Consider the following 40,923-nt stretch of genomic DNA (forward strand, 5'->3'; position numbering starts at 1 on the left):
GACGATTTGGGTTGATCTGTTTGCCTATCAAACGGTCGAGCCGCTCATCGTGCGCGTGGGCTGGACGCCCGACAGCCAGAAAGTCGTCTACGAGATTCAGGATCGAGAGCAAACCTGGCTCGATCTCAACCTGGCCGATCCAGCGACCGGCGCCAGCCAGAGGCTCTTTCGGGAAACGAGCCCCGCCTGGGTGGAAGTCATTGATCTCCCCTTCTGGCTTCGCGATGGGTCCTTTCTCTGGCAGAGCGAGCGTAGCGGCTGGCAGCACCTCTATCACTATCGGCGCGACGGGACGCTCATCCGGGCCGTGACATCAGGAGCGTGGGAAGTCCGCACCTTGCACGGTGTGGATGAGACCAACGGCTGGGTCTATTTCTCCGGGACCGAGCGCAGTCACATTGGCAGCGATGCCTATCGCATTCGCCTGGATGGGACCGGTCTGGAACGCCTCACCGAAGCTCCCGGAACGCACCAGGTGTCGTTCAATCCGACGTTCACCCACTTCGTTGATACCTGGAGTGATGTTCAAACGCCGCCGCAGGTTCGCCTCTTCACCGTCCAGGGCACGCTCGTGCGCGTCATTGATGAAAATAAAGTGGAGGCCCTCGGACAATATAAGCTGAGCAAACCGGAATTCGTGCAGGTGAAAACGCGGGACGGCTTCGTCTTGGAGGCGATGATGATTCGCCCTCCTGACTTCGATCCGAAGAAGAAATATCCCGTCTGGAGCTACACCTACAGCGGACCGCATGCGCCGCAGGTGCGCAACAGTTGGGGTGGGACAACCTATATGTGGCATCAGATGCTGGCGCAGAAAGGCTACATCATCTGGGTGTGCGACAATCGTACGGCCAGCGGCAAAGGGGCGCAGTCCACCTGGCCGGTCTACAAAAACTTCGGCGAGTTGGAGTTGAGGGATTTGGAAGAATGTCTGGCCTGGTTGAAGCAGCAACCTTATGTTGACGGCTCACGGATCGGGCTCACCGGCTGGAGCTTCGGCGGCTTCATGACGCTCTATGCCATGACCCATTCGACGAGCTTCAAGATCGGAATTGCCGGAGGTTCGGTTACCGACTGGCGCGACTACGATACGATCTACACCGAGCGGTACATGCGGACCCCACAGAACAATCCCGAGGGCTATGAGAAAAGCTCCCCCCGGAATGCCGCCAAAAATCTTCACGGCAAGTTGCTCCTCATTCATGGGACAATGGATGACAACGTTCACCTGCAAAACACTATCCAGTTCCTCTATGAGCTGCAAAAGGCAGGCAAGCAGGTGGAGCTGATGCTCTATCCGAAGTCGCGTCACGGAGTGACCGATCCTGCTCTGGTCAAGCACATGCGGGAGACGATGCTGCGCTTCATCGTGGAGAATCTGTGAGGAGGTGCAGAGCGAAGACCGCACCCCCGAAGCCATGAAAATCCTACTACAGATGAACGCGGATGGATACGGAAGAGTGAGACGATTCCCGTCCATCCGTGGTGATTTATCGGAGGAGGTTTTCGTGGGGCGGGAGTTCCGCCCGGAAAGGACGAAAAAAGAGGCCGCCGAGTACACCGATTCTCGCAGGGGGAACCATCGGGCGTGAATCGGTGACATCTCTGGCCATTTTCCGAGGAGGTCGTCTATGAGGGAACACATTCAGCGGATCATTTTCATCGTTCTCGTTGTCGCCCTGTGTTTGTCGGGCTGGGCGTCCGTTTGGGCCGGGCAGCAGGGGCGCTTGAGTGAGCGCGCGACGCAGGCCGAACCGTCGCGGGATCCAATGACACCGGCGACCTTTGCCGGGTTGAGGCTCCGCTCCATCGGTCCGGCTCTCACCTCCGGACGGGTGGCCGCGCTGGCAGTTGATCCCACCAACCGCAAGCGGTATTACGTGGCAGCGGCCTCCGGAGGCGTATGGAAAACCGTCAATGCCGGAACGACGTTCACGCCCGTGTTCGATAACGAAGGCTCTTACTCGATCGGTGCCATCGCTCTCGATCCCAAAAATCCAGCGACGGTCTGGGTCGGCACCGGGGAGAATAACAGCCAGCGGAGCGTCTCCTATGGTGATGGCGTCTATCGCTCGGACGACGGCGGGCGCAGTTGGCGCAACATGGGCTTGAAGAAATCCGAACACATCGGTCGGATCGTGATTGATCCCCGCGATTCTCAAGTGGTCTATGTGGCAGCTCAGGGACCGCTGTGGTCGCCGGGCGGCGATCGCGGTCTGTTCAAAACGACCGATGGGGGGAAGACGTGGAAGAACATCCTCTCGATCAGCGAGAACACCGGCGTGACCGATGTCGTGCTGGATCCGAGGGACCCCGACGTGATCTATGCCGCCGCCTATCAACGCCGCCGTCACGTCTGGACGATGATCAATGGCGGACCCGAAAGCGCCCTTTACAAATCCACCGACGGCGGGGCCACCTGGACGAAACTGCGCGCCGGTCTCCCCACCGTTGATCTGGGGCGCATCGGGCTGGCGATCTCGCCGGTCAATCCCGATGTGATCTACGCCACGATTGAAGCCGCCAACCGACAGGGCGGGATCTTCCGCTCAACGGATCGGGGCGCGACCTGGCAGCGGATGAATTCCTACGACAACCAGGCGTTCTACTACGGGCAGATCATCGCCGACCCCAAGGACGTTGATCGCATCTACGTCATGGGCGTTCAAATTCAGGTCTCCGATGACGGGGGACGAACGCTGCGGCCGCTCAACAGCCGGTTCAAGCACGTGGATAATCACGCCATGTGGATTGATCCCAATGATCCGGAGTACTATCTCGTCGGCTGCGATGGCGGTATTTATGAGAGTTTTGATCGCGGCGAGACCTGGCATTTCAAAGCTAATCTGCCGATCACGCAGTTTTATGCCGTAGCCGTTGATAACTCGTCGCCCTTTTACTACGTTTACGGGGGCACGCAGGATAATTTCAGCCTCGGCGGTCCATCGCGCACCCGCAGCCTGTCGGGCATCACCAATGCCGACTGGTTCGTCACCAATGGAGGCGATGGCTTTCGCTCGCATATTGATCCGGTTGATCCCAATATCGTCTACGCCGAGAGTCAAAATGGCGGACTCGTGCGGTTTGATCGGCGCACGGGTGAGCGAGTGAGCATCCGCCCGCTGGTCGGTAAAGGTCAACCGGCGCTGCGAACCAACTGGGACACGCCGTTTCTCATCAGCGCCCATTCGCACACGCGGCTCTACTATGCCGCCAATATTCTCTTTCGCAGCGACAATCAAGGCGACGACTGGAAAGCCATCAGCGGTGATCTCACCCGGCAACTGGATCGGGATCAACTGCCCGTGATGGGGCGCATCTGGGGACCGGAGGCGGTGGCCAAGCACATGGGAACCGCACCGTACGGCAATGCCTCGGCTCTCGCCGAGTCGCCGAAAAAGGACGGATTGATCTACGTCGGCACGGACGACGGCTTGATTCAGGTCACTGAAAATGGCGGTCAGACGTGGCGTCGGATCGAGAAGTTTCCCGGCGTGCCCGAGATGACCTACGTCAGCCGATTGCTCGCCTCGCAGCACGACACCAATACGGTCTACGCTGCTTTCGACAACCACTGGAACGGCGATTTCTCCCCCTACCTGCTCAAGAGCACCGATGCCGGTCGCACCTGGACCTCGATCACCGGCAATTTGCCGGCGAACGGTCCGGTCCTGGCCATCGCCGAGGACCACGTGAACCCGAATCTCCTGTTTGTCGGCACCGAGTTCGGCCTCTTTTTCACCATTGATGGTGGCCAGAAATGGGTCCAGCTCAAAGGAGGAATGCCCACGATCGCCGTGCGCGACCTGGCCATTCAGAAGCGCGAGAATGATCTCGTCGTGGCCACTTTTGGTCGGGGCATCTACATCCTCGATGATTACACGCCGCTGCGTCATCTGAAGCCGGAGATGCTGGCCGAGGAAGCCGTGCTCTTTCCCGTTAAGGACGCGCTCATGTACGTGCAATCGCAGCCGCTCGGAGGTCGCGGGAAGGCATTTCAAGGCGATTCGTTCTTCACTGCCGAGAACCCGCCCTATGGTGCGGTCTTCACCTATTATCTGAGGGACACGCTAAAGACCCGGCGGCAGCGACGTCAGGAAGCCGAACGCGAAGCGATTCGCCGGGGCGAGTCCATTCGCTATCCCAGCCGCGAGGAACTCAAGCAAGAGGAGGAGGAAGAACCTCCGGCCATCATCCTGACGATCACCGATAGCGAAGGACGAGTTGTGCGGCGATTGACGGGACCGACGACCAGTGGATTTCACCGCGTGAGCTGGGATTTGCGGTATCCTCCGCCGACGCTCGCCGCACCTCCGGCAGGAGAAGAGGCGGCCTTTGCGCCGACTCCCTCCGGTCCTCTGGTCATGCCGGGGCGATACACTGTTTCACTGGCCAAGCGCGTCGAAGGCGTGCTGACGCCTCTGTCCAAACCTCAGACGTTCACCGTGACCGTCGAGGGAGCCGAGAACATGACGGCGGCGGATCGTGCAGCACTGGCGGAGTTTCAACAAAAACTCGTGCGACTCCAGCGCGCCGTGACCGGAGCGAGTGAAACGGCAGCGAGCTTGCGCACACGCCTGGAACAGCTCAAGCGGGCTCTTCTGGAGGCACCTGCCGATACGCGGCGGCTCGTGGACGAGGTTACCGCAGCACTCAAGCGCACTGACGAGGTTCTCACGGCCTTGCGGGGAGACCGTCTGGCCGGCGAGACAGCTCCTCCCTCGATCACGGCGCGGGTCACCAGCATCGTCAATCGCCACCGCATGGCAGCCGCGCGCCCGACGCAAACGCAACTAGAACAGTATCGCATCCTCGTCGAAGAATTCACACCCGTGCTGGCGAAACTTCGGACTTTAGTCGAGACCGATCTCCAGCGACTGGAGCGGGCCGCCGAAGAAGCCGGTGCGCCCTGGACGCCCGGTCGCCTCCCGCTGTGGGAGGATCGCTGATCGGGTGTGACCCGGCAAGGGAAGGGGATCGCCGAACGGATTCCCGTTCTTCCCATCTACAATGCGGGAGCCTCCGGGCGGGCTCCCGCTGGTCTTTCCTGCGATAGGAGGACGGGACAAAAGCTCCAGCAAAGAGTTCTCGCAATTTCCGCCCTCTTTCCACCTGGAGCATTTTGGATCCAGTTGCTCTTTTTAAAGCCCATCTGATAGAGGAGCCAAGGAATGGGGGTCAAGGAGGAAGCCAGCGAGAGGACGACGATTGCCGACCACGTGGCAAGAAGATCAAGCCCCGCTCTACAAGTTGTACAAACAAGAGAAGGACGATCAAAACCGAAGGCGGGGAGCATTGTGTCAGGGGTAATTGGTCAAAGAGGTGGCCGAGGTCGTGGAGGTCCACTTTGGCACGGTGCAGGAGAGGGGCAGGTGTAATGGGCAGGCTGAGGTGAAGGGAGTGCGGGAGCACCGTCGCGGAGGGATTATGTTTAGATTCCAAAGCAGGGCGCATTGTGAAGGGAGTGTGGGAGCGCCGTCCGGAGGTTATGGAGGGCGGAAATCGAGGTTGACGCCGGAGCCGAAAGGTGCCGCCGGAGAGAACGGGCCAGCCAAGGGCCAGGGCAGCACATGCCTCCTCGTGGGTGAAGGTGACTGGTAAGCGGGAGGGCTTCTTCGCCCGCTCGACCATCATCAATTCAGTCCCGTGGTTGGTTGAGAACCTCGCGGTAGAGAAACGGAAGTGCACTGAGTGCTTAGTGGGTGGGAGTCGCCACATTTCGATTGACGGCCAAATTGGGAAAAATATACTTTTTGATCCAACGCACATAAGCTTCTTTGGTCCTGATGCTGTAGTGCTTGAGGCGGATCAACTCGCGCACTTGATCGAGTAACCTGGGCCTGCTCAGTATATAATCCGTCATCCTGAGAAGCGGTAGCTAGGAATTTGGTGATGTCAACCGGATTATCTGTGCTAATTGGTGTAAAACTTCATGCCTTTTAGAGTTGGATGGGCATGCCCCAGCAGCACAATTGTCACCGGCCATAGCTTTTGAGAGACACCTATCAGGAGAGAACACCATGCGTGTTAAGGTTGTACTTGAAGCCAGCGATGAAGGCGGATACACCGTTTACGTCCCATCTTTGCCTGGCTGTGTTAGCGAAGGAGAGACGGTAGAAGAAGCCCTGAGAAACATCCGGGAAGCGATCGAACTGTACCTTGAACCTGTGGAAGATGATCTAGTGATGGAGGAAACTGCCCTGGTACACGAGATTGAAATGTGAACAAGGTACCCAGTCTGCCATACCAGCAAATTATTCGCGCCCTGCAGAGAGATGGCTTGTGGTACGTCAGCGCGGCAGTCACATTCGGTTACAGAAACGTGTAGGAAGCGAAATACTCAAAATTACTGTCCCCGCTCATCGTCCAGTCAAACGGTCTACGTTGGCACATATCTTGAAACAAGCACGGTTGAGCGTAGATGATTTTCTTGAAATTGCTTTGAGCAGGCCAGAACGCCTGCCTAAACAGGAACCTGACGCCGCTCCGCTGCGTGGCGCGTGCGGCCGACGCGCAGGCCGTTACGCCACTCCGAGAAGGCCGAGTGTACGGCCATCTGAAGCGGAAGAAAGCTGCCATTGAGGAGCAACGGCACCAACGGACCGCCGATCCGGAGCGGGTCAACAGTCTGGCCGGGTGGGTCTGGATACAGGAGGCTGTCACCAGCCTTTTTCCAGAAGATATAGCCTTTCCTTAGGCAATTGGTATTAGATCCTCTTGAAAGCGCACCGTCCGGTCACGCGGTGAATATGCCGACGTTCATCCTGTGTCGGAGCGAGTCGTTTGCTTCCGGTGGGACGTTTTTGCCTCCTGGCCGGTGATCTGTTCAGAGACACCTGACCGGGAGCCAGCCCAGGATGTAACCCGCAGCAAGACATCAGAGGCGAAGCGATTGTGCGCCGGTGAGTCCTGTTGGCGATAGACCTTGGCCCGATAGCGAAAGACGTTGCCATGCCGATCTTGATGACGAGATTCTCGATAGTCGAGTGAAATCCGCGCCACCTGCATCCCGGACAAGGTGAATAATTCGTTCGCCTCTGAAATCCCGTTATGGTTGAAATCCTGCCACAGCCTGACGGACGAGTAGATTCCATCCTGAGCATCAATGAATCCATCTCCATTGCCGCCCTGCGCCGGCCGATCATATTCGGCAAGGGCTTCAAATCCATGCTCCGCATAGCTCCCATTGGCCAGAGGCGTAGCATTCCCAAAGAGTTCTCTTCCATTGTCAATCTGACCGTTGCCGTTGCGGTCTAACACGAGCCAAGCGTCATCAGAACCTGGCGCAGTCCAGGCGACCTGGTCCAGACGGCCATCCCCTCCAATGTCGAAGCGCACGCCGCCAAGGGCATCGGTCAGATCAAAATTGTTACCCTCGAGGTCCACGAGGATGGGCGAGGGGAGGCAGCAGCAACCCGGAACCTGCTCGGTTAAGCCGCTGGCGCACCCGTCGTCCGGATAGAGACAATAATCCACAGGTTCAGGGCAAACTCCCCCAATACTGCAAGACTCAGGGCAGCCGTTCGATCGGGAAATATTAATTGACCCACTTTGTCCGTTCACACCGGGATTTCCTGCATTACCACTGTCACCGGGAGAACCATTGTTACCGCTACTTCCGTCCTGGCCGTCATTGCCTCGCGTCGAAGGGCAATGAAAACCGGTTGCTCCTTTGCCCCCTCTTCCTCCAGGTCCCCCCAGTCCACCTTGTCCACCGGAACCTCCCTGACCGCCTCCTCCCGCCGTTCCCCCGGCGGCGTCGGCTGAGATTCTCGCCGGATCATAGTCAGCAGGATAGGTTACGATGATATTGCCACCGTTTCCACCATTGCCTCCATTGCCCCCATCACCTCCTCTGCCTCCTTGGCCACCCCACCCTCCATTGCCGCCTCTACCGCCGTTCCCGGATCCTCCCTGACTACACGGACAATCAGCTCCATTGCCGCCCTCTCCGCCTGCTCCACCATTTCCACCTTGACCCCCAATTCCACCATCGCCGCCGCGTCCACCATTGCCACCGCGAGAAATGAACGTATAGCTCGCCGTAGAACCTGGGGGGATCTCATACGAAATATCCTGTCCATTTCCACCAGGATACCCGTTCCCACCGGTGCCGCCGTCCGCTCCGGGCCGACCATCTCCGCCTGGCGCACCGTCACCGCCGTGAATATTACCTCCGCATACCCCATCTGACCCTCTCGGACCAGGGTTGGGCCACCCATCCGCCCCCCGTTCTCCTGCAGTCCCGGGCGCACCGTCAGCTCCAGGCTGGCCGCTCCGATCTATGTCCTCAATCGAGGAAACGTGACGGCTGATCAGACGTAGGTTCGTTCTTAACCTCTTCATCCGCTCCAGCCACTCTTTCCTTCCAGGCCCACTCGTGTCTATGGTGATGTGCCCTCCTTGGATGACCGGAAGTGCAGAAGGAAGAACCGATGGCTCTACCCAATGTGGGCCTCCAAAATTGACAGGCATCAATTGCCCTTGCTGCTTCTTTATCGCCCTTCGCAGAGATGTGCCCATCAATCCTGCCGTCTCGATGGGGAAGACGTGTATCTTGTGGTTCCCTTTGATTAGGGCATTGCTGCCTTCAAAGATCAGGTGCTTCACCAGGATCACCGTTTCCCCGGCCAGTTCAACCCGTTCGGGCAGGTAAAGAGTATCAGCCATGTATACGCCCGCGAGCGGCTCTGCTTCGTATCGAACCATCTGCATCTGCGGCATCTGAGCAAAAACGGGAGCCAACTTCTCCCGCCAGTTCCAGACAAGCAAGGTGTCGGGATCAAAAGGGACTTTCTCCTTCAGGAGCAATGCGCGCGCGGACTTGAAAGTCTCGCGTCTCAAGGCAAGCTGCTTCTGCCGTATCTCGTGGTATGACAGAGCAGCTTTCTGCTGCGACTTCATCTGATTGCTGCCCGTCAATTGAGCGGTTGGGACCCTCTCTGGAGTTTTGCTCCCTACCGAGACAACCAAGAGGGATACTGTGATAAGGGTCAACAAAAGGCACACCCTTCTCATAATCCCCTCCTCAAATGACGCGTCATGCAGACAGGCCTACTTTACTGCTCAGGGGTGCTGTGACATGGCAAAAATTATCATTTTTCTGGCACATGGTTCTCATTTTCTCGAATTCTGTCTTTTTGAGCTTCTGAGACGCCTCTTTTGATACGCTTTCGGCAGGGAGGTGTGACTCTCGACAAGGAGAGAAGTCTGCAAGGAGGTTCGCCCAAGACACATCCAACCGGAGCACCAGTCGTTGAGCAACACAAACCTTATTGCCCGGAGAATCAGTCCCTACGACCAAGAACAAGCCTCTGAACAGCTAAAGGACCGGAGATCAGCGCATCTGCCCCATCTGTGACAACACTTTATCAAAGAACTCTCCGGTAGCTCCCGCCGTTTCGCTTCTGCCGGCCAGTGTAGTACTGCTCAAAAAAAAGGTCAAGAAAATTCTTTGCCGAAATGAAACCTGCGATCTGTGAGCGGCATCGGCTCCGGTCTCCGATCAGACTCAGTCCCAACCAGACCGGGGATAGGAGTCCACTAGATCAGGCAGATCCCAAGGCGCCGGCAATGACGAGCGGCGGGCGCGCTCAGACTCCATCCCCTGCCCGAAGTCGCCGTCTCCTCTTGGGCAGGATAGAAGAATTGTCTTGCCCTCGCGTTGAGATGGCGTTGTTGCACGAATAGGCGGCGATGGTAAGCTGGGGGCATGACTCGAAAACCTCACAAGCGTTGCCAAGCTTCTGCGCTTCATCGTGTCGCTTCTGGCACCCCCACCGTGGCGCCAAGGCCCCGTATCGGGTGCGAAATTGGGCGGCGTACAACGAGAGTGTAGTCCACCGCGGTTCCATTACGCCGCTCCGTGGAGGGCAAAGTGCACGGGGATCTGAAGCGGGAGAAAGCAGCCATTGAGGAGCAACGGCACGGGGGGCGGGTGGCCGATCCGGGCGGGCGAAAAGTCTAGCTGGGTAGGATTGAATACAGGAGGCCGTCACCAGCGTTTTTCGAGAAAATACGGCTTTTCATCGGCCGATTGGAAGGAGGAGAAGCGGAAGCCCTGGGGGTTGCGGAGCGATGCTTCGTGAGTTGACGGCAGGGGAGCCGTTGGCGCTAGTGCGAGCCAAAGAAGCAGAAGTGCTGAAGGAACGGATGGCGTGTCGCTCCTTGGCGGCATGCGTTGCCATTTGTTGATCCATCGGAGCGTCTCTTTGCCCATCCTTACCATTGGGCGGCTTTCCAGTGCGTCGGGGTGTTGTGAGGAATGCCTTTGGGGAAGGAGACAACACCTGCACCGAAGGCGTTATACCAATCGCAGGTTGTGGACGAGGGGGATTCCGGCTTTACAAGTTCTGATCCCCTGACCAGTTATCTCCAATTCGCGAGGGTTTTTCAGATTGGTATGAGTTTACCCCGGGAGGGCAACTTCTACCGTGCCTATGCCCGCACGATGCGGGCGCTCCCGGAGGTACCGGGCAATTGAAAACCGCTCTAAGAGGAACCCCCTCTCACCGACCGGCACTCAGGGCGGCCAGATCCGCATCCACCATCATACGGATAAGTTCGGCAAAGGTCGTCGTTGGCTCCCAGCCGAGTTTCTTCTTCGCTTTACTGTAATCCCCTCGCAACTCGTAGATCTCGGCGGGGCGATAGAGCCGTTCGTCAATTTTCACGTAGGGCTGCCAGTCCAGACCCACATGGCTGAAGGCCACCTCGACCAGCTCTCTCACCGAGTGAGTCTCTCCGGTGGCGATGACGTAGTCTTCGGGTTCGTCCTGTTGCAGCATGAGCCACATGGCCTTGACATAATCTCCGGCGTATCCCCAGTCGCGTCGCGCCTCCAGATTCCCCAGTCGCAGCTCCTGAGCTAACCCCAGTTTGATCTTGGCCACCGTATTGGTGACCTTGCGGGTGACAAACTCAAATCCCCGTCGCGGTGATTCGTGATTGAAGAGGATGCCGCTGATGGCATAGAGGCGATAGGCTTCTCGATAATTCCTCGTCAGGTGAAAGCCCGCCAGCTTGGAGACGCCGTAGGGCGATCGCGGATAGAAGGGGGATTGTTCGTTCTGGGGAGCGGCGACGTTACCGAACATCTCGCTCGACGCGGCAAAGTAGAAGCGACAGTGCGGAGCCCGATGCCGCAGCGCCGAGAGCACGTAGTGCGTCCCGTTGATGTTGGTGCTGATGGTGGAGAATTCGTCCTCGAACGAATAACTGACGAAGCTCTGCGCGGCCAGATGGTAACACTCATCCGGTTGGACTTCGTCCACAACGGCGAAGACGCTGGCATAGCTATCGAGCGAAGCAGCATGAAGAATCACTTTGTCGAGAATATGACGAATCCGCCAGAGCCGGTGCTCCGGGTCTTCGATGGCGACGCGCCGCACCAGACCGTGAACTTCGTAGCCCTTTTCCAGAAGAAACTCCGCCAGGTAGGACCCATCCTGGCCGGTAATGCCGGTGATCAACGCTCTTTTCATCGTCACTTCTCCTGTAGGCGGGGAAGTATACGGTATCTTCCTTCGACATTCCACGACAGGAAGAGGGTGAACCGTTAAGGTTCGCGCCGGTTCTGCTGAGCGGCAAAGCCCTGCCGTCGCCGGTGAGCGACATCATTATTGAAAAGCGGCATCTCGGCGCTCAGTACAAGAGAGCAGGGAAGTGGCCTCAAGGAAGTGAGCGCTCAGGGAGGTGATGTTGATGATGCGGCAACTCCCCGCGAACCGATGAAAAGAGCCGGACCGGGAGAGTTTCGCGCCGCATTTTCGAGGAAGTATCCTCAGCCCCGTTGTTTGACAGGCTGCCGGAGGACGTGTCATTCTCATCCTCCGTGTTATGAAACGGGAGACCGTGGCAACGGCTTTCCTGGTCGCCGTCATTCTCGGCGTCCTTTACCTGTGCTTCCTGATGGTGAGTCCTTTTCTTTCGGTTCTGGCCTGGGCGATTGTTCTGGCCATTGTGTTTTATCCGTTGCACCGTCGGATGCTCAGATTCATTCGCCGTCCCGGCATCGGAGCCCTGGTGTCGTGTCTTGTGGTCAGCGGGATCGTCATCGCTCCGACGGTCCTCATGGTAATGGCGCTCGTCGGTGAACTCGCGGATGCGTATCAGCTCATCGAGAAAAGGGTTCTCAGCGGAGTCTGGCGCTTTTCGCTCGAGCCGGGACAGAGTACGTTCCTCAGCCGCTCGATTGGTTGGCTCAATCGCTACGTGGATCTGTCGGAGGTCAATCTGCCCTCGCTCATTCTCACCAACCTGCAGCGGCTTTCGACGCTGCTTGTGAATAAATCCACGCAGATCATTCAGCAGTTCTCGACGTTTGTCTTCAAGGGAGCCCTCGTCCTTTTCACGTTGTACTTTCTCTTCCGGGATGCCGACGCCTTGCTCTCGAAGATCAAAGAGCTTATTCCGCTTCCTCCGTCGGAGACCGATCAGGTCCTCCATCGCATGAGGGAGACGATCAATGCGACGATCTATGGCGGGGTGGCTGTTGCACTGGCTCAAGGTTTTCTCGGAGGGATCGCTTTCGGATTCCTGGGACTCCCCTCGCCGGTGATCTGGGGTGTGGTAATGTTTTTCTTTTCGTTCCTGCCGGTGGTTGGGGCCTCAATAATCTGGGTTCCGGCGGTGATCGTGTTGCTGGCTCAGGGGCATGTGGGAAAGGGTCTCTTTTTGCTCGTTTGGGGAGTGGCCGTCATCAGCATGGCGGATAATCTCATCCGGCCTCTGGTGATCAAGAGTCGCATCCGGTTACACACGCTGCTCATTTTCTTCAGCATTCTCGGCGGCGTGCAGGTTTTTGGCGTCATCGGGTTGATCATGGGACCGGTGGTGTTGAGCGTCGCCCTGGCGCTGGTCGAGATCTTTCGGAGAAAGATAACCCCCTCGGCCGAGGGGGTCTCTCCCCACGAGGAAGTCGCTTCGCCGCCGGGTCCGGCCGTAGCTGGAGGACAGGGCGAAAACCCGCCGCCGTCACAGTGAGCGAAGCAGAAGCGCCCGTTTGACCTCGGCGATCGCGCGGGTGACGTCAATGCCTCGCGGACAGGCTTCGACGCAGTTGAAGATGGTGCGGCAGCGCCAGACGCCCGTTTTCTCCGTCAGGATATCCAGCCGCTGGAGCCCGCCCCGATCCCGACTGTCGAAGATGAAGCGATGAGCATTGACGATGGCCGCTGGGCCGATGTACTCGCTGTTGGCCCAAAACGACGGGCAGGACGTCGTACAGGCGGCGCAGAGAATACACTTGGTCGTATCGTCGAACCGCGCGCGCTCCTCCGGTGATTGGAGACGCTCTTTCTCCGGCGCGGGCTCGTCGTTGATGAGGTAGGGTTTGATCGCTCGATATTTGGCGAAGAACGCCTCCATATCAACGACCAGGTCTTTGATGACGCGGAATCCCCGGAGCGGTTCAACCGTGATGTGCTGGCCGAGATCCTTCACCAGCACCTTGCAGGCCAGCCGATTCCGCCCGTTGATGATCATCGCATCCGATCCGCAGATGCCGTGCGCGCACGACCGACGGAACGTCAGCGTCCCATCCTGATACCACTTGATGTATTCCAGTGCATCCAGGACGCGATCCACCGGCTCGACCTCAACCTCATACTCGGCCCAGTAGGGCGCTGCATCCTTCTCCGGCTGAAATCGTTTGACTCGGACATGCACTTTCATAAATCCCTCTCCTTCGCCTCCTGAGCAGCCGATCAGTACTTACGTTCCACCGGTTGGAATCGGGTGATCACGACCGGCTTGTATCTCAGTTCGAATTCCCGATCCGTGCGAAAGGCGAGCGTGTGTTTCAACCAGTTGGCGTCGTCCCGGCGAGGGAAATCTTCCCGCCAGTGGGCTCCCCGACTTTCTTGCCGGGCCAGGGCGCTCACGGTGGTCACTTCGGCCAGATCGAGGAGATAGCCCAGCTCAAGAGCCTCTTGCAGATCGGTGTTGAAGACCTTGCCCCGATCCTGGAGCCGAATCCGCTGATAGCGATCGCGCAGTTCTTTGAGCTGGACGAGCATGGCTTCGAGGGTCTCGCGGGTGCGGAAGACCGAGACCTTCTCCATCATTTCCGCCTGAAGCGTGGCGCGAATTCGGGCGACCGATTCCGATCCGTTGGCGGTGAGCAGCCGCGAGATCTCCTCTCGCGCGCGTTCTTCCGGTGACGGCGGCAAGGGCGGCCTCTCCGCCTGTCGGAGGTACTCGATCATGTCCCGGCCCGCGAGCTTGCCAAAAACGAGAATATCCACCAACGAATTCGTCCCCAGCCGATTGGCCCCATGCACCGATACGCATGCGCATTCCCCCGCCGCATAGAGACCTAAAACCGGCGTGTTGTTCTCATCGCGGATGACGCGCCCCCGCACATCGGTGGGAATACCGCCCATAGCGTAGTGAGCCGTCGGCTGCACCGGAATCGGTTCCCGCACCGGATCAATCCCCAGATAGGTCCTGACGAAATCCGAAATGTCGGGGAGCTTCTCCTCGATGACCTTCGCTCCCAGGTGGGTGAGATCGAGCAGCAGGTAATCTTTCCCATCAATTCCTCGACCTTCCCGAATTTCCTGATACATGCAACGGGAGATGATGTCGCGGGGAGCCAGGTCGAGCAGCGTCGGCGCATATCGCTCCATGAATCGTTCGCCCATCCGATTGCGCAGGATGCCCCCTTCGCCTCGCGCTCCTTCGGTGATGAGAATGCCCAGCTTGTAAATTCCCGTCGGGTGAAACTGGAAAAACTCCATGTCCTCCAGGGGAATGCCCCGACGAAAAGCGATGGCCACACCATCGCCGGTGAGCGCGCGGGCATTACTGGTGATCTTGTACATGCGCCCGAATCCACCTGTGGCCAGCAGCACCGCCGTGCTGTGAAAGACATGAATCTCTCCATCGGCCAGCGACAGCGCCACCGCTCCTCGACACACGTTGTCTTCCAGCAGGATGTCGAGCAGATGGAACTCGTTGAAGAACTGAACATTGTGTTTGACGCACTGCTGATAGAGCGTCTGCAAGATCATGTGGCCCGTTCGATCCGCAGCGTAACAGGAACGACGCACGGGCGCTTCGCCGAAATTCCGGGTGTGGCCTCCGAATCGGCGCTGAGCGATACGCCCGTCGGGCGTGCGATCGAAGGGCAATCCCCAATGTTCCAGTTCGTAGACGCAGGTGATGGCTTCCCGGCACATGATCTCGACGGCATCCTGATCGGCCAGATAGTCGCTCCCTTTGACCGTATCGAACATGTGCCACTCGGGGTGATCCTCTTCGAGGTTGCCCAATGCTGCGCCGATGCCCCCTTGAGCCGTCCCCGTGTGGGAACGAATCGGATAGAGCTTGCTGATGACGGCGACGGAGCGTCCCGCTTGTGAGACCTCCAGCGCCGCTCGCAGGCCGGCTCCTCCGGCTCCAACAATGACGGCATCATATCGGTGAGTTACAGCCATAGTTCTTTGTCCTCCCCCTCTACGACCGAGTGCTGGCCCTCGGCCAGCTTTTTATTTCCCGACGCTCCCACGGAGCGCAATGGTATTCGCTGGCCCGAATCACTGCCGATCCGTGCCCGCTTGTCCTCTCAACCTCTCAGGCGGAAGGAGGCTTCTCCTCGCTCACGGCCAACGGAGATCGCGAACGGTTCTTTTTCTCTCTCGTGCTCTCTCCCACCTTCAGGCGCTAGCCCTGGGGTTGAAACGTCAGAATAACCAGCGATCCCAGGACGAGAAAGATGAAGCCCACCACATAGAGGCAGGAGAGGGAAATCAGCCGCCAGTTCTTCGCTTGAACGTAATCGTCAATGACCGTTCGGAGTCCGTTCAATCCATGAAGCAGGGCCAGCCAGAGCATGACCAGATCGTAGGTTCGCCAGAACGGAGTCGCGTAGCGGGTCGCAACGAACTGATAATCAATGTTGTCAACACTGTTGAGGATGTGCATGATGACAAGATGTCCGAGGGCCAGTCCGATGAGGACAATCCCGGACACTCGCATGAAAAACCAGGCGTACAGCTCAAATCCTCCCGCCGGACGCTCTCGACCGAGATAATTCATGAGTGCACCTCCTCGCTAGCGCCCCAGGACGACCGGGCTCAGCATCAACAGCGACGCGGGTATCCAGAGAATCAAAAAGATGACAATTTCGACCCAGAACATCTGTCGCTGAAAGCGTGTGCCCAGAGGCCAGAAATCAACCACAATAATGCGAATGCCATTGAGCGCGTGATAAACCACAGCCCCTACCAGCAGAACTTCACCCACGCGAAAGACCGGGTGGCGATAAAGGGCCATGGCCGCGTTGTAGACGTCAGGTCCCCATCCGATCAAGGCCGTATCTACGATGTGAGCAAAAAGGAAGAGAAGAACCGCTAGCCCGGAGATCCGATGGAAGATCCACGACCACATCCCCTCATGCCCTTTGTACATACTGCGCTCTCCTCAGAATGATCAAGAGGCTAATTGTCCGGCTTCACTCCTGTGAAGTCAAGCGGCTCCCGATGCCGACTTTTTCTGCCGGTGCGAGTGGAGAAATGCAATCGAGCCGGATTCGGGAAGATCCCGAGATGAACGGAGGGTCAGGCGCCCTCACATCCCGGAAGGCAATCAGGCGACAACAAACAGCCGAAGGACCGTCCGAACGCAATCCCGGGAAAGAGCATCCCTGCACACTCTCTCGAGATAAGGTGGCACACACCGCTGGAGGAAGATCATGTCACCCTCACCCTGAATGTGATATGGAAGCCTGCTTTTTCATGGACATCGGGTGAGTGGGAGGATCTCACGGTTTTCGCTCCCGTCGTGCGACATAAGTCAGCGGCCCTGAGCGAGCACTTCACCGTAAAGAGCCTCGATGCGGGCGATGACCGATTCTCGTTCAAAATGCAGCCGAACGATTTCCCGACCGGTTTGTCCATAACGGGCTCGCCGTTCGGCATCGGCCATGAGTTCAAGGATTGCCGCAGCCAGGCCAGGAATGTCGCCGACAGCAACGAGGCGTCCGGCTTCGCCCCGGCTCAGAATCTCCGCCGGACCACCGGTCCGATAGGCGATAGTCGCAATCCCGGCAGCCATCGCTTGAAGGAGCACAAGCGAAAAAGCTTCCGCGTGCGAGGGCACGACCACCAGATCCGTCACCGCCCATACATCTCGAAGGTCGGGCTGATAGCCGAGAAACCGCACGCGGTCTTCGAGTCCAAGACGCCGGACCAGCTCACGCAATTTCTTCTCATAGCGATTGTCCGGATGAGGATCATCGCCCACCAGGAGAAATTCACCGTCCTCCGAATGGCCGGCCACGATCTCGGCAGCCCGAATCACATCCTCCTGTCCTTTAGCGGGAGATAACTGACCAATCGTGGCGATGACCAAACCGCGCCGAAGACCCAGTCGCGCACGAGCCGCTGCCCGGTCCGGTAGCACCGCGAAGTCTTCCAGGCGCACCCAGTTGGGAATCGTCACAACCTGTCCGGGATCGAGACCTGCTCCTGTGATGAGTCCCCACCGCACCGATTCCGAAACGGCGATCACACGGGCGACGCGCCCCCAGGCGCGGCGATAGAAAAAATTCCTCCTGAGCGGCAGATAGTGATGCCGGGTGAGAACCACTCTGACACAACCCGCCAGCGAGGCCGCCAGAATGCTCGGAAGATAATCGCGCCCCAGATGCGCATGAAGGATTTCGATCCGGTGCTCTCGAATGAGACGAGCCAGACGAGTTGCCGAAAGCACATCGAGGGAGTTCCTCAACGGAACGTGATGAATGGCGACGCGCGACGATGCCGCCTTTTCCTCCAGAGGACTCTGCGGCCGCACGGCCAGATGCACCTCGTGGCCCCGTTCGTCCAGAGCCCGGACCAGATCGGCAAGATGAGCTTCCCCGCCGCCGAACGTCATGGCCGATGACACTTGAAGAATCCTCATCTTCCATCCCCCGACACCGACCCCTTCCTATCTCCGCCGAAAATCCCTGGGAGCGCAGGCAGCGTGCCTGCCAAACGAGCACGCTGGAAGCGTGCGCTTCCAGATCTTCATCGTGCGGGCGCAAGCACATGGGTGATTCCCTTGAAAATCATCTCCCAACGGATGAAAGGTTCCAACGGATCACACATCGGTTGGCCCTTTTCATCCGCTGGCAAACGCATTTTCTTCGTGGCGCGCGATAGCACATGGGCGATCCCTGAAAAATGATCCCTCGATCGCCCAGACAACACGCCCCTTCTCGGCCAGACCAAGAAGTAACAGCCGTTTCCTCAATCGTCAATCCATCGAGGAATCGCATTCGACAATCTGACTTTGCCCCGGATCAATGGCTGCCAGACTCACAAACGCCTCACCTACAGCGGTCAGTTCCGCTGTTGATTGTGACGACACCGTTGGTGCTTTCTCCAGAAAGACCTGTTGCCGTTGGCCCCCCATCGGGCTGGCTCCACACGATGAGCCATTGGGTCACTTCCCCTGGCGATGGCCTCATCGTTCTCATCCCTTCATTAACCGCGGGAAAAAGATCGCCTCCTCGTTGGTGAACCTACCGACGGGGGGCCGTGTTCATCATCCCGAAGGCTCGAACCCGATCTTCTCGCGAATGGCTTCCGGCAGGCCCTGCAGAATCTGCTCGTGGCGAAGCAGAATCGCCTTAATAGCCGCCAACTCCTCCTCGATCCGTCTGAATCGTTCATCCGTTTGACGTCGGAGCTGCGCGAGTTCTCGATCCGTCTCCGACAGCCGCTCCAGGAACGCCGTCTGTTGTTGCATCAAGGCCGTCTGTTGCTGCATGAGTGCCGCTTGACTCTCGACAAGCAATGCCATCGCTTCTTCCAGGTGATTGGTCCGCCCCGCCTTTTTCCCGGCCATTAGCTCCTCCGGTTAGGTTCGCCCTCATTGTACCACGTCCCCGGTAAAGAGGGGCAGGCCAGGAGCCGGCGTGGTCACGATCGGGAGGTCATTGAAGGGGGGCTCATCGGCTCTGGCGGCACGAACCGCGCGGCGCAGAACCGGGAGCCACCAACAGGGGTTCAAAGCCAGCGCAATCGCTCTCCAGCTTGGTAAGGGACTTGTAGACGATCTTGGTGCGGGTGAGTCAAAGCCAGTGCAATCGCTCTCCAGTTCGTCGCCTAAAAATCAACCGCGCAGGTCGAAAAAAATTCGAGGGCGTGGCCCCGTTGGCGCCGAAATTGCACATTACTCAATGGAGGCAAGGTGGTGGCGAAGCCGTTGGTCAGCAAGACCAATGCCACCGATGGGAAAACTTGGCGGCCGGTCGGCTTCGACCGGCGCTATAGACCCGAAGCAGGTCAGAAATTTCAGATAGAAGGCAAGAGACAATGCACGTGATCAAAACGACGATGAGAAAGCCGTGGCGACCGGTCATCGTGGCGCCGGTCGCGTTTACTCTCATGGTGAGTGCTACGCTGTTGACCCCGACAGAGATGTTTGCCAACACGTCCACTGACTTCCCCGATGCTACCTTCACCAATGCCTATGATATCACTCAGGCGGCGATATCGTTGGTCTGACGGAAATAGGAGCAAAGCAGTATGACGAGTTTTTCCTCTTGGGGGTGCGGCAAGCTTCGGCTGATGAGGAGGAATCTGATCATGAAACGCTGGCGTCTCTTACTACGAACTGACCTCCATCCGGGCCAGTTGCATCGTTGGCTTTCGCCGGACAAGGACAATTCTGCAACTTCAGGCCGGAAACGGCGGTCCTCGATTGTCTTCAGATTTTTTCATTTTTCAGCGGCCTTCAACGGCCTCCTGGCCGTATTGCTTGCTGGTGTTATCTTGATGCCGGCTGTTCCGCCCCCTCCAATCTCCAAGCCGCTGAAGGGAGGGTCAACATCGGTGGTGACGGCAACAGTCATTGATTTCGAGGATCTACCCGTCGGGACATTTGTCACGAGCCAGTATCGGTCGCGAGGAGTAACATTTGCCGCCGGGACCATCCTCGAACCCAGTCGAGGGACACGTTCGGGGAAACAAGCCTTGGGGAACGTATGGCTCAATTCTGAATCCCTCGAATCCATCACTCAAGGATCCCCGCCATTACAGAGCTTTTTTGGTCTGCCGCAGAGCCGGGTGAAAGTGTATGTGGGTTTAGACTCCTCGACCTCGGACGCGACCGTCACCCTGAAAGCCTTTGATACAGCCAACCGACTGCTTCAAAGCACCAATGTTACCATCGGGGGACCGAGCGCGGTAACTATACCGCTTGAGATCAGAAGATCCGGCAGTGACATAAAATCGTGCGAAGTGGATTTCAACGGTCAATTTGGCTACATTGATGATCTCGAGTTCGAAGGAACCGCGCGTGACCAACAGCCTCCCGTCGTATCCATTAGTTCACCAGTCAACGACTCGCGCGTGACGTCGGCATTGGTGACACTTCAAGGAGCGATCCGGGAGGACATAGACCTGAAAGATGTGAGAGTGATCATTGCGGGTCCGGGTGGCAGTTCTCGAGAGTTTCCTATCCTTGACACTCTCGTTCGGGGAACAGCACCTCAGTTCACCATTGGGCCCAATCTTGTTGGCAAGCTTTTTGAAGGGTCGAACAAGATAACTGTGCGAGCGACCGACTTTTCAGATAACATGGGTGAGGCGAGTGTCTTCGTTCAACTCCAGCGCCCTGATTTGTTCGGCATGGCCATTGAGGTCACGCAAGCAATTCAGGACCTCAACAACAGTGTTCCGCTCGTTGCCGGCAAATCTACTTACGTGCGGTTCCACGTGCGGGCCACGGGACCTTCCGATGTGCCCAGTGTATCGGCTACCTTGATCGGTTATCGTGGGAGCACAAAACTCGGCGAGTTGTCCTCGCTCAATCCATCCAGTCAGATTACAGTTAAGAGGGCGCCCGATAGAGGACAGATCAACGACAGCTTTCTTTTCGGCTTGCCGAATTCGTGGACAACAGACGGTTGGCTCACACTTCATGCCTGGATTGATCCTGGGAACGCGGTGGAGGAATCGGACGAGACGAACAACCGGCTTTCGGTCACGGTCTTGTTCAGTCCCGTGCCGCCGTTGCGATTAAAGGTTTATGGTGTGCAGTATTCCCACGAGGGCAGAACCGTTGAGCCCAACTATGTTGATCTCGACAATTTGGCCTCATGGCTTGTGCGTGCTTATCCTATTCCTGACCTCTACATGGGATATGCTCGTGTGCGCTTCTCCTTCATACCCAGTTGCACCACGCTCAATGGATGGCTGTGGGTTACTCGTGGCCTTGACGTGCTGTTTGGGGGAGAGGATTCGAGGACCCGTTACTACGGAATGGTCCGCGACGACGGAGGGTTCATGCGGGGCTGCGCCGCAGGTATCCCCGGAATTGTTGCGTCAGGTCCTACGGGCGCGACCATGTATGCTTGGGATACGGATGGTTCTTACGGCGATTGGTACGGCGGCCATGAGTTGGGGCATACTCTCGGTCGTGAGCACGCCAATTTCTGCGGGGCCACTGGTGGCGGTCCCTATCCCTATCCTGAAGGCAGAATCAGCTCAGCCGACAACGCTTTCTATGGCTTCGATTCGCAGTTCAGACGAATCTATCCCCCAACCTGGCGTGATGTCATGACTTACTGCAACAACCAGTGGATTTCAGATTTCACCTACAGGGGCATTCGTAATAAGCTCCTCGATGATTACTCATCGCTTGCGACGACGACAAGTCAGCCTCAGCGTCGTAACCTGATCATGATCGAAGGCCGGGTCAATCTTGACAGGCCCAGCGCGACGCTGGGAAGGATTTATGTGTTGCGGGAGCGCCCGCAGCCTCCGCTGCCTCTGCCAGGCGATTACTCGATTCTCTTCATGGACCGGAGCGGCAATCTGCTCATGGAGTTCCCCTTTAGTCCAATCCCTGATGTGATCGAATCGCATCTGCCAAGCCAGTTGAGTTTCGATCAGGTGGTTGAACCGCCGCCCGATCCAATGGCGACTATCTTTGAGATCTTGCCCTTTGATGAGCGGGTCGCCCGAATAGCCGTCTCGTATAAGGGTGTAGAACTGGTCTCGCGCTCGGTCAGTGCCAATCCGCCCGAGGTGAAGATCCTCTCTCCCAATGGTGGCGAGGTGCTGCAAGAGTCCGCTACTGTAGCTTGGACTATGAGCGACAAAGACGGCGACCCGCTGACAGGATCGTTGCTCTACAGTGCCGATGCGGGGACCACCTGGATCACCGTTGCTGCCGCGATTGAGGGCTTAAGTCATGAAGTGGACTTGACTGGTCTTCCAGGCGGAGACCACTCGCTCTTCCGTATCCTTGTGAGCGATGGCGTCAATACCGCCGAAGATACATCGGATAATACGTTCCGGGTTCCGAATAAGAGACCGACCGTTAAGATCGTCAATCCGATCGAGGGAGCGTTCTTCAACCCCGGTCAGATGGTGAGATTTCAAGCCAACGGGCAAGACCTAGAAGATGAACGTTTAGACGATGAAGCCTTCTCCTGGAGTTCGAGTCTTCAGGGGGCGCTCGGGAAAGGCCGTGTCTTGGAAGCAGCCAACCTGAAGGTTGGCAAGCACGCCATTACCGTTGAGGTTCGGGACAAGAGCGGTAACGTTGGTGCTGATCATATCAACATCGAGGTCACTCCAACGGTTCCCGTCAACGATAGGTGCGACTTTGCCAGGCCGATTGAGGGAACGAGCTTCACCGAAGATCTCGACACGACAGGCGCCACCTCTGGCCCCGAAGATCCCGTGCATAGTTGCACGAACAGGCGGGACAATAATTCGGTTTGGTACAGTTTCACGCCGACCCGAGATGGGACCGTGACGCTGAGGACCTCTGATGGCACGTTTCGGGCCGTCATTTCCGTCTACACAGGCGCTTGCACGAGCCTGACGGAAGTAGCTTGTTTTGCCTCTCGTTCGACAACCGCACGCCTCATTTTCGGAGTAAAAGCGGGTATAACCTATTTAATCCAGGTGACCAGTTCAACACCGGGTGGAGGACAGCTTCAATTAAGCTTCAGCTTCCGCTAGTCTTTGGGAGGATCCTGATACCAATTGCCTTTTGAAAAACCCTCATGAATTGCGGATAACTGGTCACGATGTCAGAACTTATAAACCCGAAATCCGCCCGTCCACAACCCGCAATTGGTATGAGGATCTTGTCGCCTCTCTCCCAAAACCCATTTGCCCATCAGGGACGACGGAAGGCATGATGGCCTTTTAGGAGATTCGGCAGAATGTCCTCTACGCCTCCCATCACTTGCGGTGAGGGCAAGTGCTGGCGAGAGCAGAGGTTATACCAATTGCCTAATGAAAGGCCATATCTTCTCAGAAAAGGCTGGTGACAGCCTCCTGTATCCAAGCTCACCCGGCCAGACTTTTGACCCGCTCCGGATCGGCGGCCCATCGGTGCCGTTCCTGCTCAATGGCGGCTTTCTTCCGCTCCAGATCGTCGTACACTCGGCCTTCCACGCGAGCAGCAGAATTGCTCGATGACTCGTTCGACCGGGTTGAGTTCGGGTGAGTAGGCCGGTTGCTCAATCATCTTCACCCCCACGGCCTTGACCTTTTGCGCCCGATGGCTGGGGGCTCGGTCCCAGACCATCACCTCCACCCCGTGCGCTTCCCATCTCTGCACCACCCCGACCAGCGAGTCCTGCTTCATATCTGGCGTTCACGCCCAATACAACCGGCCATCCAAGCCGTTATGGCCAGGTGCAAATAGGCCCATCGGGAGGTCCGCTCCACCACCTGGCGCACCTTCACCCCTCTGGCAACCCCCACGCGCCGAATCTGGCTGATCCGTCTCAGCCGCATTTCATCACCCCGAAACAGAGCCAAGCGGTGGCTCAACCCGACCGCCTTCACCTGGGCCGCCAAGCCCCCTTTTTCCAGACCTCCTGCACCGGAGCCGAAGCTTGAGTCGCCATCGGTCGCAGCACCTTTTTATCCCAAGGCGGGCAAAGACCCCTTCATCCCCCAATAACTGTAGGTCACATCAAACGTCTGCTTCACCCACATCACGGCTTCCCTCTGGGCCGCCAACATCCCCTGGCTGGCCTGTTCTCTCCAGCGTCGCCTTCGGCTCCGGCGTCAACCTCGATTTCCCGCCTCCATGAGCCCCCGTGACGGTGCTCCCGCACTCCCTTCACCTCTGCCTGCCGATACCACGTTCCCCCACTCCCGCACCGTGCCAAAGTGGACCCCGACGATCTCGGCCACCTCCTTCACCAGACGCCCTTGACGCAATAGCCACAGCGCCTGCAGCCGCTTCCGGTCTTGATCGTCCTTCTCTTGTTTGTACAGCGTGTAGAGCGTGGCTTGATCTTCTTACCGCGGGATCGCCATTCGTCGTCCTCTCATATCGGCCTCCTCCTTGCCGGTGATTGCTCGTCTACTCCATCACTGGGTCTTTAAAACGGCAATGGGTATAAGGGAGCGGGGACGACACTCCTCACCAGCGAGTGAGCGGAGGATGGTCACGTGTTGTCCAGGCTCAGAAATCGTGTAGCAGCTTGGCTTTGTTTCGGCTGCCTGAGGCTTCACTTTTTAAGGTGCAAAGGTCGAGTAATCACGATGCATCGGGGGAAGATGGTGCGGATGGGGATACGTTGCCGGTAGGTTCAACCGCCGGCAATAAGCTCTCCTCTTCTTCGATGCTCTCGGATTCGGTGGTCAGAGAGCGTGAAGCGGAAACGCCTTCGGCCCGAGCGATACGCGGCGCGTGCCGCAGTCGCCGTTGCCATTGCGCAGAGAGCCCACCGGTGAGAAGCTCAACGTCATGGGGTGGAGGGTGAAGGGCCGGGCTGGCTGTCCCGCGTTGTTGAATGGCTTTGCGATAGGCAGCATTGGCGGCTTCCAGATCGCCCTTCATGTAGAGCACGCGCCCCAGATCGTTGTACGCTTCGGCAAAAATGCCCTGCCGCTGCTCGATGGCGATTTTGAACTCCTCGATGGCCGAGGCCAGCTCGCCGCGACGGGCATGAAGGCGACCTTTCTGATAGTGTGCTTCGGGAAAGAATCCCCGGCTCTGGCGAATGGCCTGAATCATCTGCTCAATCGCGGCGTCGAGCTGTCCTTTGCGGGCCAGCAGCAATCCCGCTTCATAGTGAGCGTCGGGATAGCCGCCGGGTTGAGCCGCACAGGCAGCGCGGAGGACCGAGATCGCTTGATCGAGGTCGCCATGAGCGGCCAGGGCGCGGCCGAGCCAGTATTGCGCTTCGGGATAGTGACTTTGCTGCTCCAGAGCCGTGGTGAATTCGGTGATGGCACCAACGTAGTCGTTCTTTTCGTAGAGCGTTCGTCCCAGTTCAAAATGAGCTTCGGGATAGATGCCCGCCCGTTGATCAATGGCTGTACGAAAGGCCTGGATGGCCGCTTCAAACTGGCCCTGACGCGAGGAGACCACGCCCAGATAATAATGCGCCTCGGGGTCAACCGGTTGAAGAGCGATGACCTGGCGGAACGCTGCTTCGGCCTGTGCCAGATCCCCGGCATCGAGCAAAGCCAAGCCGAGATTGAGATAGGCGTGGGGATCGGTCCCGTGACTCTGATCGGCGGCGCGGCGGTACATCTCAATGGCCGTCGTCAGATCCCCTTTGCGAATGTAAGCGTTGCCGAGATTGCGAAGGGCTTCGGGGAAGATGCCACCGCTGTCTTCGATCGCTTTTTGATAGGCGGCGATCGCATCGTCGAAAAGCCCCTTGGTGTAGAGAGCATTCCCCAGATTGTAATAGGCCAGCGGAAACGTCTCGCACTGAGCGATGGCCTGACGAAAGGCATCGAGAGCCTGATCCACCTCGCCCAGATCCGCCAGCACAATGCCCAGACGACACCAGGCGTGGGGAAAGATGTTTTTCTGCGTCTCGATGGCTCGGCGAAAGGCGGCCACAGCTTCGCTCAGCTCGCCCTTCTCATAATGAGCCACGCCGAGTTGATAGTAGGCATCGCTGAAATCGTTCCGCTCTTCGATAGCCTTTGTATAGGCTGCGATAGCTTGTGCCAAATCGCCGCGCGCGAAGTGTGCGTTCCCCAGATCGTAAAACGCTTCGGGGTACACCTCGCCGGCGTAGCGAATGGCTGCGGTGAAGGCGGCGATGGCTCCTTCCAGGTCTCCTCCGTCGGCCAGGGCCAGTCCGAGATCGTGATGGGCTCGAGCGAAATCTTCTTTCAGCCGGATAGCCTCTTGAAATTCTTTGACGGCCTCCGTCACGTTCCCATCCAGATAGAGCGCTACGCCCAGAGCGTGATGAGCCTTGGCGAAGTGAGGGTTGAACGTCAGAGCCTGGCGGTAGGCCGCGATCGCTTCTTCCAGCTTACCCACGCGGGTCAGGGCGCGACCGAGGTGATAATACGCGCCGGGAAATTCCGGGCATTGCTCAATGGCCAGATGAAATTCCTGGATTGCTTCGTTGACGTCGCCGGCGTCCAGAAGAGCGCGACCGAGATGATAATGCGCTTCGGGGAACTCGTAGCGCCAGGCGATGGCCTGACGAAACGAGGCGATGGCGTCGGGGAGGGCCTCCGGGCCTTTTCGCGCCAGAGCACGTCCGAGGTCGAGAGCCGCTTCGGGCCAGGGGTCGGGATGTTGCGCCAGCGCCGTGCGCAACGCGGCAACGGCATCATCAATGCGATCGTCGGCATAGTAGGCGGTCGCCAGATCACGATAGGCTTCGGGATAGTGGCCCGCCCGCTGCTCGATGGCGCGCTGGAAGGCGCGCACGGCCAGATGCAACTCGTCCGTCGAAAAATGAATGCGCCCGAGCAGATGATAGGCTTCGGGAAACTGATCCCCGCGTTGCTCGATGGCCGTGAGGAGCGTGCGCCGCGCTTCCTCCATCTGACCTTGTTCAAACAGCACGCGCGCGAGATTGAAATACGCATGGGGGAAGTGAGGATGGGCTGCGATGGCTTGACGGAAGGCCGTAGCGGCTTCGGCCAGTTCTCTCCGGGCATGAAGCACGCGCCCGAGGTTATAAAGCGCGCGGGCATGCGTTCCTCCCGACGATGCGATGGCCGCGCGGAAGGCGTCGGCGGCAGGCTCTAACTGACCCGCGCGAGCCAGCAGATGTCCCAGTTCGTAGTGAGCATCGGTCACCTCGTATCCTTGAGCGATCACGCGACGATACCGCTCGGCTGCTTCCTCGAGCTGGCCATCGGCGGCCAGAGCGCGAGCCAGCTCCAGTTCGGCTTCGGGGAACTTTCCCTGGCGTTGCTCCACGGCTTTGCGGAAGGCCTCAATCGCGCCGGTCGTGTCACCGCTGGTGATCAGCAATCGTCCCAGATCATAATACGCTTTGGGGAAGAAGGGATTCTGCTCGATGGCGCGACGACAGGCAACAAGGGCTTTTTCCAGTTCGCCCTTCTGTGCCAGAGCCAAAGCCAGATGATGATAGGCCGCCGGGAACGTGCCCTCCTGTTGACGGATGGCTGTCTCCAGCGCTTCGATGGCTCGATCGCTATCGCCCCGACGCAGGTAGGCGCGACCGAGATTAAAATAAGCGGCAGCGTTGTTGGGCTCGGCGGCGATACACTGGGTGAAGGCGGTGATCGCCTCATCAACCTGCCCGCGTGCCAGCAGCGCGCGTCCCAGTTCAAACTGCGCTTCGGGATATTCTCCTGCGCGTTGCTCGATGGCGGTGCGAAAAGATTCGATGGCTCCCTCCAGATCGCCCTTGCCCATGAGCAGCCAGCCGAGCTGGAAATGCACGGCGGGACTGTTTCCGCCCGATTGCTCGAGCGCTGTGCGATAAGCGGCGATGGCCTCATCAATCTCGCCTTTATGCGCCAGTGCCCATCCGAGGTTGAAATAAGCACGAGGGAAAACTCCGCCGCGTTGAGCGATGGCCTGACGAAAGGCGGCGATGGCCCGATCAATCTCGCCTTTGCTCAAGAGCGCCAGGCCAAGACTGTGGTACGCGCCCGGATGGTTGCCCGATTGCTGTTCGATGGCACGCTCATAAGCGGCGATAGCGCGATCGGTATCGCCGCGTCGGGACAGAGCCAGACCCAGGTGGTAATAGGCATCGGGATAATGCGGTTGTTGTTCGATGGCCGTCGTGAAGGCGGCGATCGCTTGATCAAGCTGGCCGGCATCGGCGAGTGATTTCCCCAGAAGGAGATAGGCCTTGGGGAATCGTCCATGCTGCTGCTTGATGGCCGTGCGCAGCGCGGCGATGGCGGCTTCCAGGTCACCTCGCTGATAGTGGGCCTGAGCTTGTTCGTAGTGCTGTTGCGCGATGTTGCCGTATGCGTCCATTGCTGCTGTCACGCCCGCGAGTCCCGCGCCGATTGGCCTGCCCCGCACCGGCAGGTTGTGTGATGGCCTGTGCTACACCGTAGCGCGAATGTTCGAGTCTCCGATGATGCTGAGCCGAGCCTGAGCCTCTCTCCAGGCCAGCGAAATTATACACGACGGCCCGTCCTCCCGTGAGAGTGATGGTGAGAGAGGCGCCCGGCAACGGCTTCAGGCGCACGATGTCGCTTCCGTTGAGAGTGAGAACGATAGCCGACGGCCCCAGGGTCACCCCCAGACGTCCGGCGAAAGCGTCGGTCAGGCGGCCCGTGAAGGGAACGAGATCGAGCGGTTCCTCCTTGCGCCCGCTCAGGCGGACGGCGCGAATGGTCAAGGAAGGGCGATCCGCCGGTCGCCCGTCCTCTGCGGCTCGTTCCACCTTGACCGCAACTCCGGAATCACCTATCCGAAAAGCTATCGTCGCGCGATCGTCAAGTGGCGTCAGCGCGAACTGAAACGAAACGGTTCCACCGTCAGGAAGCGATGCCAGAAGCGGACGACTGACAGGCGTCGTTCGGGCCAGCAACGTGATGGCATCCTGGCTGGCCGCCAGCATCTGGTGGGCATCGGCCACAGTCCAGACCTTGCGAGCGGCCTCGAGCCGCCCGAGACGAAGGAAATAGAGTAGACCGAGCGCGTGCTCCGCCTGTGGGAAGCGACCGCCACGACTCGTAATGGCCGCCTGCAATTCTCTCTCGGCCCCGTCGTAGTCGGCAACGGCAAGATCGGCCAGCACCGTTCCCAGTGCGGCTTGCGCCTGGGGATAGAATCCTCCGCGCAAGCGCAGTGCCGTGCGGAGTTCCGTCAGGGCTCCCGCCTCATCTCCCTGGCGATAGAGGGCCAGGCCGAGAGCATATCGAGCGGCAGGATAATTGCCACCGCGCTGAGCCACAGCCGTGCGCAGCACCTCAACGGCAGCCGGGAGATCACCGGCTTCAAGCAGGGTCAGACCCAGGTGCAAATAGGCTTCGGGGAAAAATCCCTTCTTCAGCGCCACGGCTCGCCGCAGTTCGCGCACGGCCAGCTCATACTGGCGGCGCAGCAGCAACACCTTTCCCACCTCCAGCACATCGTCGGCGGTATCGCCGGCCTGACGGATGACTGCGGAAAACGCTCGTTCGGCGTCCTCGGTTTTTCCCCGCTGCAGCAGGAGGCGACCCAGTGCCACCTGTGCCCGAAGGAGCGTCCCCTGACTGTGTTCGATGGCGGCGTGAAATTCCTTGAGCGCGCCGTCCTCATCGCCGCGTTCAGCGAGCAGCTCGCCCAAACCGAGGTGGGCTTCGGGTTGCGTCCCTCCGGTTTGCTCCAGCGCCAGCAGGAACTCGCTCTCTGCTCCGGCCAGCTCTCCCTGATCGAGATAGATCGTACCGAGCAGACAATGGGCCTTGGGTTGAGTGAAGGCGCTTTGCTGGATGACCGTACGCAGTTGGTGAACGGCTCCTTCCCGATTCCCTTCGTCGAAGAGCTTGAGGGCAGCGTCCACCGGGTCAACGAGAGATAGAGGAGGGGGATCAACGCGCACGACCGGAGGGGATGGCAGCGGAGGGATCATCCGATACCAGCGATAAAACCGATGAGCGGCAACGCCACCTCCGATCACCAGAGCGAGTGCGCCGAGCGACAGTGCGCCCGCCACGACCCGCCGATACGCCGGACGGGATAATCGAATCCGCCCCTGAGTGTGATCCGCACGGGCCACCGGTTCTGTTGGAGCGGCTCGCCGTTGCAGGCGTGTTTCCGGAGCCTGACCGGCGACTGTGGGAGTGCTCTCGACGGCCTGTGTCGGATGGGAGCCACTCAGCCGCACGGCATCCTCGAACTGACGCGCAAAATCCAGCGCGCTCGGCGGGCGCTCACCCGGATCCTTTCTCAGAGCGCGAAGCACAACGGTTTCGATCTCCGGGCTCAGATCAGGACGATACCGTCGCAACGGAGGCGGTTCAACACTCGCGTGCTTGAGCATCACCTCCAGGGGATCACCCTCAAACGGAGGATGACCGGTGAGCATCTCGTAAGCGATCACACCCAGACTGTAAATGTCCGACAGGGCCGTGGGACTTTTGGAATTGCACTGCTCGGGCGAAGCATACTCCGGCGTGCCGATGAAGAGATTGCGCGACGCGGGAAGTCGTCCGCGCTTCTGCTCATCGAGGACTTTGGCGATGCCGAAGTCGAGGACCTTGACATAGTCCCGTTCACCGGCGACGCGCTGAAGAATAATGTTGTCGGGTTTGAGGTCCCGATGGACAATCGAATGGGCGTGCGCATCGGCCAGAGCCGCGCAAATCTGGCTGAGAATCCAGGCCACTCGTGGGGGCGGAAGCGGACCTTCCTGCTGCATCAGTTCGGTGAGGGTTCGCCCCTCGATATACTCCATCAACAGATAGACGACATCGCCATCGCGCCCGCAGTCAATGATGTTGATGGCGTGGGGATGGGTGATGTAGGCGGCCGCGCGAGCTTCGTGAAGGAAGCGTTCGACAAAGCTGGGATAAGCGGCCAGGTCCTCCAGGAGCACCTTGATGGCGACGACCTTGTCCGTGACGATGTGACGGGCGCGATAGACGCGCCCCATGCCGCCCTGTCCGATTTTGGCTTCAATGCGGTATTTTCCGGCGATGGTCCGCCCGATCAGAGGGTCCTGCGCCACCTCCTTCATCATGGTCATCCCAGAGGATCCTGACGCGGAGCCTGCCTGTGCCCTGCCCGGCACGGTCGGCCAATGCGGAGAGTCTGTGCTACAACGGAACCGGGATATCGTTTCTGCTCCATCGCATGATGATGACCTGCCCGTTGCAAGATCACCGCCTCCCCTTTATCCTAGTACGCTCTATCTTATTTGCAATCCATGTTAAATGCAAACACTTTGTCGAGTGAAGGAGGCTCATCCATGAGATTTCGCCCAACACGTCGTCGTTTTCTTCTCACGGGTCTCACGGTGGCCGTTTCGCCGACCCTGTGGGGACGGTCGGACGGATTCGGCCAGCAAGGTTCACGGCGACCGGTCGCCATCTCCAGTGCGAATCGTGTCACAGCTCCCGATGGCACGGTCTATTACGGTGGTCTCCGAGCCACTCAGAAAGCCTACGAGTTAATGCGCGCGGGAAGTGATCCGCTCGATGCCGTGATCGCCGGTGTCAATCTCGTCGAAGATGATCCCAACGATATGTCCGTGGGCTATGGCGGGTTGCCCAATGAGGAAGGCGAGGTTGAACTGGATGCTCAAGTCATGCATGGGCCGACGGGCCGCTGCGGTGCCGTCGCCGCTCTGAAGTACATCAAAAACCCTTCCCTGGTCGCTCGATTGGTCATGGAGAAGACTGATCATGTGTTGCTGGTCGGTGAGGGGGCACTCCGCTTTGCTCTCGCCTACGGCTTCAAGAAAGAAAATCTGCTCACTGACCGGGCTCGCGAGATGTGGCTCCAGTGGCGCGCGCAGCGGAGCCAAATTGATCACTGGACCGACAACAAGATTTCCTCTCGAAGGGATTCATCGCCGACATCGGCTTATAGTTTTGACCGGGATCGGTATACGGGCTCCATCAGTTGTCTGGCCGTAGATGCAGCGGGCAATCTCGCCGGTGTGAGCACGACCAGTGGCCTCGCCTATAAGGTGCCGGGCCGCGTCGGAGATTTAGCCATCATCGGAGCCGGATTGTTCGTGGATAACGAGGTCGGTGCGGCGGGTTCCACCGGCTGGGGAGAGGACAATATCCGTGTGGCCGGCGCTCATACCATCGTCGAATGCCTCCGCCGGGGCATGTCGCCGACCGACGCCTGCCTGGAAGCCCTCAAGCGGGTGGCCAAACTCTACAACGGTAAGCCCGAACATCAACTGAAGTACTATGCCCTGACCAAAGACGGTCAGGTCGGAAGCGCCTCCATGTGGAAGGGAGAAGAATTCGCCATCACCGACAGTCAGGGGAGTCGAGTGGAGCCCGCTGCCTACCTCTTTGAGAAGCGACCCGGGTGAGCATCTCCCCAGAGTGAGAGTGCGATGAAAAAACGGGGAGCGCTCGCTTCTCGCGTGCTTGTGGTCGAAGGCAGAACAAGCAGGCCGGAAGCCCGCGCTCCCAGGGGTTTTTCACGAGCAGCCATTCATGGAGAACGGGCGGTTGCGGTGAGGATCATGAAAATCCTTTGGTATTTTGCGTGTTTCGCAGGCTCTTTTTGGAGCGGATAATGCGGATGAAGATTCTTCCAGCGAGTTTGATGATGGGGTTGCTGGCGGTATCACCGGTTCCGGTCTGGACGGCGAAAGTCGGTGCTGCTTCTGACGTCCTCTACGTCTCAGCCACCGATTCGACCTGTGGCGGACGGTCTCCTTGCTTCAGGACGATTCAAGCCGCCGTGGATGCGGCCCGCGACGACGACGAGATCCGCGTGGCGGCGGGGACCTACAGCGGACTTACCTCCGCGATGGTGGGGGGCAACACCTATACGCAGGTGGTGCTCATCATCAAGAGCGTGACCTTGCAAGGCGGCTACACGACGATGGATTGGGAGACGCCAGACCCGGCGATGAATCGCACGGTGATTGACGCCGAGCGCCGGGGACGCGGCATCTCGATTGTCGGCGATGGGACGCAGACGGTGACGGTGGCCGGATTCACCATCACCAATGGCGACTATACCGGACTGGGCAACCCGCCAGGCGTCGCCAACCAGGTCTGCGCGCGCACCGGCAGCGATTGTGGGGGCGGGGTGTTTGCCTATCGGGTGACCTTGAACCTGCGCGACTGCACGATCAGCAATAACATCGCCAGTCGCACGCGAAACTTCAGCGACGGTGGCGGGGTCTACCTGTGGCAGCTCAACACCGGCAGTCGAGTGGAAAACACGACTTTCATCGGCAATCAGGCGCAAGCCTTCGGTGGAGAAGGGGGCGGCATGAAGATTACTTTCGGTGGCAGCGTCGCCGTCGCAAACAGTCGCTTCGAGGGCAATCAGGCTGTCGGTAATGGAGGTGGAGTGTTTATCTTCCAGCCGCGCGGCCCGGTGTCCTTCGAGAACTCGACGTTCATCGGTAACATAGCTGGCGAGGATGGCGGAGCGCTGGAAGCTCGACTCACATTTGAAGGAACGGCTCTGAGCCTTAATCGAGTGATCATGCGGGAGAACCGGGCCAGAAGCCAGGGAGCCGCCATCAGCCTGATCAAGCAGGGGTCTGCCGACACGACGACCGTGGAGATGACCAACGTGGTGCTGGCGGCCCATACTGTGGATTCGTCAGGAAATTTCAACTCAGTGGTCAATGTCAGCGGCGGCTCAGGCGGAGACTTCGATCTGCGCCTGGCTCATCTGACGTGGGCCAACCATTCCACATTGGTGGCTCTTCGTGTAAGCGCCTCACTGGGCAAACGGGTCACGGCGACTCTGACCAACACCTTGATTGATTCGGCAGTTGCTGCCTATGTTGGCCACCAGCTCGATGGCGAGGTGCATCTCCGGCACACCCGCACGTTAACCTATCGCGTGGGACAATTGCATGCTGCCGAAGCCGGAAGGCCCATCTTCGAGGCCATCAATCCACTGCTTGGCAATCCCCGACTTGATGAGACCGCGCATCTGCAGCCGGGCTCAGCAGCGATTGATAGCGGAGCCGCATCCGGTGTGCGGGAGGACGTGGATGGCGATGCCCGACCCGTCGGCGCGGGCTTTGACATTGGAGCGGATGAGTTCACTCCGCCCTCTACACTGTCCCATCCGGGGAAGCCTCAGGCTCAACCGACAATCCAACGACCTCTGGATTCGCTCATTCATGCCCGTTTAGGATGCTTGCGCCCTTGCCCTCGAGAAGGAATACTCGGAGGGTAACCCGGTCTATCGAGAAGCTGGTCGTGCTCTCATGCGACAGAAGGAGTCCTCTCCTTGAACACCTTAGCATCAAAGTGGAGCCCCTTTACGTTTCGCGTGCACCGATCGGGGATTGCCAGCCCATGACATGACCCTCTGCCATACTTCAAAGCCAGAGCCATCCTGCGGTATCCCGTTTTCCTGCGAGCCACGGTCACACATTTCGGGAACGCCTGATGGCGGGACGGTTTGACGAGAGAGGGTAGCATGCAGGAACACCGATTGGAGGCAAACGCGCGAGAGCTTTCAGCGTTTCCGACAGACTTATACGCAAGAAGATGTGCGTCGTGACCTTCATTTGAATGGACTTGGCAATACGGCTTTGCTGGAAGAGGTTCGCAGTGTGATTGACGATGGCTGCCATGTTGTGGGGGAGGAAGAATCTGGGGATACTCGCTAGCTGCGCCGAGTGTGGGGTTCTACGGCGCCGGATATTTGAATGAAGATCTGGCCGAAGCCCTCTCACGCATGGTGAAGTGGCGGAATATCTTCGTGCATGAGGCGGTTGATCCCGAGCGATTATACGAGATCCTGAATCAGCTCGATGACCTCCGGCGATTTGCCGGGCAGATCCAACGCCTCTCCTCTGAGGGAACAGAGCATGACCGGCATCTCTCCCTGATGTGCGGGGGCCGCTCGCCCAGTACAGTCGTTGAGCCGTTAACCGATCCCAGACATGCAACGGTGAAAGGATTATCCTCAGCGAACATCTTGCCGTGAGCTGAGGGCCGAGTATAATTGGCTGCTCCGTCGGTTGTGGCTTGGGAGGGGCGTTTTGTGAAGGAGTACGATGACACAGATAACGATGACACGGACGACAGCACTTCTTCCTCCTCACGGAGGTGTTCTCATCAATCGCTTTTTGCCGGAGCCGGAACGTCGAGCGCAGCAACAACGTGCCCATACCCTCAAACGCCTCACGCTCGATCAGTGGAATGTCTCCGATGTGGAGATGATCGCCGTTGGCGCGTTCAGTCCGTTGGAGGGGTTCATGGGCCGGGACGATTACGAATCGGTGTTGGAGCGCGGGCGTCTTGCCAGTGGTCTCCCCTGGACGATCCCCATCACGCTGGCGGTCGGGCGGGAGGAGGCGGTTCGCCTCGATAGAGGAGAAGACGTTGCTCTGGCTGATGCCAGTGGGCGGATTCTCGCTCTGCTGCACCTGGAAGAAAAATACGCCGCGGACAAAACGCGCGAGGCGCTTCGCGTCTTCGGCACAACGGATCAAGCGCATCCGGGCGTTGCCCGGCTATTTCGCATCGGGGAGATTTACCTGGCGGGGAAGATCAGCCTGCTTGACCGACCGCCCCATCGCTATCAGAAATATCTGCTCGATCCCGCCGATGCGCGCCGACTCTTTCAGGAGAAAGGGTGGAAGCGCATCGTCGGCTTCCAGACGAGGAATCCGATCCATCGGGCTCACGAATACCTCCAGAAGTGCGCTCTGGAGATCGCCGATGGACTCTTCCTCCATCCGCTGGTGGGAGAAACCAAAAGCGATGATATTCCCACCGAGGTGCGGATGAGGTGTTACGAAGTGCTGCTGGAGCGCTACTATCCCCGTGATCGCGTGGTGCTGGCCATTTATCCGGCAGCGATGCGCTATGCCGGTCCCCGCGAAGCGATTTTTCACGCTCTCGTGCGCAAGAACTACGGGTGCACTCATTTTATCGTTGGACGCGATCACGCGGGGGTGGGCCGGTACTATGGCAGTTTCGATGCTCATCGCATCTTCGATGACTTCGATCCATCGGAGATCGGCATTACGCCTCTGTTTTTCGACAATGCGTTTTACTGCCGCCGCTGTGATGGCATGGCCACCAGTAAAACGTGCCCCCATGCCGAGAGCGATCGCCTGACGCTGTCAGGAACCGATGTGCGAAACCTGCTGCGTCAGGGGAAACCGCTGCCTCCCGAATTCACGCGGCCCGAGGTCGCGGAAGTTCTCGCTCAGGCGTTTCGAGGATGAGAGATGCGAGAGGAACGTTCTGACGAAGGATTTGCTCTGTGGTTCACCGGATTGCCGAGTTCGGGGAAGACGACTCTTTCTCGACAGGTCGAAGCCCTTCTTCGGGCCCGGGGATTGAAGGTCGAAGTTCTCGATGGTGACGAGGTGAGGGAGAACCTCAGTCCCACGCTCGGATTCACCAAGGAAGATCGGGACCTGCACATTCGGCGGATCGCCTATGTGGCCAAGCTGCTTGTGCGTAATGGCGTGATCGTGATCGTCGCGGCCATTTCGCCTTACCGGGCGGCGCGCGATCAGGCACGCGCCACCATTGGCCGATTCGTCGAGGTCTACGTTCACTGTCCCGTCGAGGTGTGCATCGAGCGCGATGTCAAGGGACTTTATCGAAAAGCACTGGCCGGTATGATTCCTCATTTCACCGGCATCTCCGATCCCTACGAAGAACCGCTCCAGCCGGAACTCATCATTCACAGCCATCAGGAGACGCCGGAAGAAAGCGCCCGGCGCGTGATCGCTCGGCTGGAAGAGTTGGGCTATCTGACACATCGGTCATCTGCCGGGTTCCGTTGAGGGAGCGCCGGATTTTCCGGCCTGCGCGGTCGGCAGGCAGGTCCGCGACGGTGCGCCACAGTTTCCGAGAGACGCGCCCATGACGACGCTGCTCCGCACGCTGACGTTGCGCGATGTGACGTTACTGGTGATCGGCTCGGTCATCGGGTCGGGAATTTTTCTCGTGCCGGGGACGGTGTTGCGGCAGGTTGAAGGCCACGTGGGATGGGCGTTACTGGCCTGGGTGGTGGCGGGCCTTCTGTCGCTTGTGGGAGCGTTGACGTATGGTGAGTTGAGCGCCCGGGACCCCAAGGCGGGAGGACTTTATGTCTTCCTTCGTGAAGCCTTCGGCCCGCTGCCCGCCTTCCTCTATGGCTGGACGTTGTTTTTCGCTATCGCCAGCGGTGCGGTGGCAACCCTGGCCGTGGCCTTCAGCGGATACGCGCATGAGATCTTTTCGTTCAGTCCCGCGCTCAGCAAAGCGGTCGCGTTAGCGATGATCGTCGTCCTCGCCGCCGTGAACGTTCGGGGGACTCGCTCGAGCGCCGATGTCCAGAACTGGACGACGGCGCTCAAGGTGGGAGCGCTCGTGCTCATGAGCGGAATCCTCTTCCGGTTCGGGTCAGGATGGGCCGAACTGAAGATGAACTTCTGGTCATCGTCTTCGTCGGTGTCGCTGGCCTCGGGCTTTGGATTAGCGATGATTGGCGTGCTCTGGGCCTATGAGGGATGGCAGTTTTGTACCTTCAGTGCCGGTGAAACGCATGATCCCCAGCGCACGTTCCCGCGGGCATTCCTCATCGGCTCGACGGCTTTGATCGCCATCTATGTCGTGGCCAATCTCGCCTATCTCGTCGCTCTCGGCCCGCTTCGGATGGCTCGTTCCCAGAGCATTGCCACCGATGCCGTGTCGGCCGTCATCGGTCCAACGGCTGCCGTCCTTGTCACGCTGGCCATCCTCGTTTCGATCTTCAGTGCCGCCAACAGCGTCATTCTCACGGCGTCTCGGGTCTTTTACGCCATGGCCCGGGATGGACTTTTCTTTCGTCGGCTGGCTGAAGTTCATCCCCGATTCCACACGCCCGCGGCCAGCGTCCTGGCCCTGTCCGGGTGGGCTGCCCTGCTGGCCCTGAGCGGAACGTTTGAGCAGTTGCTGACCTACGTCATCTTCTCGGGCTGGATTTTTTATGGCCTGGGAGCGGCCAGCCTGTTCATCTATCGCAAGCGGCGGTCTGACGCTTCCTGCCCGTATCGTGTACCGGGCTATCCCTGGACGCCGCTGATCTTCATCCTGGCCGCAGCCCTTCTGGTGGGAAACACGATTGCCACCCAACCGGTTCGTGCCGCCATGGGACTGGGCATCGTTTTCCTGGGAACCCCTGCCTATCTCCTGTGGCGACGACGCACAGCGCCCGTTTCGGCAGACGCCCCTTCCTCGTGATGGTCGCTGCGAGCAACGGATTCGCACCCTTTTCAATGAGCGATCAAGCGGACCTTTCATGATCGGTCGAGATCACGATGCGCACACTCGCTCATGATCCTGCGCCCCCCTCCGAGAATTTCTTCCACTGTCAGGCCCGGAAATCGTCCATGGGCTTATGCACGCCACGACGGAGGAACATGGGTTCGCCAACGGATAAAAAGTGCCAACGGATGGTTGATCCGTTGGAACCTTTCATCCGTTGGGAAATTATTTTCAAGGGAATCGCTCATGGGCGGATTGCCCACCACGAAGGATGAAAACCTGGGAGCGCCCGCTTCCAGCGGGCTTGGCCTTCAGCTCCACCGCGCATGCTGGAGGCGTGCGCTCCCAGGGTATCTTCAAGGGAGAGGACGCCTGCGGTGACCGCATGCTTGAGCCATCCTGTGCCGCAGTGATATTCTTGATGCTCGAGTCAACGTCATCACACACGCAGCGAGAGCAAGGACGATGACACGCCGGAAGCTGTGGCGAGCGACGAAAGCGATGGGGCTTGTTTTCCTGCTCGTCGGTGTGGTTCCCGCCGAGTCCTGGACGGTGCGAAATCTCAGTGTGAATCAGAACCTGAATGCCATCTCGTTTGGAAATAAAGAGCACGGCTGGATCGTGGGCGACCGGGGGCTCATCCTGCATACCTCAAACCGGGGTGCCTCGTGGGAAATCCAGACCTCTCATGTGCGGACCAACCTCAACGACGTGTTCTTCGTGAATAAACGACGGGGGTGGATCGTCGGCGATGCCGGAGTCATTCTGACGACGACCGATGGAGGAGCCCACTGGCTGTCGGTCAACAGCACGGTCGAAACCGATCTGTTCAGCACCTGGTTTGTCAACGACAAAAAGGGATGGATCGTGGGGGCGGATGGTCTCATCCTCTATACCGAGGATGGAGGGCGCCAGTGGATTCGTCAGATCACCGGAACGGACGAATATCTTTACCACCTCCATTTCCGCAATGACAAAAAGGGCTGGGTCGTCGGCTCCACCGGAACGATCCTCTATACCGACAATGGCGGGCGGAACTGGACGAAGCAATCGAGCGGAACTAAAGATGATCTTTTTCGCGTCTATTTCCGCAATGACAAGGAAGGATGGATCACCGGTGCACGCGGATTGATCCTGCATACGCGAGACGGAGGGAAAACCTGGACGCCGCAACCAAGCGGTGTGGATCATACCCTCTTGGGGATTGCTTTCAGCGACAAGAAGACGGGGTGGATCGTGGGGTGGAACGGAACCATCCTTCATACACGAGATCAGGGGAAGACGTGGGCGCTCGTTCCTTCTCCCACCCGCGAGCGCATCTATGCCCTCTATGTCACGGATGAAGGTGAGGGCATCGCCATTGGGCGAAACGGGCTCCTGTTGGTTTATAAGCGATGACTGAAACGGGAGACGCCAGCCGGACGGACTCCCATCAATCGGTGAAGGTGGGACGACGTAAAACCCATCGCCGTTAAAAAAATCAGCGAAGTTTCCAGCGTGCGGTGGCGGTGACGAGAATGGATGGCAGAGAAGTAGTGCAAGTGAATCCCGGTGGAATTCCCGATAATCCCTTCGGCGTGAGTTTGCCTGTTGATGCGACGCTCATTCCTTTCCTGATCCTCTTCCTGGCCACCGGCATTGCTTCGGCCATCGCCGAGAAAGTCATCGGTCGCATTTCGCTCGGGCCGAAGGGGCGATGGGATCGCTTCTCGTTGTTGCTTCTCAACCTCGTTCAAAGTAGCGGTTCGACGTTTCTCGTGGTGACGACTCTTTTCTGGTCGCCACAGTTTTGCCACGTCGTGGCCGGCGGGCTTGTCAATCTGCTCGGCATTGTGATTGCCTGGACTGGAATTCTCATCCGACTGCGAGCCAAGCGCGTGCTCGGTCGCTTTTTCACGGCCCGCGTGGCGATTCTTCCCGATCACCGCCTGGTCGAGGAGGGACCTTATCGTCTGATCCGTCATCCGGGGTACCTGGGCGCGCTGCTCATTTATCTCGGTCTCCCCCTCAGTGTCGGGCACTTCTGGGCTATTCTGTGGCTTTGGCTTCCGACGCTGGCAGCAATGATCTACCGTATCGTGGTGGAAGAGCGGGCGCTCATCGAAGGGTTGGGCGATGTCTATCGGCAGTATCAGGCCCGCACCGCTCGACTGATCCCTCATCTGTGGTGAGGCGCTCCTTCACGGGTGGAATCGTTACTCCATTGCCTTTTGAAAAACCCTCATGAATGCCCATAACTGGTTGCGAAATCGGAGCCTGTGAATCCGAAATCCGCTCCTCCGCGATCCGCCATCGGTATTGGAAAAACCATGCCCGCTGGAGGGAGAAGTCTCTCCCGCTCATCGGGAAAGATTCGTGCCGCTGACTAAAATGTTCGCCCGATGCCGAAGCGAAAGGCCGTTCGTCGCTCAAAGAAAATCTGGTTGGGGCCGATCTCCGTTTTGGCATTGGGGTTATAGGCGAAGATCAGGCGGATGGGGAGATTGATGACCGGCATCTGGAAGCGAAATTCAATGCCGGTCGAAGCGCGATAATCCTGAAGCCCGCGAAGTCCCGACCGCCCCTGTGAGAGGAGGACATTACTTTTGGTCTGACCGAGTCCCCGAATGAAGACGGGAGTGAATCCGTCGGGAACCTCCGAGGGCGTCTTCCCCTGTGACAGTTGAGCGATTCGCACTTCTTCGGGCGTGGCGAGGAATCCGTTGGGATTGATCAGGACCTGTTGTGCCGCCGCCAGAGTGGACAGCAGTGTATTGCCCAGGGGGATGACGCGCCGACTGGCCACGAACACGGGGTTGAGGAATTGTTCCAGCGGCTCGGCGATGATCAGTTGATCCTCGTAGCGTCGGAG

At 58.7% G+C, this 40,923-nt stretch carries 29 protein-coding genes and 2 pseudogenes; 15 read left to right on the top strand and 16 right to left on the bottom strand.

The genetic code is table 11. The annotated features are described in order from the left end of the window. A partial coding sequence (locus tag VNM72_13935) for a prolyl oligopeptidase family serine peptidase (protein ID HXF06498.1) occupies positions 1-1,384 on the top strand: 1,384 nt, incomplete at its 5' end. A 247-nt stretch (positions 1,385-1,631) separates the two neighbouring features. Next, positions 1,632-4,949 (top strand): glycosyl hydrolase, encoded by a 3,318-nt coding sequence (locus tag VNM72_13940; protein ID HXF06499.1) that lies wholly within the window; start codon positions 1,632-1,634, stop codon positions 4,947-4,949. A 746-nt stretch (positions 4,950-5,695) separates the two neighbouring features. On the opposite strand, the gene VNM72_13945 is transcribed toward VNM72_13940, so the two are convergent. Further along, positions 5,696-5,863 carry a phage integrase N-terminal SAM-like domain-containing protein gene (locus tag VNM72_13945; protein HXF06500.1) on the bottom strand — a complete coding sequence of 56 codons (168 nt, stop codon included), beginning with the start codon at positions 5,861-5,863 and terminating at the stop codon, positions 5,696-5,698. 157 nt (positions 5,864-6,020) lie between these two features. On the opposite strand from VNM72_13945, the gene VNM72_13950 reads away from it, so the two are divergent. Both VNM72_13950 and VNM72_13955 read left to right on the top strand, forming a co-directional pair. After that, a complete protein-coding gene (locus VNM72_13950; protein ID HXF06501.1) occupies positions 6,021-6,224 on the top strand; it encodes a type II toxin-antitoxin system HicB family antitoxin in 204 nt (67 codons plus the stop codon). Then, positions 6,221-6,438: pseudogene (locus tag VNM72_13955) on the top strand (type II toxin-antitoxin system HicA family toxin). The gene VNM72_13950 and the pseudogene VNM72_13955 overlap by 4 nt, the downstream one beginning before the upstream one ends. A 321-nt stretch (positions 6,439-6,759) precedes the next feature. Here VNM72_13955 and VNM72_13960 read toward each other — a convergent pair. From VNM72_13960 to VNM72_13975, 4 genes are all read right to left on the bottom strand, one after another. Continuing rightward, a complete protein-coding gene (locus tag VNM72_13960; protein ID HXF06502.1) occupies positions 6,760-7,476 on the bottom strand; it encodes a hypothetical protein in 717 nt (238 codons plus the stop codon). Between the two features lie 83 nt (positions 7,477-7,559). Continuing rightward, on the bottom strand, positions 7,560-7,784 hold the full coding sequence (locus VNM72_13965) for a hypothetical protein (GenBank protein ID HXF06503.1): 225 nt from the start codon (positions 7,782-7,784) through the stop codon (positions 7,560-7,562). Positions 7,785-7,799: 15 nt separating this feature from the next. Continuing rightward, positions 7,800-8,189, bottom strand: a complete 390-nt coding sequence (locus tag VNM72_13970) for a hypothetical protein (GenBank protein HXF06504.1) — start codon at positions 8,187-8,189, stop codon at positions 7,800-7,802. 2,319 nt (positions 8,190-10,508) lie between these two features. Next, complete coding sequence (locus VNM72_13975) at positions 10,509-11,483, bottom strand: GDP-mannose 4,6-dehydratase (GenBank protein ID HXF06505.1); 975 nt, start codon at positions 11,481-11,483, stop codon at positions 10,509-10,511. A gap of 355 nt (positions 11,484-11,838) precedes the next feature. Between VNM72_13975 and VNM72_13980 the strand changes: the two genes are divergently transcribed. Continuing rightward, on the top strand, positions 11,839-12,984 hold the full coding sequence (locus tag VNM72_13980) for an AI-2E family transporter (protein HXF06506.1): 1,146 nt from the start codon (positions 11,839-11,841) through the stop codon (positions 12,982-12,984). Here the strand turns inward: VNM72_13980 and VNM72_13985 are convergent. From VNM72_13985 to VNM72_14015, 7 genes are all read right to left on the bottom strand, one after another. Then, the gene (locus tag VNM72_13985) at positions 12,976-13,674 is read right to left on the bottom strand and encodes a succinate dehydrogenase iron-sulfur subunit (protein HXF06507.1); all 699 of its coding nucleotides are present in this window, start codon (positions 13,672-13,674) and stop codon (positions 12,976-12,978) included. The two genes, VNM72_13980 and VNM72_13985, sit on opposite strands and share 9 nt — an antisense overlap. A gap of 32 nt (positions 13,675-13,706) precedes the next feature. Continuing rightward, positions 13,707-15,440, bottom strand: a complete 1,734-nt coding sequence (gene sdhA / locus VNM72_13990) for a succinate dehydrogenase flavoprotein subunit (GenBank protein HXF06508.1) — start codon at positions 15,438-15,440, stop codon at positions 13,707-13,709. Between the two features lie 226 nt (positions 15,441-15,666). Beyond that, complete coding sequence (gene sdhD, locus VNM72_13995) at positions 15,667-16,041, bottom strand: succinate dehydrogenase, hydrophobic membrane anchor protein (GenBank protein HXF06509.1); 375 nt, start codon at positions 16,039-16,041, stop codon at positions 15,667-15,669. 15 nt (positions 16,042-16,056) lie between these two features. After that, positions 16,057-16,413 carry a succinate dehydrogenase, cytochrome b556 subunit gene (gene sdhC, locus VNM72_14000; GenBank protein ID HXF06510.1) on the bottom strand — a complete coding sequence of 119 codons (357 nt, stop codon included), beginning with the start codon at positions 16,411-16,413 and terminating at the stop codon, positions 16,057-16,059. Positions 16,414-16,797: 384 nt separating this feature from the next. After that, on the bottom strand, positions 16,798-17,907 hold the full coding sequence (locus tag VNM72_14005) for a glycosyltransferase (GenBank protein HXF06511.1): 1,110 nt from the start codon (positions 17,905-17,907) through the stop codon (positions 16,798-16,800). Between the two features lie 336 nt (positions 17,908-18,243). Then, positions 18,244-18,402 carry a hypothetical protein gene (locus VNM72_14010; GenBank protein HXF06512.1) on the bottom strand — a complete coding sequence of 53 codons (159 nt, stop codon included), beginning with the start codon at positions 18,400-18,402 and terminating at the stop codon, positions 18,244-18,246. Positions 18,403-18,534: 132 nt separating this feature from the next. Continuing rightward, on the bottom strand, positions 18,535-18,837 hold the full coding sequence (locus VNM72_14015; protein ID HXF06513.1) for a hypothetical protein: 303 nt from the start codon (positions 18,835-18,837) through the stop codon (positions 18,535-18,537). Between the two features lie 491 nt (positions 18,838-19,328). On the opposite strand from VNM72_14015, the gene VNM72_14020 reads away from it, so the two are divergent. Both VNM72_14020 and VNM72_14025 read left to right on the top strand, forming a co-directional pair. Next, positions 19,329-19,499, top strand: a complete 171-nt coding sequence (locus VNM72_14020; protein ID HXF06514.1) for a hypothetical protein — start codon at positions 19,329-19,331, stop codon at positions 19,497-19,499. Between the two features lie 327 nt (positions 19,500-19,826). Beyond that, positions 19,827-22,970 carry a hypothetical protein gene (locus tag VNM72_14025; GenBank protein HXF06515.1) on the top strand — a complete coding sequence of 1,048 codons (3,144 nt, stop codon included), beginning with the start codon at positions 19,827-19,829 and terminating at the stop codon, positions 22,968-22,970. 1,062 nt (positions 22,971-24,032) lie between these two features. On the opposite strand, the gene VNM72_14030 is transcribed toward VNM72_14025, so the two are convergent. The 3 genes and pseudogenes from VNM72_14030 to VNM72_14040 all read right to left on the bottom strand — a co-directional run bounded on the left by VNM72_14030 (position 24,033) and on the right by VNM72_14040 (position 30,901). Then, the gene (locus tag VNM72_14030) at positions 24,033-24,245 is read right to left on the bottom strand and encodes a helix-turn-helix domain-containing protein (protein ID HXF06516.1); all 213 of its coding nucleotides are present in this window, start codon (positions 24,243-24,245) and stop codon (positions 24,033-24,035) included. A 265-nt stretch (positions 24,246-24,510) separates the two neighbouring features. Then, the gene (locus VNM72_14035) at positions 24,511-28,128 is read right to left on the bottom strand and encodes a tetratricopeptide repeat protein (GenBank protein HXF06517.1); all 3,618 of its coding nucleotides are present in this window, start codon (positions 28,126-28,128) and stop codon (positions 24,511-24,513) included. A gap of 1 nt (position 28,129) precedes the next feature. Next, a pseudogene (locus VNM72_14040) lies at positions 28,130-30,901 on the bottom strand (protein kinase). Positions 30,902-31,123: 222 nt separating this feature from the next. Here VNM72_14040 and VNM72_14045 point away from each other — a divergent pair. The 8 genes from VNM72_14045 (at position 31,124) to VNM72_14080 (ending at position 40,243) form a co-directional block, all read left to right on the top strand. Beyond that, a complete protein-coding gene (locus VNM72_14045; protein ID HXF06518.1) occupies positions 31,124-32,206 on the top strand; it encodes a N(4)-(beta-N-acetylglucosaminyl)-L-asparaginase in 1,083 nt (360 codons plus the stop codon). 215 nt (positions 32,207-32,421) lie between these two features. Then, positions 32,422-34,050, top strand: coding sequence for a choice-of-anchor Q domain-containing protein (locus tag VNM72_14050; protein ID HXF06519.1), 1,629 nt, complete (start codon positions 32,422-32,424; stop codon positions 34,048-34,050). Positions 34,051-34,500: 450 nt separating this feature from the next. Then, positions 34,501-34,809: a HepT-like ribonuclease domain-containing protein gene (locus VNM72_14055; protein ID HXF06520.1), complete on the top strand. Its 309-nt coding sequence runs from the start codon at positions 34,501-34,503 to the stop codon at positions 34,807-34,809. A gap of 85 nt (positions 34,810-34,894) precedes the next feature. After that, entirely contained in the window at positions 34,895-36,058 is a 1,164-nt protein-coding gene (gene sat / locus VNM72_14060) for a sulfate adenylyltransferase (protein HXF06521.1), read from the top strand. A 3-nt stretch (positions 36,059-36,061) separates the two neighbouring features. Continuing rightward, positions 36,062-36,628, top strand: a complete 567-nt coding sequence (gene cysC, locus VNM72_14065; protein HXF06522.1) for an adenylyl-sulfate kinase — start codon at positions 36,062-36,064, stop codon at positions 36,626-36,628. Between the two features lie 79 nt (positions 36,629-36,707). Continuing rightward, on the top strand, positions 36,708-38,048 hold the full coding sequence (locus VNM72_14070) for an amino acid permease (protein HXF06523.1): 1,341 nt from the start codon (positions 36,708-36,710) through the stop codon (positions 38,046-38,048). Positions 38,049-38,537: 489 nt separating this feature from the next. Continuing rightward, on the top strand, positions 38,538-39,470 hold the full coding sequence (locus VNM72_14075) for a YCF48-related protein (protein ID HXF06524.1): 933 nt from the start codon (positions 38,538-38,540) through the stop codon (positions 39,468-39,470). A 119-nt stretch (positions 39,471-39,589) separates the two neighbouring features. After that, positions 39,590-40,243 carry an isoprenylcysteine carboxylmethyltransferase family protein gene (locus VNM72_14080; protein HXF06525.1) on the top strand — a complete coding sequence of 218 codons (654 nt, stop codon included), beginning with the start codon at positions 39,590-39,592 and terminating at the stop codon, positions 40,241-40,243. A 194-nt stretch (positions 40,244-40,437) separates the two neighbouring features. Here the strand turns inward: VNM72_14080 and VNM72_14085 are convergent. Beyond that, the coding region (locus VNM72_14085) for a hypothetical protein (protein ID HXF06526.1) at positions 40,438-40,923 on the bottom strand (486 nt) is incomplete at its 5' end.

The organism is Blastocatellia bacterium, from assembly GCA_035573895.1.
Lineage (GTDB): Bacteria > Acidobacteriota > Blastocatellia > HR10 > HR10 > DATLZR01.

Bases quoted from the DNA above. Each gene is read 5' to 3' on its own strand.
- sdhA (HXF06508.1), bottom strand. From the start codon at position 15,440: ATGGCTGTAACTCACCGATATGATGCCGTCATTGTTGGAGCCGGAGGA.
- VNM72_13945 (HXF06500.1), bottom strand. From the start codon at position 5,863: ATGACGGATTATATACTGAGCAGGCCCAGGTTACTCGATCAAGTGCGC.
- VNM72_14070 (HXF06523.1), top strand. From the start codon at position 36,708: ATGACGACGCTGCTCCGCACGCTGACGTTGCGCGATGTGACGTTACTG.
- VNM72_14050 (HXF06519.1), top strand. From the start codon at position 32,422: ATGAAGATTCTTCCAGCGAGTTTGATGATGGGGTTGCTGGCGGTATCA.
- sdhC (HXF06510.1), bottom strand. From the start codon at position 16,413: ATGTACAAAGGGCATGAGGGGATGTGGTCGTGGATCTTCCATCGGATC.
- VNM72_13940 (HXF06499.1), top strand. From the start codon at position 1,632: ATGAGGGAACACATTCAGCGGATCATTTTCATCGTTCTCGTTGTCGCC.
- VNM72_14010 (HXF06512.1), bottom strand. From the start codon at position 18,402: ATGGGGGGCCAACGGCAACAGGTCTTTCTGGAGAAAGCACCAACGGTG.
- VNM72_13950 (HXF06501.1), top strand. From the start codon at position 6,021: ATGCGTGTTAAGGTTGTACTTGAAGCCAGCGATGAAGGCGGATACACC.
- VNM72_14015 (HXF06513.1), bottom strand. From the start codon at position 18,837: ATGGCCGGGAAAAAGGCGGGGCGGACCAATCACCTGGAAGAAGCGATG.
- sdhD (HXF06509.1), bottom strand. From the start codon at position 16,041: ATGAATTATCTCGGTCGAGAGCGTCCGGCGGGAGGATTTGAGCTGTAC.
- VNM72_14005 (HXF06511.1), bottom strand. From the start codon at position 17,907: ATGAGGATTCTTCAAGTGTCATCGGCCATGACGTTCGGCGGCGGGGAA.
- VNM72_13970 (HXF06504.1), bottom strand. From the start codon at position 8,189: ATGGGGTATGCGGAGGTAATATTCACGGCGGTGACGGTGCGCCAGGCG.
- VNM72_14075 (HXF06524.1), top strand. From the start codon at position 38,538: ATGACACGCCGGAAGCTGTGGCGAGCGACGAAAGCGATGGGGCTTGTT.
- VNM72_14080 (HXF06525.1), top strand. From the start codon at position 39,590: ATGGATGGCAGAGAAGTAGTGCAAGTGAATCCCGGTGGAATTCCCGAT.
- VNM72_13975 (HXF06505.1), bottom strand. From the start codon at position 11,483: ATGAAAAGAGCGTTGATCACCGGCATTACCGGCCAGGATGGGTCCTAC.
- cysC (HXF06522.1), top strand. From the start codon at position 36,062: ATGCGAGAGGAACGTTCTGACGAAGGATTTGCTCTGTGGTTCACCGGA.
- VNM72_13985 (HXF06507.1), bottom strand. From the start codon at position 13,674: ATGAAAGTGCATGTCCGAGTCAAACGATTTCAGCCGGAGAAGGATGCA.
- VNM72_14045 (HXF06518.1), top strand. From the start codon at position 31,124: ATGAGATTTCGCCCAACACGTCGTCGTTTTCTTCTCACGGGTCTCACG.
- sat (HXF06521.1), top strand. From the start codon at position 34,895: ATGACACGGACGACAGCACTTCTTCCTCCTCACGGAGGTGTTCTCATC.
- VNM72_13980 (HXF06506.1), top strand. From the start codon at position 11,839: ATGAAACGGGAGACCGTGGCAACGGCTTTCCTGGTCGCCGTCATTCTC.
- VNM72_13965 (HXF06503.1), bottom strand. From the start codon at position 7,784: ATGATCCGGCGAGAATCTCAGCCGACGCCGCCGGGGGAACGGCGGGAG.
- VNM72_14020 (HXF06514.1), top strand. From the start codon at position 19,329: ATGAGAAAGCCGTGGCGACCGGTCATCGTGGCGCCGGTCGCGTTTACT.